This window comes from Streptomyces sp. NBC_01288 (genome assembly GCF_035982055.1).
GTDB lineage: Bacteria > Actinomycetota > Actinomycetes > Streptomycetales > Streptomycetaceae > Streptomyces.
The window spans coordinates 10,508,168-10,558,057 of record NZ_CP108427.1 but is presented as its reverse complement, the minus strand read 5'-3'; the positions used below and the strand labels follow the sequence as shown (position 1 = coordinate 10,558,057).

40 protein-coding genes and 4 pseudogenes (1 of these 44 running past the window's edge) are annotated in these 49,890 nt (G+C 69.3%); 18 read left to right on the top strand and 26 right to left on the bottom strand.

Going from position 1 to position 49,890, the window contains the following annotated elements:
* Positions 1-347 precede the first annotated feature (347 nt).
* Positions 348-3,020, top strand: a complete 2,673-nt coding sequence (locus OG194_RS47560; protein ID WP_327398681.1) for a DEAD/DEAH box helicase — start codon at positions 348-350, stop codon at positions 3,018-3,020.
* Between the two features lie 85 nt (positions 3,021-3,105).
* Here the strand turns inward: OG194_RS47560 and OG194_RS47555 are convergent, their stop codons facing one another.
* Positions 3,106-4,122: a hypothetical protein gene (locus OG194_RS47555; RefSeq protein WP_327398682.1), complete on the bottom strand. Its 1,017-nt coding sequence runs from the start codon at positions 4,120-4,122 to the stop codon at positions 3,106-3,108.
* Between the two features lie 58 nt (positions 4,123-4,180).
* On the opposite strand from OG194_RS47555, the gene OG194_RS47550 reads away from it, so the two are divergent.
* From OG194_RS47550 to OG194_RS47540, 3 genes are all read left to right on the top strand, one after another.
* Positions 4,181-4,387, top strand: coding sequence for a helicase associated domain-containing protein (locus tag OG194_RS47550; protein ID WP_327398684.1), 207 nt, complete (start codon positions 4,181-4,183; stop codon positions 4,385-4,387).
* A 419-nt stretch (positions 4,388-4,806) separates the two neighbouring features.
* A complete protein-coding gene (locus OG194_RS47545; protein WP_327398685.1) occupies positions 4,807-5,370 on the top strand; it encodes an RNA polymerase sigma factor in 564 nt (187 codons plus the stop codon).
* Positions 5,363-6,067 carry a hypothetical protein gene (locus tag OG194_RS47540; RefSeq protein WP_327398686.1) on the top strand — a complete coding sequence of 235 codons (705 nt, stop codon included), beginning with the start codon at positions 5,363-5,365 and terminating at the stop codon, positions 6,065-6,067. The genes OG194_RS47545 and OG194_RS47540 overlap by 8 nt, the downstream gene beginning before the upstream one ends.
* 289 nt (positions 6,068-6,356) lie before the next feature.
* On the opposite strand, the gene OG194_RS47535 is transcribed toward OG194_RS47540, so the two are convergent.
* Positions 6,357-6,578, bottom strand: a complete 222-nt coding sequence (locus tag OG194_RS47535; RefSeq protein ID WP_327398687.1) for a hypothetical protein — start codon at positions 6,576-6,578, stop codon at positions 6,357-6,359.
* A 76-nt stretch (positions 6,579-6,654) separates the two neighbouring features.
* Here OG194_RS47535 and OG194_RS47530 point away from each other — a divergent pair, with 76 nt between their 5' ends.
* Positions 6,655-9,978: an ATP-binding protein gene (locus OG194_RS47530; protein WP_327398688.1), complete on the top strand. Its 3,324-nt coding sequence runs from the start codon at positions 6,655-6,657 to the stop codon at positions 9,976-9,978.
* A 666-nt stretch (positions 9,979-10,644) separates the two neighbouring features.
* Here OG194_RS47530 and tpg (OG194_RS47525) read toward each other — a convergent pair.
* The gene (tpg, locus tag OG194_RS47525; protein ID WP_327398689.1) at positions 10,645-11,202 is read right to left on the bottom strand and encodes a telomere-protecting terminal protein Tpg; all 558 of its coding nucleotides are present in this window, start codon (positions 11,200-11,202) and stop codon (positions 10,645-10,647) included.
* A gap of 10 nt (positions 11,203-11,212) precedes the next feature.
* A complete protein-coding gene (tap, locus tag OG194_RS47520) occupies positions 11,213-13,423 on the bottom strand; it encodes a telomere-associated protein Tap (RefSeq protein ID WP_327398690.1) in 2,211 nt (736 codons plus the stop codon).
* A 274-nt stretch (positions 13,424-13,697) separates the two neighbouring features.
* Between tap (OG194_RS47520) and tpg (OG194_RS47515) the strand changes: the two genes are divergently transcribed.
* Entirely contained in the window at positions 13,698-14,252 is a 555-nt protein-coding gene (gene tpg / locus OG194_RS47515) for a telomere-protecting terminal protein Tpg (RefSeq protein WP_327398691.1), read from the top strand.
* Between the two features lie 20 nt (positions 14,253-14,272).
* On the opposite strand, the gene OG194_RS47510 is transcribed toward tpg (OG194_RS47515), so the two are convergent.
* From OG194_RS47510 to OG194_RS47495, 4 genes and pseudogenes are all read right to left on the bottom strand, one after another.
* The gene (locus tag OG194_RS47510; protein ID WP_327398692.1) at positions 14,273-15,385 is read right to left on the bottom strand and encodes a hypothetical protein; all 1,113 of its coding nucleotides are present in this window, start codon (positions 15,383-15,385) and stop codon (positions 14,273-14,275) included.
* A 13-nt stretch (positions 15,386-15,398) separates the two neighbouring features.
* Positions 15,399-16,142, bottom strand: coding sequence for an ATP-binding protein (locus OG194_RS47505; RefSeq protein WP_327398693.1), 744 nt, complete (start codon positions 16,140-16,142; stop codon positions 15,399-15,401).
* Positions 16,143-16,227: 85 nt separating this feature from the next.
* Positions 16,228-17,779: pseudogene (locus tag OG194_RS47500) on the bottom strand (transposase); the annotation flags it as partial.
* A gap of 103 nt (positions 17,780-17,882) precedes the next feature.
* The gene (locus OG194_RS47495) at positions 17,883-19,151 is read right to left on the bottom strand and encodes an ATP-binding protein (RefSeq protein ID WP_327398695.1); all 1,269 of its coding nucleotides are present in this window, start codon (positions 19,149-19,151) and stop codon (positions 17,883-17,885) included.
* 358 nt (positions 19,152-19,509) lie between these two features.
* Between OG194_RS47495 and OG194_RS47490 the strand changes: the two genes are divergently transcribed.
* On the top strand, positions 19,510-19,974 hold the full coding sequence (locus OG194_RS47490; protein WP_327398696.1) for a DUF6924 domain-containing protein: 465 nt from the start codon (positions 19,510-19,512) through the stop codon (positions 19,972-19,974).
* A 68-nt stretch (positions 19,975-20,042) separates the two neighbouring features.
* Here the strand turns inward: OG194_RS47490 and tpg (OG194_RS47485) are convergent.
* From tpg (OG194_RS47485) to OG194_RS47465, 5 genes and pseudogenes are all read right to left on the bottom strand, one after another.
* Positions 20,043-20,600, bottom strand: a pseudogene (gene tpg / locus OG194_RS47485) (telomere-protecting terminal protein Tpg).
* Positions 20,601-20,612: 12 nt separating this feature from the next.
* Positions 20,613-22,868, bottom strand: a complete 2,256-nt coding sequence (gene tap, locus OG194_RS47480) for a telomere-associated protein Tap (RefSeq protein ID WP_327398697.1) — start codon at positions 22,866-22,868, stop codon at positions 20,613-20,615.
* Between the two features lie 426 nt (positions 22,869-23,294).
* Positions 23,295-23,939 carry a hypothetical protein gene (locus tag OG194_RS47475; RefSeq protein ID WP_327398698.1) on the bottom strand — a complete coding sequence of 215 codons (645 nt, stop codon included), beginning with the start codon at positions 23,937-23,939 and terminating at the stop codon, positions 23,295-23,297.
* A complete protein-coding gene (locus OG194_RS47470; RefSeq protein WP_327398699.1) occupies positions 23,936-24,460 on the bottom strand; it encodes an RNA polymerase sigma factor in 525 nt (174 codons plus the stop codon). Before OG194_RS47470 ends, OG194_RS47475 begins: the two co-directional genes overlap by 4 nt.
* Positions 24,457-24,783: a hypothetical protein gene (locus OG194_RS47465; RefSeq protein WP_327398700.1), complete on the bottom strand. Its 327-nt coding sequence runs from the start codon at positions 24,781-24,783 to the stop codon at positions 24,457-24,459. The genes OG194_RS47470 and OG194_RS47465 overlap by 4 nt, the downstream gene beginning before the upstream one ends.
* A gap of 313 nt (positions 24,784-25,096) precedes the next feature.
* Here OG194_RS47465 and OG194_RS47460 point away from each other — a divergent pair, with 313 nt between their 5' ends.
* The 4 genes from OG194_RS47460 to OG194_RS47445 all read left to right on the top strand — a co-directional run bounded on the left by OG194_RS47460 (position 25,097) and on the right by OG194_RS47445 (position 30,798).
* Positions 25,097-26,494 (top strand): DNA-binding protein, encoded by a 1,398-nt coding sequence (locus OG194_RS47460; RefSeq protein ID WP_327398701.1) that lies wholly within the window; start codon positions 25,097-25,099, stop codon positions 26,492-26,494.
* Between the two features lie 199 nt (positions 26,495-26,693).
* A complete protein-coding gene (locus tag OG194_RS47455; protein ID WP_442811471.1) occupies positions 26,694-27,575 on the top strand; it encodes a TnsA-like heteromeric transposase endonuclease subunit in 882 nt (293 codons plus the stop codon).
* Complete coding sequence (locus OG194_RS47450; RefSeq protein WP_327398702.1) at positions 27,572-29,713, top strand: Mu transposase C-terminal domain-containing protein; 2,142 nt, start codon at positions 27,572-27,574, stop codon at positions 29,711-29,713. The genes OG194_RS47455 and OG194_RS47450 overlap by 4 nt, the downstream gene beginning before the upstream one ends.
* A 104-nt stretch (positions 29,714-29,817) precedes the next feature.
* Entirely contained in the window at positions 29,818-30,798 is a 981-nt protein-coding gene (locus OG194_RS47445; protein ID WP_327406946.1) for a TniB family NTP-binding protein, read from the top strand.
* Between the two features lie 615 nt (positions 30,799-31,413).
* On the opposite strand, the pseudogene OG194_RS47440 reads toward OG194_RS47445, so the two are convergent.
* The 4 genes and pseudogenes from OG194_RS47440 to OG194_RS47420 form a co-directional block, all read right to left on the bottom strand.
* Positions 31,414-32,203, bottom strand: a pseudogene (locus tag OG194_RS47440) (IS5 family transposase).
* 118 nt (positions 32,204-32,321) lie between these two features.
* Positions 32,322-33,385, bottom strand: a protein-coding gene (locus OG194_RS47815; RefSeq protein ID WP_442811771.1) for an IS630 family transposase whose coding sequence is annotated in 2 segments (ribosomal slippage) — positions 32,322-32,939 and positions 32,942-33,385 — 1,062 coding nt in all. Because the reading frame shifts where the segments join, the coding sequence is not laid out codon by codon here.
* Between the two features lie 34 nt (positions 33,386-33,419).
* Complete coding sequence (locus tag OG194_RS47425; protein WP_327406943.1) at positions 33,420-34,580, bottom strand: glycoside hydrolase family 88 protein; 1,161 nt, start codon at positions 34,578-34,580, stop codon at positions 33,420-33,422.
* Between the two features lie 144 nt (positions 34,581-34,724).
* Positions 34,725-35,984: an alginate lyase family protein gene (locus OG194_RS47420; protein WP_327406942.1), complete on the bottom strand. Its 1,260-nt coding sequence runs from the start codon at positions 35,982-35,984 to the stop codon at positions 34,725-34,727.
* A 281-nt stretch (positions 35,985-36,265) separates the two neighbouring features.
* Here OG194_RS47420 and OG194_RS47415 point away from each other — a divergent pair, with 281 nt between their 5' ends.
* Positions 36,266-37,072, top strand: a complete 807-nt coding sequence (locus OG194_RS47415; RefSeq protein ID WP_327406941.1) for a hypothetical protein — start codon at positions 36,266-36,268, stop codon at positions 37,070-37,072.
* A 668-nt stretch (positions 37,073-37,740) separates the two neighbouring features.
* Positions 37,741-39,699, top strand: coding sequence for a hypothetical protein (locus OG194_RS47410; RefSeq protein WP_327406940.1), 1,959 nt, complete (start codon positions 37,741-37,743; stop codon positions 39,697-39,699).
* A 73-nt stretch (positions 39,700-39,772) separates the two neighbouring features.
* Here the strand turns inward: OG194_RS47410 and OG194_RS47405 are convergent, their stop codons facing one another.
* Positions 39,773-40,732 carry a hypothetical protein gene (locus OG194_RS47405; protein ID WP_327406939.1) on the bottom strand — a complete coding sequence of 320 codons (960 nt, stop codon included), beginning with the start codon at positions 40,730-40,732 and terminating at the stop codon, positions 39,773-39,775.
* A 274-nt stretch (positions 40,733-41,006) separates the two neighbouring features.
* Here OG194_RS47405 and OG194_RS47400 point away from each other — a divergent pair, with 274 nt between their 5' ends.
* The 3 genes from OG194_RS47400 (at position 41,007) to OG194_RS47390 (ending at position 42,671) form a co-directional block, all read left to right on the top strand.
* Entirely contained in the window at positions 41,007-41,789 is a 783-nt protein-coding gene (locus tag OG194_RS47400) for a transposase family protein (protein ID WP_327406938.1), read from the top strand.
* A 150-nt stretch (positions 41,790-41,939) separates the two neighbouring features.
* On the top strand, positions 41,940-42,239 hold the full coding sequence (locus tag OG194_RS47395) for a hypothetical protein (RefSeq protein ID WP_327406937.1): 300 nt from the start codon (positions 41,940-41,942) through the stop codon (positions 42,237-42,239).
* A 303-nt stretch (positions 42,240-42,542) separates the two neighbouring features.
* On the top strand, positions 42,543-42,671 hold the full coding sequence (locus tag OG194_RS47390; protein WP_327406936.1) for a hypothetical protein: 129 nt from the start codon (positions 42,543-42,545) through the stop codon (positions 42,669-42,671).
* Between the two features lie 42 nt (positions 42,672-42,713).
* Here OG194_RS47390 and OG194_RS47385 read toward each other — a convergent pair whose 3' ends face one another.
* The 3 genes from OG194_RS47385 to OG194_RS47375 all read right to left on the bottom strand — a co-directional run bounded on the left by OG194_RS47385 (position 42,714) and on the right by OG194_RS47375 (position 43,972).
* Positions 42,714-42,992 (bottom strand): hypothetical protein, encoded by a 279-nt coding sequence (locus tag OG194_RS47385; RefSeq protein ID WP_327406935.1) that lies wholly within the window; start codon positions 42,990-42,992, stop codon positions 42,714-42,716.
* A gap of 392 nt (positions 42,993-43,384) precedes the next feature.
* Positions 43,385-43,582, bottom strand: a complete 198-nt coding sequence (locus OG194_RS47380) for a hypothetical protein (protein ID WP_327406934.1) — start codon at positions 43,580-43,582, stop codon at positions 43,385-43,387.
* A 57-nt stretch (positions 43,583-43,639) separates the two neighbouring features.
* A complete protein-coding gene (locus OG194_RS47375) occupies positions 43,640-43,972 on the bottom strand; it encodes a hypothetical protein (protein ID WP_327406933.1) in 333 nt (110 codons plus the stop codon).
* A 325-nt stretch (positions 43,973-44,297) separates the two neighbouring features.
* Between OG194_RS47375 and OG194_RS47370 the strand changes: the two genes are divergently transcribed.
* Positions 44,298-44,807 carry a nuclear transport factor 2 family protein gene (locus tag OG194_RS47370; protein ID WP_327406932.1) on the top strand — a complete coding sequence of 170 codons (510 nt, stop codon included), beginning with the start codon at positions 44,298-44,300 and terminating at the stop codon, positions 44,805-44,807.
* Between the two features lie 234 nt (positions 44,808-45,041).
* Here OG194_RS47370 and OG194_RS47365 read toward each other — a convergent pair whose 3' ends face one another.
* From OG194_RS47365 to OG194_RS47355, 4 genes and pseudogenes are all read right to left on the bottom strand, one after another.
* On the bottom strand, positions 45,042-45,308 hold the full coding sequence (locus tag OG194_RS47365) for a hypothetical protein (protein ID WP_327406931.1): 267 nt from the start codon (positions 45,306-45,308) through the stop codon (positions 45,042-45,044).
* Between the two features lie 37 nt (positions 45,309-45,345).
* The gene (locus tag OG194_RS47360) at positions 45,346-45,486 is read right to left on the bottom strand and encodes a hypothetical protein (protein ID WP_327406930.1); all 141 of its coding nucleotides are present in this window, start codon (positions 45,484-45,486) and stop codon (positions 45,346-45,348) included.
* 64 nt (positions 45,487-45,550) lie between these two features.
* Positions 45,551-45,721 (bottom strand): annotated as a pseudogene (locus OG194_RS47810) (hypothetical protein); the annotation flags it as partial.
* Between the two features lie 1,245 nt (positions 45,722-46,966).
* Positions 46,967-47,443 (bottom strand): DUF3761 domain-containing protein, encoded by a 477-nt coding sequence (locus OG194_RS47355; RefSeq protein WP_327407426.1) that lies wholly within the window; start codon positions 47,441-47,443, stop codon positions 46,967-46,969.
* On the opposite strand from OG194_RS47355, the gene OG194_RS47350 reads away from it, so the two are divergent.
* Positions 47,387-48,028 carry an FkbM family methyltransferase gene (locus tag OG194_RS47350; RefSeq protein ID WP_327406929.1) on the top strand — a complete coding sequence of 214 codons (642 nt, stop codon included), beginning with the start codon at positions 47,387-47,389 and terminating at the stop codon, positions 48,026-48,028. The genes OG194_RS47355 and OG194_RS47350 overlap by 57 nt on opposite strands.
* A 246-nt stretch (positions 48,029-48,274) precedes the next feature.
* On the opposite strand, the gene OG194_RS47345 is transcribed toward OG194_RS47350, so the two are convergent.
* Positions 48,275-49,890 carry the 3' portion of a lectin gene (locus tag OG194_RS47345; protein WP_327406928.1) on the bottom strand. It continues 1,105 nt past the right edge of the window, so 1,616 of the gene's 2,721 nt are visible here — the last part of the coding sequence; its start codon lies beyond the right edge, outside the window; its stop codon occupies positions 48,275-48,277.

Below are 49,890 nucleotides of genomic sequence, written 5' to 3'. Positions count from 1 at the left end.
GGCCGGCCGCTGCGCGGCCAGCGTGGCGCGCGCTGCGCGCCGGTCGGGTGAGGGGGTGTCAGGTGCGGCTAGTTGGTTGTGCGGGTGGGGAGTTGGGGAGTCCTGCGGACTCTGGGGCGGGTCCGCTGCGCTCCCCCGCCTGAGAGTCCTTCCGGCTGCGCCTCCAGGACCTTGGGGCCCACTGGCGTGGGCCGGGCCAGCTGTGAGGGTGGGGCACTCGTTCGTGTTGGGTTTGAGTGTAGTGGGTGCATCGTGTTGATGCAGCATGTACCGTTGGCGGAAACACGAGACACCCCCAACCACTTTGGGCGGAGCGAGAACTCTAAATGGAAAAGAAAGCCGGGGAAATGCCTGATATCCAACTCCGGAAACACCAGGTTCACGCGACTTCCGGTATCCGCAAGTGGGTGGGATTCCCTGCGAGATCATCTGTGCCCCCTGAGGGGGTCCGTGGCACGGGCGTGTCAGCGACCGGCTCCGGGAAGACGATCACCGCCGCGTGGGCGGCGCTGGAGAGCTTCCGGGACGGCCGGATCCTCGTCATGGTGCCCACCCTGGACCTGCTCGTGCAGACCATCCAGATGTGGCGCCGCATCGGGCACCGCTCCTTGATGGTCGCCGTGTGCTCCCTGGAGAACGACCCCGTGCTGAACGAGCTCGGGGTGCGCACCACCACCAACCCCATCCAGCTCGCCCTGTGGGCCGGACACGGGCCCGTCATCGTGTTCGCCACCTACGCCTCCCTCGTGGACCGTGAGGACCCAGAGGACCCGTCCCAGCGGAAGGTTCGTGGGCCGCTGGAGGCCGCTCTGGCGGGCGGGGAGCGGCTGTACGGGCAGCGCATGGACCCGTTCGACTTCGCGGTCGTCGACGAGGCCCACGGAACGGCCGGTGATCTCGGTCGGCCGTGGTCGGCGATCCACGACAACGCCCGGATCCCGGTGGACTTCCGGCTCTACCTCACCGCCACCCCGCGCATCCTCGCCCCGCCCCGCCCGCAGAAGGGCGCGGACGGCCAGGAGCTGGAGATCGCGTCGATGGGCCAGGACTCGCAGACCTACGGGCCCTGGCTGTTCGAGCTCGGACTCTCGGAGGCGATCGAGCGCGAGATCCTCGCGGGCTTCGAGATCGACGTACTGGAGATCCGCGACCCCTCCCCCATCCTCGGGGGATCGGAGGAGGCGCAGCGGGGCCGGCGCCTGGCGCTGCTGCAGACCGCCCTGCTGGAGCACGCCGCCAGGTGGAACCTGAAGACCGTCATGACGTTCCACCAGCGAGTGGAGGAGGCAGAGGCGTTCGCGGCGAAACTCCCGGAGACGGCCGCGGAGCTGTACGCCACCGAGGCGTCCAACGACGCCCTGGCCGACGCGGAACGCCTGCCGAGGTCGTCGATCGACGCGGAGCTCTACGACCTGGAGGCCGGCCGCCACGTACCCCCGGACCGCGTGTGGTCGGCATGGCTGTGCGGCGACCACCTCGTCACCGAACGCCGCGAGACGATCCGCCAGTTCGCCAACGGCATCGACGCGGACGGCCGACGGGTCCACCGGGCGTTCCTGGCGAGCGTTCGCGTTCTCGGTGAAGGCGTCGACATCGTGGGCACCAGAGGTGTCGAGGCGATCTGCTTCGCCGACACCCGCGGCTCCCAGGTCGAGATCGTCCAGAACATCGGCCGCGCCCTGCGCCCCAACCCCGACGGCACGACCAAGACCGCCAGAATCATCGTGCCCATCTTCCTGGAGCCCGGCGAGGACCCCAACGACATGGTCGCCAGCGCCTCGTTCCGCCCCCTTGTAGCCGTTTTGCAAGGCCTGCGCTGTCACGATGAACGACTCGTCGAGCAGCTCGCCTCCCGCGCCCTCACCCGCAGCAGGGAGCAACGCAAGATCCACGTCCGTCGCGACGCGGACGGCCAGATCGTCGGCACCGACGGCGAAGGGGACGGCGAGGACCAGGAGCACGACGACACCCAGGCCGCCGCCGAATCGGCCCTGCTCCACTTCTCCAGCCCACGCGACGCGGCAACCATCGCGGCGTTCCTGCGCACCCGGGTGTACCGGCCGGAGTCGCTGGTGTGGCTGGAGGGCTACCAGGCCCTCATCCGCTGGCGGGCCGAGAACAAGATCACCGGCCTGTACGCCGTGCCGTACGACACCGAGACGACGGTCGGCGTGACGGAGGACTTCCCGCTGGGCAGGTGGGTGCACCAGCAGCGGAAGGCGCTACGGGCCGGGGAGTTGGAGGATCGGCGCAAGGAGCTGTTGGACGCGCCGGAGGCCGGGATGGTGTGGGAGCCGGGCGAGGAAGCCTGGGAGACCAAACTCGCCGCCCTCCGGTCCTACCGGCGGGCCACCGGGCACCTCGCCCCGCGTCAGGACGCGGTCTGGGGCGAGGCCGAGGCGATGGTGCCGATCGGGCAGCACACGGCCAACCTCCGCAGGAAGGGCGGCCTCGGGAAGGACCCCGAGCGCGCCGCAGCGCGGGCCGCGCAACTGACCGCCATCGACGAGGACTGGAACTGCCCCTGGCCGCTCGACTGGCAACGCCACTACCGCGTCCTCGCCGACCTCGCCGACACCGAGGCCGGCGGCGTGCTGCCGACCATCCAGCCGGGCGTCCTGTTCGAGGGCGACGACATCGGCAAGTGGCTCGCCCGGCAACGCGAGGCGAACACCTGGGTGCAGCTGTCTGCCCAACAGCAGGAGCGGCTGTCCCAGTTGGGCGTACAACCGCTTCAGGCCCCGACTCCCGCCCCGTCAGCGAAGCGCACGACGAAGGGGCCGAGTAAGGCGGAACAGGCGTTCCAGCGGGGCCTGGCGGCCCTCGCGCAGTGGGTCGAACGGGAAGGCACGGACCGGCCGACGCCGCGCGGCCACAGTGAACAGATCGCGGTCGACGGCGAAGCAGAGCCGGTGGTCGTGAAGCTGGGCGTATGGACCTCCAACACGAAGAGCCGCCGCGACAAACTCACCACCGAACAACGCGCCGCCCTCGCCGCGCTGGGCATCGAATGGGCGTGACGCCGACACTGGCCGGTCGCTGAACCGGGCGGTCAAGCGAAGTGCACTGAGAGGCCCCGGGCTTTATGCCCGGGGCTTCGTGCTGTCACGGCAGTTCCGTGTCGAAGAACTTGATCACCGAGGTGACCAGCATGAGGGCGTACACCGCGTTGATGCGCGAGTACTGGGTGCGAGAGACGCCGTGTGCGCTGGGATGGCGACCGAAGGTACGCGGGATGGGGTCACCGTTCTTGGGGAAGTACTTGGCGTGCGCGTACCAGACCGGGGCGAAGGTACAGGCGACCTTGAACTTGTAGTCCTCAAACTTGAACTTGACGCCTGTGGTCTTGAAGTCGTTCTTCGTGAGCCGGACGCGGGCGGCCTGGTCGAAATGGCGCTGGAGGAGGGAGTCGAGCAGGTTGGCGGCCAATGCCTGAGCCGCGCTGGTGTGGCCGGCTCGTAGAGCACGTGCGACATCGCGGGCGAAGCCGCGGGCATTCTGCACGTCCGGGTGCGTGACCTCTTCGAGCACCGCCTCGCAGTCGTTGACGATGCCCTTCCAGCGTCGGCCGATGATGCGGCGCCGGGCGGCCGCATCCGGCGCATCCAGCAGGGCGCGCACTGTCTGAGGCCCTGGAACCCACATAAGAGGGATGCCCTCTTCAACCAGGAGCTCTTCCAGGTCATCCAGATCGGGCCTGACGTCGCGCAGGTTCTCCGGGTAGAGCCTGTTGATGACGTCACCGAGAGAGGCGAAGACGCTGTGCCACTGGGGCGGCCGGTAGGTCGCGGTCAGCGGCTCCAACGCCTTCCGGACCATGTCGTTGAAGCCCGTCAGGCCCGCCATCTGCCTGCGGAGGTTCTCCGTGAAGGCGGTCATCCGGATCAGCGGAGAATCAACCACAATCCGAGGAAGCACCGGGCGCATCCTCACCGCAGCGGACTCAGCGAGCATCTTGCCGATCCACGCGTTTTGGTTCCACACATAGCCGTGGAACGGCTTGAATGCCGACGCGTAGAAGCGCGAAAGATCAACCGACTCCGTCTGGCCCGCGTCCTCGGACTCGTCAGGCTCCTGATCCTCCGCCTCGCCCGCGTCCTCAGGCTCCTTGTCCTCAGCCATGGCTACATACTCCCACGCTTCCATGCGCACTCATCAGGTGTTTTTGCCGTCCCCGGCTATGTCAGCCCCGCGTGGGTCGGTCGGCGACTACCGCCGACGCAGGATGGTGACCCGGACCTCCGCCAGGACGACGCCGGTCGACGGCGAGGCGGAGCCGGTGCTCGTGAAGCTGGGCGTATGGGTCTCCAACACCAAAGCGAGGCGGGACAAACTCACCGCCGAACAGCGGGCCATTCTCGCCGAGTTGAGGTTGGAGTGGGCGTAACAGCCAAGCCCCAGGTGTCAGTACAGCGCGATGGCGTCCACGACGATGGCCGGGCCCGTGATGTAGGCGTCGACGTCTTCGTCCGGCAGGACAATGCCCTGATTGGACTCTCCTGGGACTGAGAGGTCACAAAAGGCGGGACCGTGTGCACTACATAGTGTCGGCAGGTGAACGGGTCACCTCCGAGGAAGGGCGGACAACGATGGATCCAGTGCGCGGGGGAGGGCTGCTGATGCTGTGTGGCTGGTTGTATCGGCTGCTGCACACATGGTTGGCCGGCCGCACCGAACTACGCAGAACCGAGATGCAGCAGCAAGGCCTCAGCGAGCGCGTGCGGCACCTACCGCCCGGCAGCCGTCTGCTGGAAAGGTCGGGCAGTGTTGAGGTTGTGACGGGGGCACAGCCAGCGGAGCTCCGCCGTGGCTGAGTCGGCCTCGCCGGTGGCGAGGAAGACGGTACAGGCACCACCACGCTCTGCCGGGACGTCGCCCGCATTAACGACCAGCAATCTTGAGGACCTCTACCGCGTAGAGATGCCGCAACTGACGCGATTTCTGGTCCGTGTCGGCGCTACCCCCTTCGAGGCTGCCGATGCCGCACACGAAGCATTCACCGTGGCCATCGAGAAATGGGACAGCATCCGGGAACCGCGGGCTTGGTTGCGTAAGGTCGCTCACCGCTGCTATCTGCGTCAGACAGGACAACGGGACACCCCCTACGATCCAGTGCCCGATCGCCCGGGCGGCACCTGTCCCATTGCCTACGTGACTCTCAAAGAGGGAAACCAGCGGGTTTTGAACGCTCTCGCCCAGCTGCCGCCACTGCAGCGACACGTCATGGCGTGGTCCCAGGACGGCTTCACCGATCGAGAGATCGCCCAAGCGCTTGATATGCGGGAGGCCGCCGTGAGGAAGAACCGGAGCCGTGCCCGGCTTCGACTGAAGCAAACTCTCGTTGAGGGAACAGGGGGCTGCGATGAGTGAACACACCATGCCCCAGGAGACAGCTGTCCCAGAGGCTGACACCGCCCTGGGAGTTGGCCGTCCCACGAATGCCGATACGTGTCTGGATCAGCTTCTTGCTGATGCCGACGAAGAATTGTCCCAGTGTCTCGACGACGCCCTCGATCTGACGGGCGGCTTTCAGCAGCTTGCTTCCCTTCCTGCCTACCCTGGTCCACCGCGACAGACCGATGGCCTGAACGGGTATACCTCGTTCCGTTCAAGCCTGCACATCACCGGGCGTCCGGGCGAGCACAGCCACATTGACGACAACCAGCAGTTGCAAGAGGCCCTCGATCTCCTGCAGCACACGAGCGATCAGTTCCACAGCCTTGTGACCATGACGGACGACGGCCCGTCCTCCCTGGAAACCGCACGATCCAAGCTGACCCACGCTCAGCTTGTCATCTCCCGAGTCATCACCGAAGCACAAGGCAGAACACTTACGAGGACGCAGAACGCCTCGGCATTCAACGACATCCACGACTGCGTCAACACGGCCTGGACCACCGTGGCGCAGACGCTGGAAAGCCCTGCCGCCGACTCCCATGCCGTGCTCCTCGACGACGCCCTCGACACTCTCGACAGCGCCACGCAACGCCTCACCCAGGCACACCGCATCCTCGACCACCTCCTCGACCAAATCGGAGAAGACCTCGACCAGCCCCTTCCCGCCTGAGCCACCCCATCCGAAGGACACGTTCATCGCCGACGACCTCACCAGATCGTCAGCCAACTCGTCGACGTACGCCGACCGATGTGGCTTCGCGGTGCTGGAAGCCGGGCGGCGGCGGCCCAGGGCACGACGTACGCGCAGTCAGCCCCCAGGCGGGGAAGCCTGGGGGCTGACTGCCACCAGAACCGATGCTTGCCGCCTCTGTGCCCGACCCGATGCTGCTGGATCGCAAAGGGGCGGGCTTGGCCTGGAGCAGCATCGAACGGGCTCCGGTCAAGCCCAGGTCCTGAGCTCAGCGGTTCAGAATCCAGATGGTCAGGGCCTCGGCGGCGCCGGCAGTTGCGGCAAGCGTCACGTGGATCACCAGGCTGCGTAGAGCGCGGCGGGCACGGATCGCGCTGAGGTTCATGGTCTTCTCCTTCGACAGCGGCTGCGCGGTTGCAGCTGCGGTGGTGCCATGACGCTCCTTCCAGGAGGTTTCCAGCGAAGCGGCTACCTCCTGACGCTGTGCCAACTAGCCTGCTCAAGTGGCGTGTCAGAGTCTTTTCCAGGGCTGCTGATACCTGGAAGCGAGAGTGCGGAGGGAGCCGGTGGGAGCGAAAACGGATCGGTTCCGTGCGGAACTCAACGCGGCGCACCAGGCGGCGGGAAGACCGACGCTGGAGCGGTTGGTGCGCCTCGGGCTCGAACAGCGGCCTCCGATCAGGATCAGTGATTCGGCCATCAGCGGCTGGACGACCGGCCCCGCTGTACCCGGGCCGGCACAGCAGCGCTATTTCCTCGTCCTCACCGCCTTCTTGCAGAGCGAAGCCAAGCGCCGGAACGCGTCCTACGCGCCGCGTTCGCCGGCCTGGTGGCAAGAACTGCTCTCGGAGGCGCAGCGCGAGCGCAACAGCGGCCGAGGGGGGCGGCCGCGCGCCACCGCCGATACGCCGGCACAGGGGCCGATGACCCTTCCAGCCGCGCCATCGGGATTCACCGGCCGCTCCGCTGCTCTGACCGAGGTTCTGGACCAGCTGGAACCCGGCAGCCAGGGCGGAGACGAGTCGGCGACGATCGTCGTGTCGGCCGTGGCCGGGATGGCAGGAATCGGCAAGACCGCTCTCGCGCTCCACGCCGCGCATCAGGCACGTGCGCGCAGGTGGTTCCCCGGCGGGACTCTCTTCGCCGACATGCGCGGCTACAGCACCGACGCCAGTGCGGACCCCGGCGCGGTGGCCGACCGGTTCCTCCGCGCCTTCGGAGTGAGCGCCAAGGACATCCCCGACACCGCTGAGGGAAAGCTCGACGCCTGGCGCAACCTGCTGGACCAGTTGGCGCGGCAGCAACGGCCCGTGCTCGTCGTGTTCGACAACGTCCGTACGGCCGCCCAGACCTCCCAGCTACTGCCCTCGGCCCCCCACCGGGCCCTGATCACCTCCCGGCACAGCCTGTCGGCCCTGCCCGTGCACCGCGTGGACCTGGGCCCTCTTCCCCTCGACGAGGCAGTGGAGCTGCTGGACCAGTCCCTGCGCGCCGGCACGACCGGCGACGGCCGGGTCCAAGCGCAGCCGGATGCCGCCCACCGGCTGGCTCACCTGTGCGGATACCTCCCGCTGGCGCTGCGCATCACCGCGGCGCTCCTGCGCGACGAGCCCGACCGGTCCCTCGCAGACCAGGTGAGCGACCTGGAGGACGCCCGTGTGCGCCTGGACGCACTCGACTACCCCGACACCGGCCCGGACGGCAGCCCCCTGGCCATCCGGGCGGCCTTCGACCTCTCCTACCGGCACCTGACCGCACCACAGGCCCGCGCGTTCCGGCTCCTGGCCCACGCCCCCGGCACCGACCTGAGTGCCGATGCCGTCTCGTACATGCTCGGCCTGCACCACACCATCACGCGACGCCTCCTCGTCGACCTCGCCCGCGCCCACCTGATCGACGCCACCGGCGACCACCACTGGTCCATGCACGACCTGCTGCGCCTCTACGCCGGCGAGCACGCCGCAGCCAGCGCCGCCGAAGACCAGCAAGCCGAGGCGATGAAACGGCTCATCACGCTGTACGCAGGACTGACCCAGCAGGCTGTAGGACACCTCAAGCGCAGCGACACCTCGGTACCCCCCGAAAACCGGGCCCAGGCCCTGGACTGGCTGGAACGCGAGCGCACCAACCTGGTCGCCGCCGTCACCGCTGGCCCCTCACTCGGCCAGCCCACCGCCACGCTGTTCCTGGCGAACGCCCTCAACGACTTCTTCTCCCAGCAGCACTACTACGAAGACTGGGTCACGACCATCACCGTTGCCCTGTCCCTGGTCGTCGCCGCGGGCGACAGGCAACGTGAAGCGATCGGTCTGACCACCCTGGGGGCCGCACTGTCCGGCCAGCGGAAGTTCACCGAGGCCATCGACGCCTGCTTTCAGTCGCAGGCCATCGCCCGTGAACTGGGAGACCGCCGCCAGGAGGCCGGAGCCTGGACCACCATCGGGAACGCGTACAGGGAGCTCCACCAGATGCCGCAATCCGAGGAGGCGTGCCGAAAGGCTGCCACCGGCTTCCGGGAAGTAGGCGACCCAGCGAGCGAGGCGGGAGCCCTGGTCAACCTCGGCGGCACACTGGTGGCCATGCGGGGACGCGCCCCTGAGGCCGTGCAAGTCCTTCACAAAGCCCTCGGTCTCTACGAAGCTGCAGGCGATACACACGGCATGGCCTTCACCCTTATCAACTTGAGCAGTGCTCTGTGCGAAACCGGACCCTCCGCTGAGGCAGTAGAACTGTGCAAGATGGCAGTAGCCATCCTCAAGGTCAACGACCCCCACGCTGCCGCCCTCGCGCTGATCAACCTCGCCGTGGCCCTGAAGCCTGACGAGCACTACCAAGAAGCCATCGACGCCTGCCAACAGGCCCTGGACCTGCTCCGCACCACACATTCACCACATCTGAAAGCACAGGCCCTCGCCAGACTCGGTAGCTCCCTGCCCTACGCGGACCAGTACCCCGAAGCGATCGAAGCCCTGACCGGTGCGATTTCCGGCTTCCGCGAAAGCGGCGACCTTCACCACCTGGCAGAGTCAGTGAACAACCTCGGTGTCCTGCTCCTCGGCACCGGGCATCCGGACGAGGCCATCGAGCCGCTCACCGAGGCCGCTGCGATACATCGCCAACTAGGCGATGCCCACCGTGAAGCGAAGACCCTGATGGTGCTGGCCCGAGCCCATCACGGAGTCCAGGAGTTCGAGGAGACCTTCGAGGCCCTCATCCGCGCGGCTGCACTCTTCCACCAAGCCGAAGACCACAGCCAGGAAGGGCAGGCCAGAATTGACCAAGCCCTGATCCTCAGCAACCTGTGGCACGACCACCACGAGCTCGTCACTCCTGCCGCTGGCGAGGACAACCTGCAGATCACCCCCCTGCCGCCTGGGGCCGACGGCCTACCCGTCCTCGCCATCAACCTGGCGCTGCCCGCCGCAGCCACCGAGGAGCACCACACCGAGACCGACACCGGCCTGGCCCACTATCTCGACAGACTCGGCTTCAACCCGCTGACACACGGCATCGAGCAGCTCCCCGTTTCCAACCAGTGGATCGCACTCATATCCCCGATACAGAACACTGCAGATGGACCCGACCAGTGGCTGCTCACCATCGTCGACCCGATGGGCGCCGTCCTCTTCCTCCGCCCCCTGACAATCCCGGATGCATGGTGCGTCCAGGCCATAGACCGCGCCCTCTGCCTGCTCACCTACGACCCCGCCTCACCCACAACAAGCAGCAACGAGCAACAACAGGCTTCGGCCACACCGCACGACAACGGGCTTCTCCTGGCAGCCGTCATCCCCCTCCGCGCCTACGACCCCACTGCGCAAGCACCCGAAGAACCCGGCACCAGCGACCCAACACACACCGAAACCGAAGGCTCACCACACCCCCAATAGCACGGCACCTCCCCCGCCCCGGTCTCTCCCCACCGACATCCCCCACCTGACGTCGACGCCGCATTGACGGCGGCCCGGGCGCGGCGCCCCGCCGACGCGCAACCGACTGAGCGCACCCCAATCCCCTCGCCCGCTGCCCGGGTCGTGTCCCACCCACCCACTTCTCTGTTCTTCCTGCTGTGGGGCGTGGACTCGGAGGCGTAGAGGGGATGTCGGCCTCCCGACCACGGCCCAACCAGCATGGTTACCTGCGGTTTCACGGACAGGCGCGGCAGAGCGTGCGGACGGTTGTCGGCCGGGTTGTCGGCGGGGATGTGGGCCTGGTCCACGGACGTGTTGTCGCTTCGTGACCGTGGTCGGGCCTTCATGGTCGGTGGTCCGGTCGGCGCCGACTGCTGCCGTGACCGGTACACGCGGCGGCGGGCAAGACGTCGCCGCACCGTACGGGAAGCGAGCAGATCCGTGACGATCAGCGTGGACACGGGCAGCGGGATCGGATGGCCACCGCCGAGCAGATGCACCGGATGATCGCCCCCTCGGCGCATCGAGCAGACCCGTCGCCAGCTGGCCCGGCTGCGTGCTGAGAGGCTGGTCGACCGCACCACCCCGCCCCACGCCCGTACGCCCTGGTCACGCAACCTGCCCCGGGCTTCAGGCCGACGTGGGTCAGAGCTCGAACTCGAGGTACTCGATGTCGGTGAAGCGGACCTCCTCCAGACTGCCGGCGCGGCGGCCGTTGTCCTGGAAGTACACCTCCCTGAGCGCGTCGGCGGCGATCTCCCGCAGCTCCTGGTCGCTGGCGCCAGCCTCCTGGGCGTCGAAGAGGCGGGCGGCATAGTGCGGCGGCAGGGCGACCGTCAGGTGCCGGAGCCGGTCCTGGTCCGTCGTCCCGATCGGCGCGGTGTAGCCGAGGCGGGCGCGGGTGTCGATGACGATGCCGCCGGTGCTCGCCGCCTTCTGCCGCGCCTGGGCGCGGATCTGCGGCTGCCACCGCTTCTTCACCTCGCGCTCCAGGCGGGCGGCGAGGTCCGGGCGGGGCTTTTTGATCTGGTCTTTGACATACCGTTCGACGGTGCGCTGGGAGATGCGCAGCATCTGGGCGGCCGTCTTGGTGCCTCCCAGCTGCTTGACCAGGTACCGCATCTGGGCGCCGGCGCTCTTGGGTGCTGGGCGGGTGAACGCCTTCTGCACCGCGGCGTCCAGGCCGTCCCCGAACAGGCTCATCGCGCTCTACCTACTCTCCGGTGTCCTGGTCGGTGACGGTGCCGTCCTTGATGTACCGGGCGAGGTTGAGTTCCGGGGCGTTGAACTGTTCGCGGACGCCCTCGCCCCACAGCACGCTCTGGGTGCCCTCCCACTTCACCAGCCCGGGGTTGACCCCGAGCTTGAAGCCGCCCGGCAGCGACTTGCCGTCCCGGTAGGGCAGGAAGTCCAGTGGCGAAGGCCCGTCGGAGGCGTAGACGGCGCAGTCCGAGAGGACCGCGACCGGGTACTGCCCGGTGAAGGCGGCGTGCTTGACGATCTTGCGGTGCATGTTGATCCGGGTGCGGGAGATGACGGCGGCGCGGATGTCCGGGCGCCAGGTGGGCCGGGCGAGGGCCCGCCAGGGCTGCCCTGGTTTCCAGCCCTCGCCGCGCGGGCGTTCGCGCAGCTTGCCGATGCCGCCCTTCACGGTCGCCTTGATCGCGGACACCACGATCGCCAGCTGAGGGTCACGCAGGCGGTAGCCGTCCATCGCCGTCAGGAACTCCTCCGGCGTCAGGTCGGCGCCCACTCCGAGGTCGGCCATCGTAGCGAGGTACGCGTCGCGCAGCCGGTTGTACCAGCCGTCCAGGTAACGCCCGTTGTCGTAGCGCACCCACGCCTCGACCGGGCGCACCTCGTAGCCCAGTTCGACCGCGTACGCGACGGTGGGCGTGGCGTACCACGCCGGGCCCTCGGGCCGTTCACCCTTCGGCGTGAACGGGCTGGGCAGCAACGAGCCATCCAGGTCCACCCACGTGTCCTTGGCGACCTTCACCCTCGACAGGTCGACATGCGACAGATCGACCAGCCACGCGCCGGGCAGCTTCGCGTCGAACACCGGCGCCTTGACGTGTGTCGGCGCACCGAGGCCGACCGTGAGGCCGTTGGCGCCGGCGGCGAAGGCCATGTTCACGTCGATGCCCACCAGGTGCCGGAGGGTGCATTCGGCGTCGGTGAGCGGGCGTGCCCAGTCGTACGCCTCCTCCACCAGGACCTCCGCCGGGGTGCGGTGGTGGAAACGCGGCAGGTCGGCAAGGAGCGGGTGGCCGTCGGGAGCCTCGCACGGTGCGCAGTCCACCGGATCCTTGCCCAGCGAGCCGGGGTTGTGCTCGGAGTGCCGCTTCCCGTCGGCGTCCGGCTCGGAGGCACGGGTCGGCGGGTGCAGCGCGGTCATCAGCTCCAGACCGGTCACGGCGGTCGATCCGCGCGGCGTCATCACCCTCGACGCGTACGTGCCCAGCAGCCGGGCGAGGTCCGCCGACGGCAGCTGGGCGGCATCGGCCCAGTGGCGGGTGTCGAGCGCGTCCCACGACGGGATGCACAACTGCACGCAGGCCCGCTCCGAGCCCTGCGCGGGGCGGTAGATCCGCGCCCACGGCCCGAACCCGCGCTTGGTCAACTTCCAGTCCGCACGGATCAGTTGCTTGATGGCCTTGTGGCCTTCCGGGATCCGTCCTGCCAGGCGCTCCTCCTTTGTGAGCGTCACCGGCAGGCCGTAGTGCTCGCATGCGGTCTCGGTCAGCACGAGCAGCGGGTCGGCGTCCTTGCCCGGACCGGACAGCTTCGGCTGGCCGAGCCGCCCCTCGCTCAGCGTCCACTCCACCAGGGCCGGAATGGACTTCGCCGGTACGTCCAGGACCAGGCCGCCGACGCAGTACGCCAGCGCCTGGCCGTCGGCGACGTCGACGACCGCGAGCGGCCCGTTGACGAATCGCGGGTCAGCGCCGCCTGCCGGGAGGGGCTTTCTCTCGCCCTGGCGGCGCGACGTCGGCGCGGTCGTGGCGGCCGGATGCGGTGCAGCGGCCGGGACGGCGGGGCGGTGTGCGGTGTGCGCAGGCTCCGCAGTCGGGCCTGTGGGTGCGCTGCGGGGGTGGGCCGGTTCGGCTGCCGGTGGCGCAGGGGCGGCCTCAACGGCAGGCGTCTCGGGGGCTGTCGTGTCCTCGGGGGGCACGGGAGCGTTGGCGGGGTAGAGCTGGGCGAGCTGCTTGAGCAGGCGGGCGTATGCATCGCGCTCCGGAGGCCTGGGCTCGGTCTTGCCGGCCTCCCAGCCGCTGACCGTCGCGCGCCGCACCTGCAGTGCGGCGGCCACCTCGTCCAGCGTCAGGCCGTGCGCCTGGCGCAGCCGCTTGCGCTCCGCCGGGGGCGGCAGCGGGGAGCGGGACGCGATGAGCGCGTCGACCGCGTCGAACAGCTCGGACATGCAGCACCTCCTGTCCCGCAACCCTAGCGTGAAGCGCACGTTTCGCGTACCAAGCGCGTACGGATGGCGTAAACGGCGGGTGAGGGTTCACGGTTGCTCCCGGAGGGCGCGCTCGGGCTTGGGCTGTTGCAGGCTCTCTAGCCGAGGGTCCGCGGCGGTGTCCTGGCTATACCTGAACTGGCCGGTGAGAACCGCCTGGTGTGAGAGATCTGGGAGAGCAGGCAGCCGCCGTGCACCAGCAGCCATCGCGGTGGCAGAACGCTCGGGGGCGGGCATGGGTGAGATCGTCAAAGGACTTGAGCGGGCGCTGCTGACCCGTCCCGTGCCCACGCGGGACGCCGCCGTCCGCTTCCTGCTCAAGACCCAGAAGGGCTCAACGAAGAACGTGGCCGTCCTCCTGGGGATCTCCCAGCGCACGGTACAGAGGTGGGTCACCACCCGGCCGGGAATGCGCCGCCGTCCCAGTGCCGTGCACGCGGGGCTGATCGATGAGGCCGTCAGGGCACGGTGGCAGCCCCTGGTGCGCTCCCGCCAGCGGGCCCGGGCCGAGGCCGACGGCTTTGTCCTCCACACCAGGGCGCGGTTCGGATTCGCCGCTCCGGCGGGCTCGTCGGACGATCCGCGGGTACGGCTGATCACCCAGTACCTGTCGGGAGAAGTGGCCCGCGAGCTGTTCGCCGCCCGGGACGCCGGCGGAGGTGAGCAGCAGCAGATGGTGATCCTCGCCCGGGCCCTGGGGCATGCCTACTTCCGGGACGCAGGCCGACGCGCCCACGGTCTCGGGATCGCCTTCACCGACGTGGAGTTCGCCGATTTCTCCATCGACTGACCGTGCACCAGGGTTCGGACTCAGCGCGTGGGCGGGGTCTGGCGCCGCGTCAGCATCGCGTCGTAGCGCTGTGCTTCCTTACGTTCGCGCCAGTCCCACTGGATACGGCCGGCAGGGCCGGTGCGCTGGCCGACAGGCGGCTGCGGCGGACACAGCCTCGCTGCCTCCGCCACACGCAGCAGGTGGGTGCGGTCGTGGGGGCCGGCCAGCAGATGCTGGTCCTGGCCGGGCGCGAGCCGGGCGAAGCACACGGCGGCCTTCAAGAAGACACGCGCCCACGGCGGCACCCGGTGGGTAGCGCAGCCGTCGGTGTAGCGGGCGCGGTCGTGCAGCGCCAGGGTGGCCGCGGCATCGTCGTAGTCGCCGGGGCGGGCAGTGGCGAGCTGCTGGAAGGAGACGCCGGTGAAGAGCGCGGCGGCGAGGGCGGCGGCCAGGCGGGGATGGGCGGTCACGGCGGCCAGGCGTCGGGCAGCTTCCCGGGCTGTCTGCTCGGTGAGGGGTGTGGGTGGCGGGCGGTGCCGGAAAGTGATCGGCGGCGGCGCGCACCGGGCGGTACAGGGTGCGGGGCTGTCGTAGGAAACGAGCCGCTCCAGCGCGGGCAGGGTGAGCCACCGGTTGGCCGGCCGGGCGGGTTCGCCGGCAGACGGGGGTATGGGAGCGGTCGTGCCGTAGTAGTGGCGTCGGGCAGCCTGGAAGTCGGCGGTGACGGCGTAGTCGACCCTGTGCAGAGCCTGGTGCAGGGCGGCGGGCAGACGGGGGCGGTGACAGACCAGGGTCAGATGGATGCCGGTGAGGGCGCACAGTTCCAGAAGGCGCGTCGCGCGGCGGGCGGTGAGGCGGTGGGCGCGCAGGACGGTCAGCCGGGTGACGGGCAGAGCGGTGATCCAGGCGGTGGCGGCTTCCCAAGCGGGCTGACGGCCGGCGGGAAAGCCGCCCGGGAGCAGGGGCGGTTTGCCCAGGGCGGCGAGAAGGTCGTGGGCAAGACCGGTCTCGCTGGTGGTGCCCGGGCCGGGATGCAGAGTGATCCGGCCGGACGGCACGTGGTGGGCGGCCAGGGCGGTGTGCGTGTGGACCGCGTCGTCGCCCGGGTCGATGACCACCGCGACGGGTGTCGGCGGCACGGCGGGCGGCATGGCGGCGTGCTGTTCAGGCAAGGCGGCTGAAGGCCCAGCGCAGCAGTTCCTGGTCGACGCGGGGGCGGCCGGTGCGGGCCAGGGCGGTGCGGGTGTGTGCGGTCAACTGGGCCCAGGCGCGGAAGTTGCCGTGTGCGGCGTGCTGGTCGGCGAAAGCGATGTCGTCGGGATCGGCATCCGCCCACACCGGATGGAACAGCGGGATGGCCTCCAGGACCTCGCCGGGGGTCAGGCGGGTGAAGTGCTGCCAGATGAAGATCCGGGAGGACAGCATCGGTTCGCGGCGCAGCACGGTGTGGCAGCCCTCGCCGCCGACGAAGACGATCGCGAGCTGGGTGGAGGGTTCGTCCCACAGATAGCGGAAGTACTCGAACGCCTCCCCGTTGAGCCACTGGGCCTCGTCCACCAGGAAGGTGCGGGGGCGTTCGGCCAGGGCGGTCTTCAGCAGGCGGTCGAACTCGCTGGGGTGGCGCGGTGGTTCACCGGCGAGGTCGAGGGCGGTGAACAGTTCGTAGCGCACCGCGCGGGCGGTGGGCCGGGCCCGGAAGGTGATCTTGCGGACGTCCTCGTGCGGTTCGAGTCCGCGCAGGCAGATGTTGACGGCGAGGGTCTTGCCGAAGCCGGCGCCGCCGTGGATGCACATCATGGCGCGGGCGGCGACCGTGTCGGTGATGTTGTCCCGGGCGGTGAGCAGGGCGCGGGTGGTGACCACGGACGCATCGGGCAGGTCGACGTACTGGTAGGTGGCCGCGGTCACAAGGCGTCTCCGTCGTCAGCAGGGTCTGCGGCTCGTGCGGACGAACCGTCGGGGGCAGGTCCGGACAGGACGGGAGCAGGCCGGCCGGGCGCGGTCCGGAGGGCGAGGGAGGGCGGGGTGCGCCAGTCGTCCGGGGGCGCGGCGGGCGGGATGAGGTCCGGCAGCGCCAGATCGGACAGGCCGGTGCCGGTGGCCCGGGCGAGTTCGGCCCCGGCCTGCGCGGTGGTCAGCGCGCCGAGCCGCCGGGGCGCCTCGGGCCGGTTCACGGCAGCGTAGCGCTCGCGCTGGGAAGCCTGAAGGTCCTTCCTCAACCGGCGGGTACGGGCGGCTCGCGTACGCCGTACGGCGCTGACCTGTGCGTCGGAGGCCTGATCGGCCAGGTCCGCGGGACCGAGGTAGCGTCCGGTGGCCGCGTGGTAGACCTCGATGCGGTGCTCGTGGTGGGGCATGAAGCGAATGCGGACCTGGATCCCGGCCTGGCCGGTCATCCACGACCCCACATAGTCGCGCTTCTTGAAGCGGATACCGCGGGTGGTCAGCGTGCGGGTACCGGCGTCCTCCAGGGTGAACGTCCACAGATCCGCGGCCGGCACGTCCCGCAGCGGGGTCAGGTCCTCCTGCCACGCCTCAAGCGGCGTCTTTCCCCGCAACGGCGCCGGGCGGTGCTCGGTGTTCCACCAGAGCGTCCAGTCCAGCAGCCGGGCGGTGAAGTCCTCGAAGCCGAGCAGCACTTCGTCCTTCGGGCGGGAGGCGCGTCTGCCGGGGCGCGGCTGGCGGGCGTAGCCGGGCAGCGCGGCCAGGAACATGCTCTCCACCGCCCGGTTCAACCCCTCCACGGTGCCCTTGAGGTGGGGGGTGTAGGCGGGGAGGTCCTCCACCGTCACGTCCAGGAGATCGAACGCCGCGGTCACCGTCCTGGACAGGAAGTCCCTGCCGCGGTCGACACGTACTTTCTCGGGCAGGCCGCCGAACGGGCCGTAGGGGTCCTCGCGCAGGACCGCGGAGCGCAGCGCGGCCAGCACCGACTCCCGCGAGGGATGCACCGGCGTGACCGCGACACCGGTGATCGCGTTCGTCGCGCAGTCGGTGAACCACGTGATCCACGGCCTGCGAGCTGTGCCGTCGACATCGACCAGCACCGGGGCCTGCACGTGGTCGCTCTCCCACACCTGATTGCGCCAGCCCCGCGGCCGGGCCAGGAACACATCGTGCTTGCGCGCCGCCCGCTCTCCTCCCGCAAGTCCCGCCCGCTCCCCCGGGGTCAGATCACGGCGGATCGCGCGGTGCAGCGTCGTCAGCGACGGCACATCCGGCGGCAGACCAGTACCCGGTGGCGGCCCGGCCTGTGCACCGGCATCGGCTCCGGGGCGCCCGGCCGCGCGGGCAGCGAGCTCACGCTGCACCGCGGCGACATTGCCCTTCCACAACGCCAGCAGCGCACGGACCTCCGGCGTGATCGTGAACCTCGTCCCGGTCCGGGCCCGTGCGCCGGGCTCGTCCGCCGCCCGTTCGTCGCGGCCGGCTTCGGCCAGCCACCGCCACACCGTGCGCTCCGACACTCCCAGCGCATCCGCCGCCACCCGGACATGACCACTCGTCAGCCCGCCCCGCACCCGCAGAGCCAGCAGCCGGCGCACCGTCACACCGCGCAGCGCGGTTCGCGACGCCGCAGGAAGCCCGCCCCCCGCGGCGCCGGCCGCACCGCCGTCCTCCCTCTCCCCCTCCTGTCCGCGCATCCGCTCAGACCGGGGGGCTCAGACGCCGGAACAGACGACGCAGCAGTGCCCGGTCCACCGCCGCGTCCGGCGCGGTCAGCAGCGCGTTCTGCAGGTGCGTCGTCAAGGCAGCCCACGTGCGGAAGACACCGTGCGTGCAGGACTCGTCGATCCACGCCACCTCCCCGCCGGCGACGCCGGCCCACAGCGGATGAAAGGCAGACACCGCCGCAGCCACCTCACCCCCGGCAAGACGCCCCACCTCCTGCCACGCGCAGACCCGCGACGCCAACTGCGGCACACGCGCCACCACGCGCTCGCTGCCCGCCCCGCACAGCACCAGCGCCATCCGGACCTGCGGGTGGTCCCACAACGACTGCAGATACTCCAGACACGGCACCGGCAACCGCTGCGCCTCATCCACCACCAGCACCCGAGCCCCCTCCAGGGCACCGGCGATCCGCTCATCAGCCTCCGCCGAACGGTGGGGAAACCGGCCCGGCAACACCAGAGCCTCGAACACCGCCCGCCGCAGTTCCGACACCGACGCACGCACCGGCACCCGCACCCACGACACACCCCAGCCCACCGGCGGACCCGACAGCGCCATCCGCAGCGCCACCGTCTTGCCCCGCCCCGCATCCCCGAACACACACGCCCCGCCCCCGGCCGCCATCGCCTGCCCCACCGCCTCAGCCACCGCACGCACCGACGCCGTACGCACCGCCCGAGCCCCCACCGGCAACACCCCGCCCGCCACGTCCCCCGCCGGCGCGGCCTCCCGCCCTGCAGGCGTCAGCGAGGCCGGAACAGCCGCGGCACAAACAGACGGCGCGCCGGTACCGACACCCGCGACGGCGAGGTCCGCCAGAGCCTGCCGGGTCTCCCGCTCAGTCCGCGCCCGGGATACCGCGGCACGCTCCGGCAACACCCGCCCCGCCGCCAGCTCACGCTGCACCGCCCGGTACACCGAAGCCGGCGACACCCCCGCAACCCCGTCCCCGCACTCCTCCAAATACCGGTACAGCACAGACACATTGCCGCCCGCCTGCGCCAGCACCTCCCACGCCTCCTCCGGCAACTCGAACCGGGAACGCCTGCGACGCTCCACACGGCCCTCACTGCGCGCCGCCTCCACCCACCGCCACACCGTCCGCGGATGCACCCCCGCCAGCTGCGCCCCCGCCCGCACATGCGCCGACGTCACACCACCAGCCGCATCCAGCTGAAGCAACCGCCCCACCAACACCGGCCGCGACACCGAGACCAAGCCCTCGAGCTCCCGCTCCCCCACCCGATCCTCCCCGGCCACCCGCCCGACAGAAGACCACCCTCAACCCGCCCACCCCGCAAAAGGATCAGAAGCACCGTTCCCGTGACAACGACACGAGAAGGGGTGTACCGCCCCACGACAGTGGCATCGGCAACAGACACCACCCCACGTCAGTGACCCCGCTCAGCCTCAGCGCCCACCAGCAAAAACACACCGGCCTGACACCCCGTCACCGACACCCACCCACTGACACCAAACCGGCACATCGCAGTCAACTGCACCGCTCAGGGGTGTGTCAGTGGTCTCGCGTAGCGTGCAGACGGATTGTGCGGGCTGTGACCTGTGCGGATGGGGGGGGGACAGCGGCATGAGTGACCGAATGGAGTGGCTGGCGGAACGCGATCGGGACGCGGCTCTGATCATCAGGACCGATTACCGCGACGAACAGGCATGGGCTGCGGTGAAAGCGGAGCTGATGAGGTCCTGGGGTGATGGAGACTTCGAGCCGTACGTCCACATCGCCGATGATCCGAAGTGGGCGGGATGCACCTCGGCCCAGATCCTCACCGCGGCGCTTACCGATGACGAACTGAGCGTGGTCTTCCTCGCCGACCGCGACTCCATGCGTGATGGTCCCGTCACGTTGCTGGCGGTGGCCGTGCTGGCCAGGGAAGAGTGCGACAGCGACGAGGAATTCGAGGCGGACGGCGGCGAGTTCCGCACCGTCCCCGCAGGCGTCCACGAGATACACGCGAACCTGATGATCGCCAACCTGTCTTTCGGCGATTTCAAAGAAGCCGCCCAGCAGGACCCCCAGGACACCTTCCAAGGGTTCGCCATCTGAAGGACTCGGCCCGCCACTGGAGCGCTCAGTCACAGCAGCCTGCCCCGGACTTTCCAGGCGACGGTGGGTCAGAGGTCGAACTCCAGGTGCTCGATGTCGGTGAAGCGGACCTCCTCCAGGCTGCCGGCTCGGCGGCCGCCGTCCTGGAAGTACACCTCCTTGAGCGCTTCAGCGGCGAGTTCCTGGAGGCGTTACTCGGTGGCGCCCTGCTCCTGGGCGTCGAACAGGCGCGCGGCGTAGCGGGGCGGCAACGCAACGGTCAGGTGCCGGATACGGTCCTGGTCCGTCGACCCGATCGGCGCGGTGTAGCCGAGACGGGCGCGGGTGTCGATGACGATGCCGCCGGTCGTCGCCGCCTTCTGCCGCGCCTTGGCCCGGATCTGCGGCTGCCACCGGGCCTTCACCTCGCGCTCCAGGCGCGCGGCGAGGTCGGGGCGCGGCTTCTTGATCTGGTCCTTCACGTACCGCTCGACGGTGCGCTGCGAGATGCGCAGCATCTGGGCGACCGCCTTGGTGCCGCCCAGCTGCTTGACCAGGTACCGCATCTGCGGGCCCGCGCTCTTGGGCGCCGGGCGGGTGAACGCCTTGTACACCGCGGCGTCCAGGCCGTCCCCGAACAGGCTCATCGTCGCCTTCTCCTACTCTCCGTTGTCGACGTCGGTGACGGTGCCGTCCTTGATGTACCGGGCCAGGTTGAGCTCGGGAGCGTTGAACCGCTCGCGGACCTCTTCGCCCCACAGGACGTCCTGGGTGCCCTCGTGCTTGACCAGGCCCGGGTTGATGCCGAGCTTGAAGCCGCCCGGCAGCGGCTTGCCCTCCTTGTAGGGCAGGAAGTCCAGCGGCGACTCGCCATTGGCCGCATAGACGACGCAGTCGGACAGGACCGCGACCGGGTACTGCCCGGTGAAAGCGGCATGCTTGACGATCTTGCGGTGCAGGTTGATCCGGGTGCGGGAGATGACCGCCGCCCGGATGTCCGGCCGCCACGTCGGGCGGGACAGCGCCCGCCACGGCTCGCCCGGCCGCCAGCCCTCACCCCGGGGCCGCTCGCGCAGCTTGCCCAGACCGCCCTTCACCGTCGCCTTGACCGCGGAGACGACGATCGCCAGCTCCGGGTCACGGCCGCGGTAGCCGTCCATCGCCGCCAGGAAGTCGGCCGGCGACAGGTCAGCACCGACTCCCAGGTCGGCCATGGTGGCGAGGTACGCGTCGCGCAGCCGGTTGTACCAGCCGTCCAGATAGCGGCCGTTCTCGTACCGGACCCACGCCTCGACCGGACGCACCTCGTAGCCGAGCTCCACCGCGTACGCCACGGTCGGCGTCGCGTACCAGGCCGGGCCCTCGGGGCGCTCGCCCTTCGGCGTGAACGGGCTGGGCAGCAGACTCGCGTCCAACTCCGCCCACGTGTCCTTGCCGGCCTTCACGCGGGACAGGTCGACGTGGGACAGGTCCACCAGCCACGAGCCGGGCAGCTTCGCATCGAATACCGGCGCCGTGACATGCGTCGGCGCACCGAGGCCGACGACCAGGCCGTTGGCGCCCGCTGCGAAGGCCATGTTCACGTCGATGCCGACCAGGTGCCGCAGGGTGCACTCGGCATCCGTCATCGGCCGCGCCCAGTCGTACGCCTCCTCGAACAACTTCTCCGCCGGGCCGCGCACGTGGAAGCGCGGCAGGTCCTTCAGGAGCGGGTGCCCGTCGGGGGCCTCGCACGGCGCGCAGTCCACCGGGGCATTCCCCAGACTGCCGGGGTTGTGCTCGGAGTGCCGCTTGCCGTCGGCGTCCGGCTCGGACGCGCGGGTCGGCGGGTGCAGCGCGGTCATCAGCTCCAGGCCCGTCACGGCGGTCGAACCGCGCGGCGTCATCACCCGCGACGCGTACACGCCCAGGACGCGCGCGAGTTCCGCCGGCGGAAGCTGCCCGGCCTCGCCCCAGTGCCGGGTGTCCAGCGCGTTCCACGACGGGATGCACAGCTGCACGCAGGCCCGCTCCGAACCGGTCGCCGGACGGTAGATCCGCGCCCACGGCCCGAACCCCCGCTTGGTCAACTTCCACTCCGCGCGGGCGAGTTGCTTGATGACCTTTTGGCCCTCCGGGATCCGCCCGGCGAGCCGCTCGTCGTCGGTGAGGGCGACGGGCAGGCCGTAGCGCTCCAGCGCCGCCTCGGTGAGCACGAGCAACGGGTCGGCGTCCTTGCCCGGGCCGGACAGCTTCGGCTGCCCCAGCGCCGCCTCGCGCAGCGTCCAGTCGACCAGGGCCGGGATGGACTTGGCGGGCACGTCCAGGACCAGCCCGCCGATGCAGTACGCGAACACCTGGCCGTCGGCGTCAACGTCAATGACGGCGAGCGGACCGTTGGCGAAGCGCGGGTCGGTGTCACTCGCCGGGGTTCCGGCCGGGGGTGCCTTCCGCGCGGTCGGCCGGCGCGACGCCGACGACGTCGTCGTCCTGGTGGTAGGCACCGGAGACGACACGGCAGCCGGAGGCACAGCGTTGGCGGCGGGGCGGGTCTGAGTGTTCTGCGCGGTCGTCATGGCCGCAGCCTCGGGCGCCGCGGCTGTGGGCACAGGCTGCGCCTGTGGGGCCGGGTCGGGAGCGCTCGGGAACGTCTCCGCGACGGCCGTGCCCTCAACGGGCACCGTGGCGTTCGGGTCGGCGGGGTAGAGCTCAGCGAGCTTGCCGAGCAGCCGCGCGTACCCCTCGCGCTCCGGCGGCCGCGGCTCGGTCTTGCCGGACTCCCAGCCGCTGACCGTCGCCCGCCGCACCTCCAGGGCGGCCGCGACCTCATCCAGGGTCAGGCCGTGCGCGCCGCGCAGCCGCCTGCGCTCCGCCGGCGGCGGCAGCGGGGACCGGGACGCCACCAGCGCGTCGACCCGTTCGAACAACTCGGACATGGAACACCTCCTGTCCCACAAGCATAGCGCGAACCGTACATATTGCGTACGGCTAGCGTACGAATGGCGTACTTAGGGTTGGTCCCCGGCTGGCCAGAGGGTGGGCGTAGCCGCGGTTCGGCAAGAGCCCGGCGGTGGGTTGTCCAGTGACCTCCTGGCTTGGCAGCAGCGCACCAGCTGGCGTCGCACCAGCGGGGCTGGGTTTGTGGGTCCCGCATGCAGTAACGAGTGCTCGATCCAGTCGTGGCCGGCGGAAGGACCGTCAGTCGACTTGCGGAGCTTTGGGTAATGCAGTGACGGCCCGTCCCCGCGGGCGCGGGGACGGGCCGTCACTTCAACGAGTCGTCCGGCCTTCTCACGTGAAGGCCTCATGGAGGCTGGTCTACAAAGACTCTCCCGTCTGTGAGCGCGTGACGCGCTGTCGTGTCAGCACCGTGGCCAGCCGGTGGTGTGGTCCAGGTGCGCCAGGAAGTCCTCAATCTCACGCACGAGAGCTTGTGTTGCTTCAGACAGGTCGACTCCGGCTTTCCCCAATGCCCAGTCGACCCTGTCTGCAGCGACGTGAATACCGGCTGACCGGCACACAAAGCCACTCACGAATGATCTGAAAGACTCCTCAGCGTGTTCTTTCCATTGCCCGCAGCATGCCGATAGGTTTTCTTCCCTCTCGGCATCAAGGACACGAAGATAATCTCGCGCGTCCTCGTCACCCTTGAATGCTGCCTTTTCCCACCAGCTTCGCGCCACATCATCCCTGTCCAGGAACTCAAGGATTTCTGCAACACGTCGTGTTTCCTGTGGTGTCGCGGAATCATCGATTTCCTTTTTCAGGAGAGTGCGTAGTTCACGGACCACGCCGATTCGATGATTTCCCTCCACGATTTCCAGGCAGGGGGCGGGGGCCGGGGGCCAGCCCGAAGGCTGGCCCCCCTCCGCCTGGACAGAGTCCTCGCCGATCCGAGAACCCTTGGAAAACACCTGCTCAGATCCTTCGAGCAGGAGCCACAGGGCGAGGAGCCGGACGGCTCCCCGCTCCTCGGGCTGGTGCGTCCAAGCGGACAGGTATGTCATGCGGTGGCCTCCTCGCTGTGTTCGTTGATGGACTTCTTCAGGTTGTTGGCGGCGGCTTTGATGTAGCGCTTCACCGACTCCTCCTTTATCTGGAGGCGCTGCGCAACCACGGCAGGGCTGAGGTCCTGCAGAACACACAGGGTGATGACCTCGCGCTGCCGTTCAGGAAGGCTTGCGACGAGTTCGTCGATGCCTTCCTTAACCATTTCGTAGGCGGCTTCGGGGATGCCGATGCCTGATTCCGTCTCGGGCAGGTCATGAACCGGGACCGTGACCATCCGCCTGTTGCGGCGGAACTGGTCGATGACCGCCCGCTTCACCGCGGTGCGGCCGTAAGCGGTCAGGGAACCGTGGCCGGCGATGAGCTGACCCCACCGCCGGTACATGTTGAGGTAGACGTCCTGCACAGCATCCTCTGCGCTGTGCAGGTCGCCTGCCTGGGCCCGGGCCAGTCGGGAGAACGCCTCGATGGTCTCGAGGACGAAGGACTCGAAGTCCGCTCCCGGAGCGGCCTCACTCACGCGGCCTCCCGCGTGGTGATGGCCCGGTGGCCCGCCGGGTCGGCCGTGTCCTTGCGGAACAGCCAGGCAGGCCGGCCCTGCTCGAAACGGGCGGCAGCGCCGCCGTCAGGCAGGGCCTGCGCCATCGCGACCATGGTGGCGCGCTGCTCGCGCTCCGCCCGGGTCTCGACATGCGCCTTCACAAGCATCTCCGTGATGCCGCGGGTGCGGCGCATCACGGAGAACAGCAGGAGCAGCAGGGGAATCCCGCCCGCTCCCACCCAGTACGACCAAGTCATCGACCAGGCCTCCCAGTAGAGACGAACTCGTTGGTGAAGGCCCACGGGCCTTCACCCCCTTACACGCCGCCGGGAACCCGGATCCGGATGCCGGAGACCAAGATCTTTTCCCAACTCCCCCCGATTCCCCGCCTGTCACATCGTCTTCGCAGGTCACAGCGATATCGGACGCACAGGAAAATCAGTGGGTCGTGGAATTGAGAAGGACCCGAGCGGGAGGGAGAGAGGACCACAGGAAGGAGGCGGGGCCGGGACGCTATGAGAACGAGCCGGCACCACGGCCGCCGCTCTGCTTGATCCGCCGGGCATCCCCTGCGAAAGCGCCCGCCCGGCACGGCGGACACGAGACCGTGGTGGAGTGACCCATCCACCCGGCCTGCTGCGGACACCTCCCCTGCAGGGGGAGACGACCTCGTCGCTGATCTGCCGCATCGCGAGCCGCTACGGGATGGAAGCGAAAGTGCTGCGGTCCTGCTGGCAGTGGCGCAACTACCCGCCCGGGCACGACGGCGGCGGCACGCGGGCCGACGCCGAGGTACTGCTCAACACACCCGGACGCCGACTCCTGGCAGACCTGTGCGGCGTCGAGGAAGACATCCTGGCGCGGGCGTTGCCGTCCTGGGGACAGGAGGACGCCAAGCTGTCGGCCGGAAAGGACGGGGTGCCGGCGGCGGCATGGCGGACCGGCGGCGCCCTCGCCGGTCCGGTCGCCTTCGGCTGCCGCCTGTGCGCGGCCCGGCGTACGGGGACGGCCATGCGGGTGGTGCGGTACGCGCCGCGATGGGAGCGGGCGTGTGTCCGCCACGGGCGGTGGCTGATGGACGCGGACGCCGACCAGCCCCACGAGTATCTGGACGTGCGGGGTGTGCCGGAAGTGGCCGCGGCGCAGCGGCGGTGGGCCGGTGTGGCGCGGCGGGCAGTACGGGCCGAAGCAGAGCCGGAGCGAGTGTTCGCGCTGGCGTATGCGGTGGTGGCCCGGTGGTGGGAACAGGCCCTGCACTGGGAGCGGGAGACCATCTGGCCGGGGCGGCTGCACCAGGTCGCGGGCGGCAACGCCGGGACGGAACTGGGCTGGTGGCGGATCGTGGGCCGGGACGCGGTCGTCTTCCCCGAGGTGGTGGCCGTGGCCGACGCGCTGCTGGACCCGGCCATGGCCGAGCTGGTGTGGGCTGACAGCGGGGCCGGGCGGCCGCGGGCGCTGCCCGCCGACGGGGCGTTCTGCCGCCGGCTCGGCGAGCGGGTCGGGCGGGAGTGGCTGGGGCCGCTGGCGGCGACCGACTACGGCGGCCCGCTGATCTCCTGGATGGGCGCCGTCATCCGCATCCGTCGCGGCGCCGGCGAGCCGTCCGGATACGACAACGACCCCTGGTGGCTGCGCCAGGAACACCAGCCTGCCTCCCTGGCCGGACAGCTGCGGGTGCTGGGCAAGGAGAGGAAGGCGCCCGGCTCGGGGACGATGTGGCGCGCGACGGTGCCCGCCGAGCAGCGTGCCCAGATCACCAGCCTCGTCAACAGCGCTGAAGAACAGCTCATCCAGCTGCGCGGGGCGCAGACCGGTTCGAGTGCGGACGTGGCCCAGCATCTGCTGCGCATCCTCAGCTACAGCGCCGGCCTGCTCGAGAAGGCCCTGCAGCACACTGTCGTGGCGGCCGTGAACGCCGGGGTGCCGCCGCGGGATGTGGCCCAGTGGGCGAAGCTGTCTCCCGGCCCGCTGGCGGACGCGCTCAAGGCCTACCAGGACGCGGGCGACAGGTAGGCGCCGGCTCTCCGGGAATCGGGCGGCCCGGGACCGGTCCTTGGGGCGCTGGCGTGGCGGCCCGGTGTTACCGCATCACGCGGCGCCACGTGATCGAAACGCCGAAACAGCTCCGGCCGGCAGCCGGGCCCATTTGGCTGGGCGAGTGAGCGGCAAGGGGACGGCGGCCGGGCCTGGCAGCAGGCCGGGACGGGTGGACGTGAGCATCGGGGCCGGGTTCGAGGCGGTCTTCCTCGACCCTCTCGGGCAGGCGGTGCAGCAGCGGTGGGCGGACGCCGCCCTCGCGGTCGCGTTCGAAGACCTCGATCCGGTGTCGGCCTTCCCGGTGGTGCCGGGAAGGCGGTGGGGGCCGGGGCTGTGGTGGTCGGCCACCACCGGGCGGCACGTGGCCGCCGGCTCGAACGCCATGCGCATCCAGCTGATGACCATGGACCGCGACCCACAGGTCACCGGCATGGCCGGACGGCCGGTACGGCTGCTGTGGCGCGACCGCCGGAGCCGGGTGCGTTCCTGGGTGCCGCAGCTGTTCGCCCGCTACGCCGACGGCACCGCCCTGCTGGCCGACTGCCCCGGCCACCCCGACGCCGGCGGTGAACGTGCTCTGAAGGCCGCGCAGGCGGTGGCTGCGGCGTGCGCGGACATCGGCTGGAGTTACCGGCGCCTGGCGCCGCTGGACGAGGTGCCGGCGGCGAACCTGAAATGGCTGGCCGGCTACCGCCACCCCCGCAACCAGGGCAGGCCCGGCCTGACGGCGGCAGTCCTCGATGCCTTCGCGCGGCCACGGCCGCTGATCGAGGGCGCCGAAGCGGCCGGCGACCCGCTCGAGGTCCTCCCTGCCGTCTTCCACGCCCTGTGGCATCACACGCTCACGACAGGACTGGAGACGCCGCTGCACGAACGGGTCATCGTCAGTCCGGGCTCCCTCCGTCAGGGCAGTGGCCCCAAGCCCGCCAAGAACCCGCACGACGGCGCCGGCGCCGGGCGCGGCGAGGAGAGCCAGGGCTGCGTCCCCGCGGCCGGGTACCCGGCGTCAGACGCGGGGCGCGGCAAGGCTGGCGCCGGGCGCGGGGAGGCGGTGTGAGCACCGGCCGGCAGAGCGGCCGGCCGGTGGTGGCGGTCGGGGCGCACGTCCGCTTCCGCGGATCCCGGTGGCAGGTCGTCGCCCTGGCCGGGCAGTGTGTCCACCTGGCCGGCGAGGACGGCAGCGATGAAGCGGTGCTCACCGGACACCTCTTCGCCGATCCCGGCTTCGCCCTCCTGGGAGCAGAGGCGCAGCAGCCGCAGGCGGCGCCGCGGTGGGGGCTGTTCGAAACCGCCCCGGCCGCGGCACGGGAGAAAGCACTGGCCTGGCAGCGCCACATCCGGGAGGTCGAGTGCGGGTTGCCCGGCGGGCCGGGCAGCGGCGGGCCGGTGCGGGAGCAGTACGACCCCGCCCAGCACACACTGGCCCAACGGGAAAGGGCCAAAGCAGCAGAGCTGACCGCGCTCGGCTTCGGCCGGGTGTCGCGTACGACGGTGCAGCGCATGCGCCTGGCCTACCGCAAACAGGGCCTGTGGGGGCTCATCGACCACCGCACCACCCGCGGCCCCAGCCCCACCGGACGGGCCGACGAGCGGGTCGTCGCCGCGGTCAAGGAAGCGCTGCGCCGCCAGCGCGGCCGCTCCAAAGGCACCGTCAAAGGGCTGATGCCGCTGGTCGCGCACATCCTTGAGGACCGGCACGGCGGCACGGTCGCGATGCCGGCGCAGGCCACGTTCTACCGGCTCGTCCATCAGCTCGCCGGCCCCGCCGACCATCCCGCACAGCCGGTGCGCACCCCGCCCATCACCGAGGACGGACGGGGGCACACGCCCACCGTCGCCCTGCGGCCCGGAGAGCAGGTGCAGATCGACACCACCCGGCTCGACGTCCTGGCCCTGTTCGACGACGGCACCCTCGGCCGGCCCGAGATGACCATCGCGGTCGACGTCGCCACCAGGGCGATCCTCGCGGCCGTGCTCTGTCCGGGCGGCACCCAGGCCGTGGACGCGGCCCTGCTGCTGGCGGAGATGGCCGTCCCCCACCCGTCGAAACCCACCTGGCCCCACGCCCTGCGCTTCACCCACACCCCACTGCTCCCCCGGGCACGGTTGCTGACGCTGGACGAACGGCTTCAGGGCGCGGCCGCCCGCCCGGTCGTGATCCCCGAGACGATCGTCGTAGACCGGGGAAAAGTGTTCCTTTCCAGGGCATTTACGGCTGCTTGTGAGACCCTCGGCGTCAGCGTGCAGCCCGCCCCGCCCTACGCGCCCACCGCCAAGGGCATCGTCGAGCGGACCTTCGGCTCGATCAACACCCTGTTCTGCCAGCACCTGCCCGGCTACACCGGATCCGACGTCACCCGCCGCGGACGCGACGCCGAACGCGAGGCGTGTTTCACCGTCCCGCAGCTGCAGGACCTCCTCGACGAATGGCTCGTGCACTACCACCACCGCCCGCACCAAGGGCTGCGTCATCCCGTGCTGCCCAGGGCCGCACTGACACCGAACCAGATGTGGGCCGCCCTCATCTCGGTCGCCGGGTACGTCCCCGTCCCCCTCACCAGGGACGACTACCTCGAACTGCTGCCGGTGCGCTGGCAGGCCATCACCGAACGCGGCATCCGCCTGCACCACCGCACCTACGACTGCGACCTCCTGGCCCCCTATCGCGGGCAGCCCTCCCCCATCGCGGCGCGCGGCGGGAAATGGGAAGTCCACACCAACCCCCACGACGCCCGCCAGATCTGGCTGCGCCTGCCCGACGGCACCTTCGCCGAGATCCCCTGGATCCACCGCGCCCACGTCCACCGCCCGTTCAACGAACAGACCTGGCAGCACATCCGCACCACCGTCACCCGCCACACCGACCCCGACAGCCTGGAGGCCGACCTCGCCGACGCCCTCGACCAGCTCATGCGCCGCACCCGCACCGGCACGGCCACCACAGGGGAACAACGCCTCCTGGCCCGCACCCAGCCCGCCCGAACCCCCCTGCCCCCACCGCGCCCCGCACCCGACCACCCGGGCGAGACAGACGCCGGCCGGACGGGGCCCGGGACGGACACCGACAGCCTCGACGACCTCGACGAGGAACAGGACCCGGACGCGGAAGAAGACGACGCCGACGACGGCCCGCCCGCCGTCCCCTACACCGGACTCGGTCTCTACGACGCCCACGCGGAGGCCCTGAAATGGTGAACACCCGCCCACCCGCCACAGCCGGCGATCCCGGCAGCACCACCACACCCGCCGCCGGCCCAGCGCAGCAGTCCACGACGGACACGACGACCGCGTCATGGCCGGTGACCACCTGGCAGGGCTGGCACCACTTCGCCACCACGGCGCCACCCGCACCGCCGCAGCCCGGCGAAGCGCCCCGCAGCCCGGAGGAACGCCTCGCCTACCACTCCGCGTTCGTCACCGTCCGCACTCCCGCCATCGACACCCTCGCCACCAGCGTGCGCACCCTGATGATCCTCGGCCGCCACCAGACCACCACCGCACGTCCCTCACTGATCGTCACCGGCCCCGCAGCCGCAGGCAAAACCACCGCCCTGCTCCACGTCGGACGCACCTGCCACCTCGCCCACACCCACCGCACCCCCAGCCCGCCCGGCCACCACCCCCAGGTGCCGGTCGCCTACGTCCTCGTCCCGCCCGGCGCGACCGCGAAGACCCTCACCGCCGAATTCGCCCGCTACCTCGGCATCCCCACCACCACCCGCATGACCCAGGCCCAGATCACCGAAGCCGTCTGCCACACCTACAACACCGCCGGCGTCCGGCTCGTCCTCATCGACGAGATCCACCGCCTCAACCCCCGCACCACCACCGGCGCCCAGGCAGCCGACCTCCTCAAAGACCTCACCGAACGCATCAGCGCCACCTTCGTCTACGCCGGCCTCGACGTCACCGCCACACCCCTGTTCAGCGGCGTACGCGGCGCCCAACTCGCCGGCCGCGCCACCCTCATCACCTGCGGCGCCCTCCCCGCCCGCCACGGCAACCGGCACCCCTTCACCGACGTCATCACCGACCTCGAAAACGCCCTCGACCTCCACCACCACCGCCGAGGCACACTCCCCCGCCACGCCACCTACCTCCACCAGCGCACCGCCGGCCGCATCGGCAGCCTCACCCGCCTCATCCGCCAAGCAGCCATCACCGCCATCAGCGACGGCACCGAACGCATCACCAAGAAGACACTCGAAGCCATCCAGCTCGACCACCTCGCCGAACAACACAAACGCCCCCACACCCGCCGACCGTCCGCACCCGCATGACACGGACACGAAGAAGACCAGGAACACGCCGACCGACAACGAATCCACTGCCGTCCGCGGCCAGGTACGGGACGTCCTGATCCCCGCCCGAGCCGGCTACCCGGCAGGAGCCTCACCGCACTACGACGAGGTCTTCCACAACGCCGTACAACAAACCGAGCGCACCGACAGCCTCGCGACGACGGACATCGCGGCCCTGGCCGTCCGAAAAAGGCAGCGCCACCCACCCGGACGACCGTCTACGACCGCCGTGTCCAGCACACCCCCACCACAGAAACCAGACCACGCCTATGACCAGGCACAACACGCCTGACCAGCCCAAACACACCCCGGACCATTAGACGCAGAAGCTACCCACAACACCCCGGGCATTCCCACAACAACCCACACAACCCCAGGTCAACCCCACCCCACCCCACCAAACCCCGTTCCCAACCAACCACCAACCCTGCAGCCCACACCCCACCCACCACACCAACTACCCACCCCCGGATCGACAGGCGCGTCACCGTGCTTGGTTCAGCGGTGGACAGCGACGACTGAGACCTCCGCGTTCATCGCACGCAACCGAGGCCCTTCGAGGTGCTGGGCTGGCCGAGATCACTTGGGGCGCGATCAGGAGTGGACTTTCTTGAGGCGTCTCCAGCAGATGAGGCTGCAGGCCAGGGAAACGAAGGCTTCGTGGAGTTCGTTCGGTGTTCCCAGCGGACGGCGAGACGTTTGAACTGATGGAGCAGGGCGAAAGTCTGCTCCACGACGTAGCGGAGCTTGCCCATGCCCTTGATGTTCGGTGATCCCTTGCGTGAGATGACAGGCAGGATCCGCCGTTGTCGCAGCTCGTCGCGGTGGGCATTGGAGTCGTAGCCCTTGTCACCGAGCAGGGCGTCGGGCCTGCGACGGGGTCGGCCGGGGCGGCCCGCGACGGGCGGGATGCCGTCGACCAGGGCGAGGGTCTGGGTGACGTCGTTGACGTTGGCCGCAGTCGTAATGACCTTGAACGGGGTGCCGCGTCCGTCGCAGATCAAGTGGTGCTTGCTGCCGGTTTCCCGCCGGTCGACCGGTGACGGACCGGTGTCGGCACCCCCTTTTTCGCCCGGACATGGGAACCATCCACGCACGCCCGTGACCAGTCGAGTTCACCGGCCGCGTTCAACTTCGCGAGCAGGGCCCGGTGGAGTTGGTCGAAGACCCCGGCCCTCTGCCACCGGTCCAGACGCCGCCAGCAGGTCTGACCCGATCCGAACCCCAGCTCCAGCGGCAGCAGTTGTCAGGCGATGTCGTTGCGCAGCACGTACAGGATGCCCTGCAGGTACAGCCGGTCCGGAACTGGCCGCGGACCGGGAGCTTTCTCCGGCCAGGGCGGCAGCAACGGCTCGATCAGCGCCCACAAGTCGTCGTCCACGATCCACGGCCGAGTACTCACACCATCGCGAACGGCCGAATCCTCACACCGGTCACGGCCAACCAGGACGTTGCAGCAAGATCGTGTTACGAGCTCTACTGACCTTGAATGCGTGATGTCGTCATGGTGAGGCGGGTGCCAATCCGGTGCCGGTGAGGCAGCCGTCGAGGACGTCGCGGCGGTATTGGAGCTGGCGTATGCCGCGCCGCACGGCGGTGATCAGGTCTTGCGGGTCGGCGAAGGCGCGGTTGGCCGTGGTGGTGCGTGGCAGTACCGACCAGATGCCTTCGACCGGGTTGAGGTCGGGTGCGTAGAGCGGGAGCTGGTAGACGGTGAGCCAGTCCCGTTCGGCGATGTAGCGGCGCATCCCTGCCGTCAGTTGGGTGTTCAGGTTGTCCCAGACCAGCACGATCGGGCCGCCGAGCTGCTGGTGCGCGGTCTGGATCAGGTCGCGGTAGTCCTGCCAGGAGAAGCTTTTGCGTCCGTCGGGACGGGCGTCCGGGCAGGGCCGGTAGATCAGCCGGGATCGTTCGCCGGGCTTGTAGCAGGCCAGGGCGGCAACGGATAAACGTCGGCGGGAGCGGCCCCGCACGCGCACGACGGGAGTGCGGCCGCGGCGGGACCAGGTGTGGGCGGTCGGCGGCGTCATCGAGAAGCCGGCCTCGTCCTCGAAGACGAACCAGGCGCCGAGCGCCGCCACGGTCATTCCACGCGCGGCCAGGTCTCCTTCACCCAGCCGACCACCGCCGCCTCGTCACGCTCGACAGCTCGGCGGGCGGGGATCTGGCAGGTCCAGCCGTGCCGTTTGAGCAGGGCCGCTAGGCCCTGGATCGTGTAGCTCTTGTGGAAACGGCGCCCGATCAGGGTCTTGATCCGCGACAGAGTCCAGGTCTGGTCGGGCCAGCCGTGCGCGAGAGGGCCCTTGTCCAACTCCCGCTCCAGGACCGCGAACAGCTCATCGCTCAGCAGCGGCAGGGACGCCGGTCCCTTCGACGCAAGAGCCCGCGTCCCACCCTCGGCCCACGCTCTGCGCCAGCGCTGCACCGAGCGGACAGTGACCCGCAGGCCATGAGCGACAACGGCGGTGTCGTCACCGCGCGCGAATCGCTCGGCCGCCTCTGCCCGAAGCCGCTCCCGAAACGCCCGACGCTCAGCGGTCAGCCCGCCACCCTGCGCGTACCTCATGAAGACGGCATACCGCGCGGGGCGCTGATGCTCTTCAGGAGGCGAGGGTCGCAAGCTCCGCTCCCGCGTGGAGGAAAGCGCCGACCGCGAAGTCCGCAGTGGTGTCGTAGGTGACGGGTTGGCTGGAGTCGGGGCGGTCGCCGACGCCTTGGACGTAGCCGAGGACGCCGTCAGGGTGGACGGCGGTGGCGACCAAGCCGTTCCAGGCACGGGCGGCGACGGGCAGGTAGGCGGCCCGGTCGACGAGGGCGGTGGCGACGGCGTAGGCGATGGCACAGACGAAGAAGGACGTGCCGCTGCTCTCGGGGCCGGGGAAGTGGGTGGGGTCGGCAAGGTTGACGTTCCAGAAACCGTCGGGACGCTGGATTGAGGGGAGGGCGGTCACCAGGCGTGTGAGGGTGTCGCGGTATTCGGCGGTGTTGGACTGGGTGGGCGGCAGGGCCTTGAGGGTCTTGACGTGGGCGGCGGCCACCCAGCCGTTGCCCCGCGACCAGACGACGGGCTTGCCGGAGGGCGAGACGATGTGGCCGGGCAGGAAGTTCTTGTCGCGGTACCACAGGCCGGTCGCCGGGTTCAGGAGGCCGGGGCCTCCCTCGGCGTGCTTGGTGTGCTGGTACAGGCTGTACAGCTTCTGGTGGTAGCGGGCGTCACCACGCAGAGTGCCCAGGCGCGCGAAGGGCGGCATCGCCATGTGGAGGGCGTCGGCCCACCACCAGTCGTCGTTCTTGTCGACTTGGTCGGTGTAGGTCATGCGGTGCAGCGAGGTCTCGATCGCGCTGATCTTGTGCGGGTCGGGTTCCAGCGCGTAGAGGTCGAGATATGCCTGTCCGGCGTTTTGGTTGTCGGCGATCCGGGTGCTGGAGCCCGCGTTGAGGGCGTAGTTGTTCTGCTCGGCCCAGGACCGGGCGTAGGCAAGGTAGCGGGCGTCTTTGGTCAGGGAGTACAGGGACAGCAGGCCGGAGAAGAAGGTCGCGTTGGCCCACTGGTTGTTGCCCGGGTTGGCGTGGGCGGCGATCCAGTGGTCCGCGACTCGGCGCAGCACGGCGATGATCGCGGCGAGCGAGGGCAGAGCGGGCGAGGGCACGGCGGCGGGGGTGGCCATGGCGCGCGGTCCTGCGATGCCGGTCAGGGCGGACAGCCCCACAGCGGCGAGGACGCTGCCGCCCGTGGTGGTCAGGAAGCGTCGTCGGTCCATGTCCTTGTCCATGGGGGCCTGGGCCTTTCGTGTTTGAGGAGGGGCGGATTCCCCGGAGTTGGGGGTGAGGGTCGGCTGCTGCTGTGCAGGAGCCCGCTTACGGGAATCGGCGCGGCGGATCGCCATCGGCCGTGCGGAGCGAACTCAGTTGGGGTTTTGGGCGTTGGTGAGGGTTTCCCAGGCCACGAAGAGGTTGTTCGTGCCGGCCGGGCGGTTTCGCTCGGTGAGAGTCTGGGTGTTGGCCATCGCGACGCCGTGGAGGGTGTTCAGTGTGTTGAAGCCGACCTCGGTGATGGGGCCGAGTCCGAGTTTGAGAGTGCCGCCGCACACGGTGGACGGGATGGCCGCGCCGAGTTCGTACTTCGACTGGAAGCCCAGTGCCTGCCGTAGGCGTTCACCGACCTGCGGGTAGAGGTCCTGCCCCTGGATGCGGGCGGTCTCCAGGACGTGGGAGATCGAGGAGATGCCGTAGCCGGTGTGGGTGAGGTCGCGGCAGGTTTCCTGGGTGATGCCGGTGGTGAAGGTGCTTCCGCCGAACCAGAAGTTGACGATCTGGTCGCGAGTGGTGAGGTGCTGGCTGGGCACGGTCTTGGGCAGCGCGCCGTCCGAGGAGAGGTACACGAAGGCGGGGACGCGCTGCAGGTAGTGGCCGATCGCGGTGTCGTAACTGGTGTGGTCGTCGAGGAAGACAGACATGCTGACGGCCGCCTCCAGCATCGTCAGGTCCCAGTTGCCGGTGCGGTTGGAGCCGTTGACGACCAGCGGGAGGTAGACGGTGCGCAGCATCGTCGCAAAGCGGCCGGCGTTGGGCCAGTTACCGCGCACGGTCTTGATGATCTCGGCCGCCTTGGGCCAGGAGGATCCCGTCCAGCCGGTCTGTAGTGGGGCGTTGTCGTTGGTGTGGCCGTGGATGGTCGCGGACCAGGCGTCCATGAGCTGGATCGCCTTCTGCGCGTAGCGGTCATCGCGGTTGATGTACCAGGCCAGCGCGTCGGTGTACGCGGCTATCGCGTCCTCGCGTTCATCGGTACAGCCGTTGTTGGGATTCGAGGAGGGGCCGCACTCCACGGTCGCCCGGGGTTTGGGGCTGCGTGACAGTGAGGCGTACGGGCTCGCCATCATGCTGTCGTACGCGGTCTTCCACGGCTGGGCCCCCGCCTGGACCTTGGCCCGTACGAAGTCGAGCTGGGCGGAGTCAAGGTTCACGCCCGGGTGCACGAACGCCACGGGCGATGCGGCAACGGCTGCGGCTTGGGCCGTGTCGGGCTGAAGGATCGTGGCTCGCGTGGCGGCTTCCGGCGTGGGTGCCGGGGAAGCCGAAGCGGGAACCATGACGGCTGCGGCCGCCACAGCGCCGAGCACAGCGGACAGGCCGGCGAACCGGGAGAGGGCTGTTGAACGCATGGGGGGATGGCCTTCCATGAGGCGACTGCCGCTACGGAATTCCTATACGTGAACAGTGAATGCCATTGTGAACCGCTGATGCCGGAAGGTAGTCGCGCAGGAACGAGGGCGTCAAGGTCTAGACCAACATTGCGGCAGCCCGCGACTGCACGACAGCGCGGGGAAGCTGCGCCGACTACATCCACTCGTTCGGAGCCAGGGAGCCTCACCCGATGCGTTGTCGCTGGTGGATGCAATGATCGCCGTTGCTGGCGTGAGCACGCTGGTTTCACAATTCGGGGATGGCTCGTATGGACACGTGGCAGGAGCTTTCAGCGCTAGTGGAGGAGCGGCTGAAGGCCATCTCGCCTGGGGAACGCGGCGTGTTTACTGCAGGTATCGCGGAACGGCTCATGAGCTGGCACGAGAGACTGCCCACGGACGAGCAGGCGCCGTTCACCGTGGGTCTTCGTCCCCTGTTGAACTCCGTGTGGGAGGGCGCCCTCGGTGACTCGACGGCCTTCTCGGCGGTGAAACGCGGTGTCGCCGAGTACATGTTCAGCGAGTACTGCCACAACGACGGCCAGGACGGGCCCGATGATGCAGACGAGTCTGCCGCAGCGGCGACGTTGCATGCCTACCTGTTCGGCTGCCACGACTTCGCCACCTGGACCAGTCGCCGGGCAGTGGAGGCCGTTGATCAACACCTTGCATTCCTGGCCGAGCAGGAAGAAGACGACCTCGTCCCTGATTCGGACGAAGCGCTGACCTCTGAGTTGCAGCGGGAGCTCCGGGACCTCGACCTCATCGCCAACTACTCGAAAGATCTTCGCCACTCCAGCATGGGACTGAGCATCGACACCTCGATCCGACTGCGCGTGGAGCTTCGAGCTCCTCTCTCCAGCCGGGCGCGAGTGTCCGAGAATCAGGAGTGGCCCGTCGCCCGCCCGGACCACGGCCACGACCTCACCTGGCCCGTGCTGATCCGCCATCTCGCCCGCGGCACTGGGAGCACATCTGCTGGCTCCGAACGCCGACCGGGACTGGGGGCCATCCCCGTGGCTGCGGGGAGCACGCGATCTCGGCGTGGGTGTCCGCCTTGGCGATGAGATCATCGCTGCGGGCACGGAGAGCACCAGCGGTCGCCCCGGCGCCAGCCCATGCTGGCGGGACCATCCCCGCGGGCGCGTGGAGCACCGCATCTTCTCGCTCGATGGGCGCATCCCTCCAGGAACCGTCCCTGCGGGCGTGGGGGTCTGTCACTACGGACGAACCGTCGAAGCACCGCGACTGCGTACTCCCACTCGGTCCCGGCCCGTGAGCTGGTCCCGGCAACTCGTAGGCACGCGAGCCGCTGGTACTCGGCCGTACGGCTGGGGCCAGACTTTCAGGCCCTTTCTCAGACCGTGAGCGTGGCCGATGCGGTCAGGGCTCGCAGCCGTTTTTGCGTCGGTGATCCTGTGGGCTGGTTGGTGCGACGGCCGGTGTGGTGAGTCGCCGCCTGGGGGCCTCCTGGCCTGAATGAATTCTCTTTCGGCAAACCATGACCTTGATCACGGTGGGCCTGTGTGCGGGTGTGGTGGTGTTGCGGACTGTCATGAGCAGCTCATGGGCAACTCACGGATTCGCAAAGGGGATTGACGGAGTGAGATTTTTACCGAGGTCGTCGTGGCGGCATGCTGCCGCGGGTGCCGTGCTCGTGTTACTGGCGGGGGCAGGTACTGCGACAGCAGCCCCCGCACCGCCCACGCCCGGTCTGAGCGCTTCCCCTGCGGAGGTGGCGGCGGCCGGTCCGCAGAACCTGGCGGCCATCGCCGCCGGGGGTGCGCGGCCGGTGTCGGGTACGGCCCCGTCGGCCGGCCCCAAGTTCTCGAAGTCGGGCACGGTCTGGCGGGTCATTGCTCCGGAGGTGGTGCTGCGCAACACTGTGACGGATGCGGACGGCGATACCTCGACCGAGACGTTCCAGGTGTACACCACGAACGCGGACGGCACCCCGAAGGCGGCCATCGACCTCGACGGGTCGGGCCCGAACGGAGTGCTGGTGTCACCGTATGTGGCCTCAGGCGGGCTGGCGAAGGTGACGGTGTCCTACGGCGTCCTGAAGCCCGGCGTACTGTACGCGTTCCGCACCTCCGCCTTCGACGGCAGCTTGTACGAGACGACCTGGTCGCCATGGGCGTACTTCCGTATCGACCCGTACATGAAGTTCCCCGCTCCGCAGACGTCGTCGACGATCGACCCGGTCGCGCAGGAGAACATCGCGTTCACCCGGACGGATCCGGGGCCGGCCCTGCCGACGCTGGACACCCACGGTGCGGTGAAGCGGGAGGCGACCCAGCCGCGTACCTGTGGCAAGGCGGACGCCGAGGGCCGCAAGATCTGCATCGAACTGTCGCCACCCACCGCGGAGTCGAAGGCGAGAGCGGAGAAGCGCACCGCGGCGCTGCGCGAAGCGACAATGGCGAAGGCCCGCAAGGCCGGCAAGTCTTCCGCCGAAGCGGCTGCGGTCGCGGCTGACGCACCATTGGCGGATCTGGTTCCCTGGTGTTCTGACGAGCCGGTCGGCACGGACTACTTGAACCGCACCGATGCGTGCATGAAGAGCATCGGGTCGGGGACCTTGGTGTTCGTCGACTCGGAGGACGCGACGATTGGCTCCGCCACGTTCGACTTCGAGCAACGAATCAAGACGTACCCGAACAAGGCCGCGGGCGGTTCCAACTTCGCGGAGTTCGACCAGCAGATCCGCATCATGCCGGTGCTGATCTCGCCGGAGCTGAAGGGTGTCACGCTGCGGTGGAACACCCAGTCGACGTGCGCGGCGTGTGTGACGTCGGTGATCCGGTGGGCCGACGACTTCAACAACGCGGCGGGCGACAACGCCTACTGGGACGCGAACGACTGGAACGCCTACACCGACGGCAGGTGGGGCACCCGCGCTACCACCTGGAACGGCACGGGCAAGGAGACCATCGACCTCGGTTGGTCGGTGACGGCGACCGTGGACGCCAGCACCACCGCGACCGCGACCGCGGACTTCGGGACCTCCGGAATTCCGCAGGTGAGGGAGATCGCGCCCCGCTGCGACGACTACCTGACGCCCTCGCTGCCGGGATGTGTGCTGCCGTACTTCAAGCCGACCTACACGGTAGACACCAACAAGTACCCGGCCGCCGGCGCCTACTACTGGTACATGCAGCAGGTGATGCCCGATCATGCCGGCTCGAAGCGGTGGGACTCACTGCTGCACTACCTGGGCCCGGACACCCCCCTCACCAACAGCGCCGGCAACAAGTGGACGCAGGCCAACAGCCGCAACGTCATCTGCGGAACCAGCTCCGCCTGGACCATCCATCCGTCCGACGCATCGGTCGGTTCGGTCGACTGCGACGAGTACGCGATGGCGACGACACACGAGTCCGGCGGTTATCCGCAGAGCGTCAACCTGGTGACGTCGGGCACCAAGTGCGCACAACTCTTCACCGACAAGATGGGGGACGGCTCGGCGAACTTCGGTCTCCTCGCCGACACGCGCACCGCGACGAACGGGCCGAGCGGCACGGAGCGGTGCGGTCGCGCAGCGATTTCGAGCACGCAGAACGAGGAAGCGTTCAGCAGCTATCCGGCGCCGGCATGGCGGATGCTCGACGGTGACGGATTCTTCCTGAACCTGCCGGGATACGAACACTGCACGTCCGCCGCAACCACCTGCACGTGGAGCAAAATCGGCTGACACAGCCTGAAGGGGAGCACACAAGAAGGAGGAGGGGCCGGCGGCCCACGCAGCCGGCCCCTCCAGGGGGCGGTCAGCCAGCCACAGGCCGCCACCGGCTTTCCTGAGCAGGGTCGATGCTGCTGAGCCACACCAGGGTCCCGCCGATCAGGCCCGGCTTGTCCCGCGCGGCGAGGGCGGGGGCTTCGAGCATGTCGGCAGTCTCTTCCAGGTAGGTGATCAGCGTGTCGAGTGCGTCGCCGGGCGGCTCGTTGTAGCGGGACCACGAGCCCAAGTAGCCGGTCGCGGCGTCCAGATAAAGCCCCGCGGTGCTGTCGGCCGGGCCCAGGGCGATCACCGGAATCCGGGTCGCCCTCCACACGGTGATCCGTTCCTCCTCAGGGCGGTTGGCGTTGAGGGCGTCCTGGTGAGCCTGGGCATCCGTCTTCAGCCGGTAGCGGGAGGCCACGGCGTCCAGGTTCATCAGAGCCATGTTGCCGGGGAGACAGCCCCAGCCGTCAGCCCCGTCGTCACCTGCGGTCAGCATCCACAGGGTGCGCAACTCGACGGGTATCGGGATACCGAGATCCTCTTCCAGAGCAGCGACAGCGGCCGGGGCAGCGCCGGTACGGAGCGCAGCATAGGAGGCAGGGGCGTTGGACTGGAGCCAGGCGGCGATGCGATGCCAGGCATCGGCAACCTCCCGTACCGCGACCGCGACATCGGCAGCAGCAGGGCCAGCAGGCTCTCCCTGCTCGTGGGCGTCCGTGGAAGGCTCGGTGGAACCGTCCGTGGAGGGCCCAGCGGAGGGGGCTGCTCGCAGAAACCGGATCTCGACACGGTCGGGCTCGCGGATGTAACCGACAGAAAGGTCCGGGCAGTCCTCGAACATGTCACCGTCGACCGTCACGGTCAGGATGCCGGGCAGTCCCGAGGGCCGGCCCATGTCCGGGTCGTCGGCCAACTGCCCGGCCACCGCCTTCAGCGCGTAAGGCACTCCGGCCCCGAGCTGGGCGGCGATGTCACGTACATCCGGCTGGATTTCGACCTTCACTGCCTGATGCTCCCTGGTGGTCGGATGGAGGACGATACCCCTCACACACTAACGAGCTCGTTCGTGCATGGTTGGCGTTGGCATGTCGAGGGCCATGATCGTTGATCATGGTCGGTGTGGTGGGGAACCGGGCACGTGCAGCGATCATGCGAAGCCAGCGGATCACGGGGCTGACGCCCGGAGTGATCGCCGAACTCGTCGCTGAGATCGGCCCGTTGTGGCACGAGCGGCACCAGGCTGGTCTCGCGTCGCGTCGCGTCCCCGTCGCCGCGCCGTGGGTGCCGGGGCGAAACACAAGCTGGTCTTCGTCGACCGACTGTTGGCCACCCTCGTCCACCTTCGTCATGGCGCCACCCATGACGTGCTGGCCTGCTGGTTCGGAGTCGACCGCTCCACCATCACGCGCGCAATCGGTGAAATACGGCCGCTGTTGGCGATGCGCGGCTGCACCGTAGCCCCCGACGTCCGCCTGCGTACGCTCGCCGAAGTTGTCGACCATCTCGGTGCGAGCGGACAGAGCGGGATCATCGACGGCACCGAGATCCGGGTCCACCGCCCGGCTGCCGGACGCAAGGACCGGGACAAGTCCATCTCCGGCAAGAACAAGCAGAACGCCGTGAAGTCCATGGTCGTCACGGACGCTGACGGGCGGCTGCTGTTCTGCAGCCCGGCCGAACCCGCGAGCTGCGCGGACATCACCCATGCCCGGCAGTTGGGCCTGGTCAAGCTCCTGGCCAACGGACCGGCCGTGGAAATTCTTGCCGACGCCGGCTACCAGGGACTGGGCGCTCAGACAGGCGGGCGCGTCGTGACACCACCGCACCGCAAGTTCAAGAAAAACGCCCCGGACTGGTACGAGGAAATGCATGAACGCCAGCGCAAAGCCCACTCCTCACGCCGCATCCGCGTCGAGCACGCCATCGCCCACCTCAAGAACTGGCGGGCCCTCGCCCGCCACCACGGCCGCCGCGAGCACATGACCGACATCGTCCAAGCCGTAGCCGGGCTCCTCTCGCACCAGCAGACCGCCACGCTCTCCGGCGATCCGCGAAAGTGAACCTGGAGGCAAGTCGCGGTCCTCGACATGCCAACGCCAACCATGCACGAGCTCGTTAGACGAGATCTCCGCATGGGGTGAGCCCCGGGCCAGACCGTGCCGGGGCTCACCTCGCGATTCGACCAGAAAATCTGCAGGAAAGGTGCACACGTGGTGACACGGTCATGGGAACTGAGGAGCGGTAACACGGCGCTCGGTACTCTGTCCCTCATCGACATTGATCAACCCTGGTTCCGGTGCCGGTTCAGCCCGGGTGAGGGATGGGAACAAGTACGAGACCTCTTCGAAAGGCAAGCTGAGGCCGTCGATGCCGAAGACCAGGAACGGATGATCGGTGCCATCGGCGCCGTCCGTAACCTTTCCCTTCAGCTCTATCCCCAAGAGGGCGATGAAGCCATCACGCCCGTCATCATTCAGATCAGGGGAACCGAAGCCAACTTCCGATACTGACCCGGCCGGTGGCCTCCGAAGCCACCGGCCGGGTCAGTAGACCCATCGACGAGTCGGCGGCAGCCATCTCCATCAAGGGACTGCGTGAGGAACTTGCCGCCCAGGGCCGACCGGCGCCCTGCAGCAGCCTCCGCGACTGGGCCCGCAGCCGACTGCAGTGGCCCGACGACCCTGCCCGACCACCGGCGCCGCCGAGCGTCCGGCAGGTCACCGGCTGGCTCACCCGCCGCCCCTCCAGCCTCGATGAGGACGAACACCAGCAGCTCAAGGCAGTACTCAACGCCTTGCTCCGAACTGGCTACCATGCACCGACTGGTCCGCGACTTCGGCGACATGCAGACCCAGCAGACCGGCGTCCTGCTGCCCGCTGCCCGCTGCCCGCTGCCCGCTGCCCGCTGCCCGCTGCTCCGCAAGATGATCCTGCTCCAGTGACCGCCGGTGCCGGCTCCCCGTGATCGCTGTCGGAGCCAGGATTCAACCGCCGCCGACACCGCCTACCGGTACCGCTTGACGCTGGGCACGGCGGCCGACCTGTCGGTCCTCGCAGCGCGGGCAGTCCCGGCCGGAGTCGAGCAGCATGCGGTTGTCGCACAACACGTCGCCGCACTCCGGCCGTTGGGGCAGACCCTTGCCGATCGGCCGGCCCACCGGGTCCTTGATGGGACCGTCCAGCCGAAGCTGGTCCTCCAGGCGCCGGGCGAGCCGGTCGGCGAGGACCTGCGGTGCGTCCGTGCAGCCGACGAGCCCGCTCACCGTGGCCAGCTCGGCACCCGCTGGCGGCCTCCGCCAGGCGGTGGGCGGCGGAACGATCCAGATGCGCTCACAGCAGCCGGACTGGCTCCAAGATCCCCCGAATATTCTCCGGCAGCAGGAGTATCCCGAGAGACCAACAGAAAAACACTCCGGGCCCCGGACTGCGCGGCCACCACGGCGGCCCGCAGGTGCTCGGCGGGCAGGGCCGGCGCCGGCCCGCGGCTGCGGCCTCGGGTCCCTCGGTCGCCTCCATCGCCTTCACTTTGGCCTTGAGCACCCTGCGGACGCTGGGGCCACGGTCTTGTCGAGGACCAGGTCGTAATCGGTGCGGCCGGTGACGACGACGCCGGACAGGCAGCGGTCGACGGTCGAGGGCGCGGTGTACTTTCCCTTCATCCGTCGCCGAGCAGCGGCCCGCACCAGGAGGTGCCGCTCTCGTGCAGGCGCTGGAAGGCGTCCAACTCGATCGCCTCCAACGGCAGCATCAACGGATCGTCGGAGTCCGCGCTGCCCAGTACCGCGGTCTGTATCTGCCGCCGGTCCTCGCCCGGTATTCCTCCACCGCCGCACCCCCGCCCGGATTGCCTCATTTCATCGTGCCAGCAGCTCCGCTCGCCCTCCAAAGCACCGGCTTGAGGGGCTCCAAATCACTTGTAGCGATAGAGCTGTTGGAGGTGCAGGGCGTCGGTCTGCCACTGTGAGCGGGCCGCGTGAGTGTCGTCGGGCACCGTCCTGCCGAGCTGGTTCGCCACCCGCTGAAACACAGCCGCCGAGTGGGAGTCGGTGGCCGCCACGAGTGAGGTGAGGAGGGGCTCGTCAACCGGCGTGTCGGCATCGACCCGGGCGAGGACGATGACCTGGTCGTCGGGGTGAAGGTGGTGGGGCAGGGCGGAGCCGAGCTGGCGGCGCAGCCGTGCCCAGGACGTGGTGGAGCGCTCGCGGGCGGCCTTCTTCAATGCGCCGCGTACCGCGGCCGCCACGCCTCAACCCATCGTGCCACCAGCCCAGTTGACGCTCCAGAGCCCCGGCACATGCATCCCGCCGAGCCCTGTCCGTACCCGGAGGCCGGGTCTGCGGCACATCGCCTGGCACCTTCCCTCGAAGCGCCCTTCGAGGGAAGGTGCGGCATGGGCCGCCCAAGTGACCGTCACTGTTTCGGCACCAGACAGCGACGGCGGAGCCGACGGCCCTGTTGCAGCGCGGCCACTGGGGCGGCACGCGGCGAACTGCACGCCCTGCGACGGCACTTGCAGAGGTGAGGCGGCCGCGCTGCGGGCCATCTCAACCGTCAGTAGCCTCCCAGGAATGACGACGCTACAAGATCTCACCGCTCGCCTGGACCGAGTCGAGACCGAACTCGCACTGCACCGGCTGGCCCACGACTACTGCGTGGGTGCCGACCACCGCGACCCAGTCCGCTGGAAAGCGATTTGGACAGCGGACGCCGTGTGGGAGACCGGCTCGGACCAGATATTCACGGGGATCGAGGCCATCTGCGCGGCGGTCGAGCAGCAGTGGCAGGCATTCCCGATCATGCAGCATGCCACCGCCAACCACACGGTGGAAATCGACGGCGTTGCCGCGACCGGTCGATCTGACGTCGTGGTCCTGACCCAACTCCGCGATCACCGCTGGATTGCCGGTGGAGGTACCTACGAGGACGAGTACCGGCGCAAGGGCGGGATCTGGCGCATAGCGCGGCGCCGGGTGGTACGTCCCTTCGACCTTGCACCGTTGGCACCGAGTGACGGACCCGTCCATGTCGACGAACCAGTTCGGGCCAATGCTGGCGGTGTTGATGAGCCGCATCGATAGAAGGCGTTCGTCAGCGGCATACCGCTGACGAACGGGCCAGGACAATCAATCCTTCACAGCGCCGCTGCCTCGGACAACAAGTGATCGTACTCAGCATCCCCATGCGGCCGGTGAAGCCGTCGGAGGCGGCATTCAGCTTCTTCTCCCGCCCGGTGACGGACGTGGAGGGCCGGATGTCGGAGGTGTAGCCGCCCGTGCCGCTACGGAACCCTGCCCCAAGGGCCGAGCCGTGCGTCACCCAACGGGGCCGATACGGAGGACGGCGGCGGTGTCGAGGATCTCGACGACCTTCAGGCTCATGGCATTGTTGATGGTCGCGGCGGGTCCCTCTCCGCAGTTGAGCCCGACGCCGCCGCTGCCCTCCGAGGACACGCCGCCACCACCGGAACAGCCCGAAACGCTGAAGCCCGACCCCGTCAGCGGCGCGACCATCTCGACCTCGCCGCTGGTGATCGCCGTCACCTTGATCGGCCCGAGGCCGTACTTTTCCGGCACTGTCACGACGTCCCCCACGGCGACCTTGATCTCACAAGTCCCGTCAGCGCACGGCCCGGTCGGCGAGGGCGACGGCGTGGCCGTCTCCGTGGAAGTCGGCCTGGGGTCCGGGGCCGTTGTCCCGGAGCCGGACCCACTGGGCCGCCCCTCGGCGGAGGACCGGTCCGAAGAATCCGAAGAACACGACGTGAGGGCGGCGAACACGACAGCGACGACAACGGCGACGGCGGTGGATGACGTTCTACGCATCATGCCCGCCATTGAACCGCGCGGTGGCCGACCTCCGACAGTTCCTCGCGCAGCTCCCGCCTCAGGCATTCTGTTGCGCTCCCCCGTCCCTTTCCCGACCTCAACCATCGCGCGAATCCGGGCAGCAACGAGGCAGGGATGAAGCCTCGCAGGCCCTCTTGCTGATCCGCGCCCGTTCGGAGCTCCTCCTAACTCAGGACGGGGGGGGGGACGGTGGGGGCCGAAGACGACCGGTGCGTCCCCGACGTCGTCGCTCATCCAGTAGCCCTGCGCGGTGAGGATCGTGCGGAGCGCGCTGTGCATGGCGTCCTGCTGCGTGCGCCACACCTCGCTCAGCACGTCGAGGGAGTGGTGCCGGCGCCAGACGACCCGCACGGCAGCGCCAGCCGGCCCGGGACCCAGTGCGAGCATCACGCCGGTCGCCGCCTCGCCGACGTCATCGGACTTCGGGTCACGGACAGGCAGCCCCACCCTCAGCGGCGCGGCCACCAGGTCCTCCATGAACGGGCGCATGTGCTCAGGGACTTCCACCGGTCCGATGACACACCGGTCCAGGACGTGTGCCGCCCGCTGCGCCACCGCGTCCGGGCTGGGGTCAGGCTTGGCCATGTTGCGCTCCTGACGTGCCGGTTCTCCTCGTCCAGCTCGTCGGACAGCTCTGTCGACAGGCGGTCCCTCGTCGACCGCGTCGTGCTCGGCAACGACGGGGGACCGAGGTCCGGCCCGCCGCAACGGGGGGATGCGACGGGCCGACACTGGTCGTCACACTGCCACAGCCGTGCACCTGTTGCACGGGTATGGGGTGAGACGCTTTCGGGCTTCTGTCCGGCGACGGTGCCGGGCGCGATCGGTGCGGTGCGGGGAGGCCCCGCCCCGCACCGGATGAGGGGTTAGTACCTGTTTCTGATCCTCGGTTTTAGGTAGTTTTGAGCCCTGGCCCGGCTGGGTGTCCGAGGACGCCAGGGAGGCTGCGGGGCGGGTGTGTGAGGGCTGTGGCGAACGGTTGAGGCCGGGTGCTCCAGCTCGTACGAGGTTCTGTTCGGCGGCTTGTCGAGCCAGGCGGTGGCGTCGGGACCTGCGGTTGCGCAGGCGAGTGGCCGCTGAGATCGGCTGCCGGCTGGACCAAGTGCCGGGAGTGTGGGGCGAGTTGGGTGGCCGGGGTAGACCGCCGTTCGAACGCGGTCTACTGCTCGCAGCGGTGCGTGACGAGGGCCTGGAGGGCTCGGAAGGAACCGCCCGAGCTTCTCCAGCCCGGACTTCAGCAGCCCGGACTTCGGGGGCCCGGACTTCGGGGGCCCGACCACCAGCCGGAGTGAGCAGACCAGAAGCGGCCGATTTCGAGCGCGATACGCTCACCTCGCCGGCTGACCGTGACTCCTGCCTGCCGCCGCGGGGCAGGCAGGCCGGAGCTGTCCTCACGCGATGCTTGCAGTCACGGGACCGGAGGGTCGCCGGGTCGAAGAAACGGGACCGAGTGAGTTCCACACCCACTTCGAGCACCCCTTTTCTGCCGTGCCGGTCGAGAGGCATGTGAAGTTCCGCGCGTTGTACCGCCGGCTCAGGCAGTCTGTACCGGGGGAACAGATGAGCGGAATACAGCTCGGGATCGGACGAACGGTCGTAACGGCCCTCCTGAGTGCCGCGGATTCAATTCCCCGTTTGCCTTCGAGGCGGGATCCACCGCAGCCGTTGCGCGGAGTGTCTCCGGGCGGCGGCGTCGTTTGCCGTCTACAGGTACCAGTACTTGACGCCCCCCGGTGGTGCGAGCACGTCCCGCGGGCGTGGGCACTGTAGGAGTACGAGCCGTCCCTGCACTTCGCGGTAGCACCGCACGGATGCGGCGAGTTCGCCTTGCAGACACCCGTCGTGTGCCGCGCGCAGGTCGCGGCCACCACATCGGTCGCCGCACCTACGGCTTGGCGTCCCGTGACGACGAGCTCGACTTCAGCTACGTTCCGGCCGCCACGATCTTCTCGTCCTCCTCGCGAAACCAGGGGAACATCGAGGACGAGCGGCGCCGGGTCACCGCCAGCGTTGTCGAATTGATCCGCCAGGGCGGCCTGGGACCGATCCTGCGTCGCGTACCCGCCCCCGTGCTGACTCTTCTCATCGGCCGCAAGCTGCGGGTGCTGCGGCGCCTTGAGACGCACCGAGTGAAGGTCAGGCCCCTGTCATCGGTGCTCGACGAACTGGGCGTCGACCACATCGACCTGCTCAAGGTCGATGTGGAAGGCGCCGAACTTGAGGTGCTCAGAGGCATCGAGGAACGGCACTGGCCACTGGTCCGCCAAGCCGTCGTCGAGGTGGAGGGCTGGCAGCACAACCGCGACACGGTCTGCGAGGTACTCCGCGCACACGGCTTGACAGTCAGCGCCGAGCAGGACTCGGTGCAGCGGGCCGGCGACATCGGCATGCTGTTCGCGGTCAGGCCGTCACCACGCGCAGCACTCGGCGCTCAAGGCGGTATCAACGGCTAACGCACATGAGGTGGATGGGTCCTGAATGGCCGTGTCCGGGGCGGCAGTTGGACGTTCGGTCCGGTGTGGGCCCGTCGCCGTCGATCGTGTCGGATGAGCTGTGGGACACCCTCGTCCGCCGCCGCGGACCCGCCCATGAGATGGATGCATCGCGCATGCTGCCCGTATGCCCCGGCCGAGTAGCCGGGGCATACGGGCAGCACGCTTCGGGTCGCCCGGTGCTGCCGGGCGATCCGGATCTGTGGCTCAGGCCGGCAGCTTCCAGTTCTGGGCTGCCGTGCCGTTGCAGGTGTAGAGCTGGAGTTGGGCACCGGTCGTCGTCGTGGAGTTGGGATCGTCCAGGCACAGCTTGGACTGGGGGTTGATCAAGGAGCCGTTCGCGCCCGCGGTCCACTGCTGGGCGCCGCTGCCGTTGCACGTCCAGAGCTGGATCAGGGTTCCGTTGGTGGTCCCGCTGTGGTCGGCGTCCAGGCATTTGCCCAGACTCCGGACCGTTCCGTCGCCGGCGACGATCCAGTCCTGGGCGTAGGTGCTGTTGCAGGTCCAGATCTGGACGTGGCTGCCGTCGGTGGTGGAGGAACTCGCGTCGTCCACGCACAGGTTGGACGCCACCGCCGAGGTGATGGGGCCGATACGGGATGAGGCCGGAGCTGTGGTGTCACCGGCGTAGGAGGGCGGAGCGGCGGACGCGGCCGTCGCCCAGGAGATGTTGGCGCCGGCGCCGAGCGTGTAGGTCAGCGTGCCGCCCGCGGTGATCGCCGACGTGGGGGCGTAGGCGTTGTTCCAGGCGGAGCCGTTCCACGTCGCGGACTGGACGTAGGGGGCGTTGTCGGCGGCGCCGTTGCCGTTGATCGTCAGCGTCTTGCCCGACGGCAGAGTGATCACGGCCTGCGTGAACACAGGGGAGCCCAGGGCGAGATCGGCGGTGCCGGGGGTCTCGGGGAACATGCCGAGCGCGGACCACACGTACCACGCGCTCATCGCACCGAGGTCGTCGTTGCCGTCGGCCAGCCCGCCGGGGGTGTTCGCCCAGATCTGCTGCTGGATGGCCCGTACGGTGCCCTGGGTCTTGTAGGGCTGCCCGATGTAGTCGTACTCCCACGGCAGTTCGATGCTGGGTTCGTTACCGACCCACGCGTACCCGCTGTCGCCCGTGTAGCTGCGCAGCACGGTGTCCAGGTAGTGGCTCATCGCCGTGTCGCCGCCCTTGGCGCGCGCGAGGCCGGCGATGTTGAAGGGGATCATCCCGGTGTAGATCCAGGAGTCGGCCTCGACCATGTCGGTGCCGCTGGTGGGGTCGAAGCCGCCGGTCCAGGAGCCGCTCGCGTTGCGCGGCTCGACGAAACCGGAGGCCGGGTTGAGCACGTTGCGCCAGCCCTGGGCGCGATTGGCGTACGTCTTCTGATTCCCGGTGTCGCCGAGTGCCCCGGCCATCGCGGAGAGCGCGAAGTCGGCGGTGTTGTACTCCAGGGTGGTGGCCACGGGGCCGTAGAAGTTGCAGCAGCCGTAGCTGCCGTCGTGCGGCATGTATCCGGGTGAGTTCAGGTAGTTGAGGCCCGGCCGGTCGTTGTTGGTCGTGCTCGCCTGCCTGACCATGTCGGCGAGGGCGGTCGTGGTGTCGAAGTCCCGGGCGCCGAAGGCGTAGTAGTCGGCGATGATGCCGTCCGCCGGGTCTCCGACCATCACGTACGACTCGCCGTTGTTCTCGGACCACTTGGGGAAGATCCCGGTCTGGGCGTAGTCGTCGACCATCGACTGTGCCGTGTCCGAGGCGGCTTGGGGTGCGACCAGGGCTTCGAGCTGCGCCTGCGAGCGGTAGATGTCCCAGCCGGAGTAGTTGGCGTAGACGGCCTTGTGACCGG

Coding starts and splice junctions, on each gene's coding strand:
- OG194_RS47560 (WP_327398681.1), top strand. CDS start 348: ATGCCTGATATCCAACTCCGGAAACACCAGGTTCACGCGACTTCCGGT.
- OG194_RS47555 (WP_327398682.1), bottom strand. CDS start 4,122: ATGGCTGAGGACAAGGAGCCTGAGGACGCGGGCGAGGCGGAGGATCAG.
- OG194_RS47550 (WP_327398684.1), top strand. CDS start 4,181: ATGTCAGCCCCGCGTGGGTCGGTCGGCGACTACCGCCGACGCAGGATG.
- OG194_RS47540 (WP_327398686.1), top strand. CDS start 5,363: ATGAGTGAACACACCATGCCCCAGGAGACAGCTGTCCCAGAGGCTGAC.
- tpg (WP_327398689.1), bottom strand. CDS start 11,202: ATGAGCCTGTTCGGGGACGGCCTGGACGCCGCGGTGCAGAAGGCGTTC.
- tap (WP_327398690.1), bottom strand. CDS start 13,423: ATGTCCGAGCTGTTCGACGCGGTCGACGCGCTCATCGCGTCCCGCTCC.
- tpg (WP_327398691.1), top strand. CDS start 13,698: ATGGGTGAGATCGTCAAAGGACTTGAGCGGGCGCTGCTGACCCGTCCC.
- OG194_RS47510 (WP_327398692.1), bottom strand. CDS start 15,385: ATGCCGCCCGCCGTGCCGCCGACACCCGTCGCGGTGGTCATCGACCCG.
- OG194_RS47490 (WP_327398696.1), top strand. CDS start 19,510: ATGGAGTGGCTGGCGGAACGCGATCGGGACGCGGCTCTGATCATCAGG.
- tap (WP_327398697.1), bottom strand. CDS start 22,868: ATGTCCGAGTTGTTCGAACGGGTCGACGCGCTGGTGGCGTCCCGGTCC.
- OG194_RS47475 (WP_327398698.1), bottom strand. CDS start 23,939: ATGACATACCTGTCCGCTTGGACGCACCAGCCCGAGGAGCGGGGAGCC.
- OG194_RS47425 (WP_327406943.1), bottom strand. CDS start 34,580: ATGGACCGACGACGCTTCCTGACCACCACGGGCGGCAGCGTCCTCGCC.
- OG194_RS47420 (WP_327406942.1), bottom strand. CDS start 35,984: ATGCGTTCAACAGCCCTCTCCCGGTTCGCCGGCCTGTCCGCTGTGCTC.
- OG194_RS47415 (WP_327406941.1), top strand. CDS start 36,266: ATGGCTCGTATGGACACGTGGCAGGAGCTTTCAGCGCTAGTGGAGGAG.
- OG194_RS47390 (WP_327406936.1), top strand. CDS start 42,543: ATGCACCGACTGGTCCGCGACTTCGGCGACATGCAGACCCAGCAGACC.
- OG194_RS47380 (WP_327406934.1), bottom strand. CDS start 43,582: ATGAGGCAATCCGGGCGGGGGTGCGGCGGTGGAGGAATACCGGGCGAG.
- OG194_RS47370 (WP_327406932.1), top strand. CDS start 44,298: ATGACGACGCTACAAGATCTCACCGCTCGCCTGGACCGAGTCGAGACC.
- OG194_RS47350 (WP_327406929.1), top strand. CDS start 47,387: ATGCGGCGAGTTCGCCTTGCAGACACCCGTCGTGTGCCGCGCGCAGGT.